This window comes from Salinicola salarius (assembly GCF_003206135.1).
Lineage (GTDB): Bacteria > Pseudomonadota > Gammaproteobacteria > Pseudomonadales > Halomonadaceae > Salinicola > Salinicola salarius.
This window is the reverse complement of record NZ_PZJT01000022.1, coordinates 29,289-75,037: the sequence shown is the minus strand read 5'-3', so window position 1 is coordinate 75,037 and position 45,749 is coordinate 29,289. Positions and strand designations below refer to the sequence as shown.

43 protein-coding genes and 1 pseudogene are annotated in these 45,749 nt (G+C 64.9%); 21 read left to right on the top strand and 23 right to left on the bottom strand.

The genetic code is table 11. The features are described 5' to 3' along the window. Window positions 1-12 precede the first annotated feature (12 nt). On the bottom strand, window positions 13-1,083 hold the full coding sequence (locus DOM32_RS16575; protein WP_071232739.1) for an NAD(P)-dependent alcohol dehydrogenase: 1,071 nt from the start codon (window positions 1,081-1,083) through the stop codon (window positions 13-15). Between the two features lie 196 nt (window positions 1,084-1,279). Between DOM32_RS16575 and DOM32_RS16570 the strand changes: the two genes are divergently transcribed. Then, window positions 1,280-2,215: an AraC family transcriptional regulator gene (locus DOM32_RS16570; RefSeq protein ID WP_110636596.1), complete on the top strand. Its 936-nt coding sequence runs from the start codon at window positions 1,280-1,282 to the stop codon at window positions 2,213-2,215. Window positions 2,216-2,243: 28 nt separating this feature from the next. Here the strand turns inward: DOM32_RS16570 and DOM32_RS16565 are convergent, their stop codons facing one another. Beyond that, on the bottom strand, window positions 2,244-2,984 hold the full coding sequence (locus tag DOM32_RS16565) for a TSUP family transporter (protein WP_071232738.1): 741 nt from the start codon (window positions 2,982-2,984) through the stop codon (window positions 2,244-2,246). 202 nt (window positions 2,985-3,186) lie between these two features. On the opposite strand from DOM32_RS16565, the gene DOM32_RS16560 reads away from it, so the two are divergent. Further along, a complete protein-coding gene (locus DOM32_RS16560) occupies window positions 3,187-3,618 on the top strand; it encodes a hypothetical protein (protein ID WP_208625400.1) in 432 nt (143 codons plus the stop codon). On the opposite strand, the gene DOM32_RS16555 is transcribed toward DOM32_RS16560, so the two are convergent. The 5 genes from DOM32_RS16555 to trmB all read right to left on the bottom strand — a co-directional run bounded on the left by DOM32_RS16555 (window position 3,619) and on the right by trmB (window position 7,506). Beyond that, on the bottom strand, window positions 3,619-4,143 hold the full coding sequence (locus DOM32_RS16555) for a GNAT family N-acetyltransferase (protein WP_110636593.1): 525 nt from the start codon (window positions 4,141-4,143) through the stop codon (window positions 3,619-3,621). A gap of 84 nt (window positions 4,144-4,227) precedes the next feature. Beyond that, complete coding sequence (locus DOM32_RS16550; RefSeq protein ID WP_157957107.1) at window positions 4,228-4,686, bottom strand: META domain-containing protein; 459 nt, start codon at window positions 4,684-4,686, stop codon at window positions 4,228-4,230. Window positions 4,687-4,778: 92 nt separating this feature from the next. Then, entirely contained in the window at window positions 4,779-6,188 is a 1,410-nt protein-coding gene (gene dacB / locus DOM32_RS16545; RefSeq protein WP_244179959.1) for a D-alanyl-D-alanine carboxypeptidase/D-alanyl-D-alanine endopeptidase, read from the bottom strand. A gap of 199 nt (window positions 6,189-6,387) precedes the next feature. After that, window positions 6,388-6,717 (bottom strand): DMT family transporter, encoded by a 330-nt coding sequence (locus DOM32_RS16540; protein ID WP_071232734.1) that lies wholly within the window; start codon window positions 6,715-6,717, stop codon window positions 6,388-6,390. A gap of 12 nt (window positions 6,718-6,729) precedes the next feature. Beyond that, window positions 6,730-7,506 carry a tRNA (guanine(46)-N(7))-methyltransferase TrmB gene (gene trmB, locus DOM32_RS16535; RefSeq protein WP_071232733.1) on the bottom strand — a complete coding sequence of 259 codons (777 nt, stop codon included), beginning with the start codon at window positions 7,504-7,506 and terminating at the stop codon, window positions 6,730-6,732. A 467-nt stretch (window positions 7,507-7,973) separates the two neighbouring features. Between trmB and DOM32_RS16530 the strand changes: the two genes are divergently transcribed. From DOM32_RS16530 to DOM32_RS16500, 7 genes are all read left to right on the top strand, one after another. Then, window positions 7,974-9,851, top strand: a complete 1,878-nt coding sequence (locus DOM32_RS16530) for a beta-ketoacyl synthase (RefSeq protein ID WP_110636584.1) — start codon at window positions 7,974-7,976, stop codon at window positions 9,849-9,851. 89 nt (window positions 9,852-9,940) lie between these two features. Continuing rightward, complete coding sequence (coaD, locus tag DOM32_RS16525) at window positions 9,941-10,450, top strand: pantetheine-phosphate adenylyltransferase (RefSeq protein WP_110636582.1); 510 nt, start codon at window positions 9,941-9,943, stop codon at window positions 10,448-10,450. A 1-nt stretch (window position 10,451) separates the two neighbouring features. Continuing rightward, a complete protein-coding gene (locus DOM32_RS16520) occupies window positions 10,452-10,700 on the top strand; it encodes a YfhL family 4Fe-4S dicluster ferredoxin (protein WP_071232730.1) in 249 nt (82 codons plus the stop codon). Window positions 10,701-10,711: 11 nt separating this feature from the next. Further along, window positions 10,712-12,214, top strand: coding sequence for an MATE family efflux transporter (locus DOM32_RS16515; RefSeq protein WP_110636579.1), 1,503 nt, complete (start codon window positions 10,712-10,714; stop codon window positions 12,212-12,214). 74 nt (window positions 12,215-12,288) lie between these two features. After that, on the top strand, window positions 12,289-13,602 hold the full coding sequence (locus DOM32_RS16510) for a short-chain fatty acid transporter (RefSeq protein ID WP_110636576.1): 1,314 nt from the start codon (window positions 12,289-12,291) through the stop codon (window positions 13,600-13,602). Between the two features lie 181 nt (window positions 13,603-13,783). Continuing rightward, window positions 13,784-14,272 (top strand): acyl-CoA thioesterase, encoded by a 489-nt coding sequence (locus tag DOM32_RS16505; protein WP_110636613.1) that lies wholly within the window; start codon window positions 13,784-13,786, stop codon window positions 14,270-14,272. Window positions 14,273-14,365: 93 nt separating this feature from the next. Beyond that, the gene (locus DOM32_RS16500) at window positions 14,366-15,433 is read left to right on the top strand and encodes an ion transporter (RefSeq protein ID WP_244179958.1); all 1,068 of its coding nucleotides are present in this window, start codon (window positions 14,366-14,368) and stop codon (window positions 15,431-15,433) included. A gap of 39 nt (window positions 15,434-15,472) precedes the next feature. On the opposite strand, the gene DOM32_RS16495 is transcribed toward DOM32_RS16500, so the two are convergent. Beyond that, on the bottom strand, window positions 15,473-16,528 hold the full coding sequence (locus DOM32_RS16495; protein ID WP_110636570.1) for a hypothetical protein: 1,056 nt from the start codon (window positions 16,526-16,528) through the stop codon (window positions 15,473-15,475). Window positions 16,529-16,663: 135 nt separating this feature from the next. Beyond that, window positions 16,664-16,981 (bottom strand): I78 family peptidase inhibitor, encoded by a 318-nt coding sequence (locus DOM32_RS16490; protein ID WP_071232726.1) that lies wholly within the window; start codon window positions 16,979-16,981, stop codon window positions 16,664-16,666. Between the two features lie 228 nt (window positions 16,982-17,209). Here DOM32_RS16490 and osmF point away from each other — a divergent pair, with 228 nt between their 5' ends. Genes osmF through DOM32_RS16470 form a run of 4 tightly spaced genes read left to right on the top strand, consistent with a single transcriptional unit; the run spans window position 17,210 to window position 21,210 of the window. Further along, window positions 17,210-18,151, top strand: coding sequence for a glycine betaine ABC transporter substrate-binding protein OsmF (gene osmF / locus DOM32_RS16485; protein WP_110636567.1), 942 nt, complete (start codon window positions 17,210-17,212; stop codon window positions 18,149-18,151). A gap of 8 nt (window positions 18,152-18,159) precedes the next feature. Next, window positions 18,160-19,347 (top strand): ABC transporter permease, encoded by a 1,188-nt coding sequence (locus DOM32_RS16480; protein WP_110636565.1) that lies wholly within the window; start codon window positions 18,160-18,162, stop codon window positions 19,345-19,347. Between the two features lie 31 nt (window positions 19,348-19,378). Beyond that, window positions 19,379-20,446, top strand: coding sequence for an ABC transporter ATP-binding protein (locus DOM32_RS16475; RefSeq protein WP_110636562.1), 1,068 nt, complete (start codon window positions 19,379-19,381; stop codon window positions 20,444-20,446). Then, complete coding sequence (locus tag DOM32_RS16470) at window positions 20,443-21,210, top strand: ABC transporter permease (protein WP_110636559.1); 768 nt, start codon at window positions 20,443-20,445, stop codon at window positions 21,208-21,210. Before DOM32_RS16475 ends, DOM32_RS16470 begins: the two co-directional genes overlap by 4 nt. Window positions 21,211-21,251: 41 nt before the next feature. On the opposite strand, the gene DOM32_RS16465 is transcribed toward DOM32_RS16470, so the two are convergent. From DOM32_RS16465 to DOM32_RS16440, 6 genes are all read right to left on the bottom strand, one after another. Beyond that, a complete protein-coding gene (locus DOM32_RS16465; RefSeq protein ID WP_110636556.1) occupies window positions 21,252-22,016 on the bottom strand; it encodes an SDR family NAD(P)-dependent oxidoreductase in 765 nt (254 codons plus the stop codon). Window positions 22,017-22,101: 85 nt separating this feature from the next. Continuing rightward, window positions 22,102-22,404, bottom strand: coding sequence for a MarR family transcriptional regulator (locus DOM32_RS16460; protein ID WP_110636553.1), 303 nt, complete (start codon window positions 22,402-22,404; stop codon window positions 22,102-22,104). Then, window positions 22,397-24,763 (bottom strand): FdhF/YdeP family oxidoreductase, encoded by a 2,367-nt coding sequence (locus DOM32_RS16455; protein WP_110636550.1) that lies wholly within the window; start codon window positions 24,761-24,763, stop codon window positions 22,397-22,399. The genes DOM32_RS16460 and DOM32_RS16455 overlap by 8 nt, the downstream gene beginning before the upstream one ends. 406 nt (window positions 24,764-25,169) lie before the next feature. Further along, window positions 25,170-25,955: a formate dehydrogenase accessory sulfurtransferase FdhD gene (locus DOM32_RS16450; RefSeq protein ID WP_110636547.1), complete on the bottom strand. Its 786-nt coding sequence runs from the start codon at window positions 25,953-25,955 to the stop codon at window positions 25,170-25,172. A 192-nt stretch (window positions 25,956-26,147) separates the two neighbouring features. Beyond that, window positions 26,148-26,279: an entericidin A/B family lipoprotein gene (locus tag DOM32_RS16445; protein WP_071232719.1), complete on the bottom strand. Its 132-nt coding sequence runs from the start codon at window positions 26,277-26,279 to the stop codon at window positions 26,148-26,150. Window positions 26,280-26,504: 225 nt separating this feature from the next. Then, window positions 26,505-26,633, bottom strand: coding sequence for an entericidin A/B family lipoprotein (locus DOM32_RS16440; RefSeq protein WP_083387449.1), 129 nt, complete (start codon window positions 26,631-26,633; stop codon window positions 26,505-26,507). 186 nt (window positions 26,634-26,819) lie between these two features. Here DOM32_RS16440 and DOM32_RS16435 point away from each other — a divergent pair, with 186 nt between their 5' ends. After that, complete coding sequence (locus DOM32_RS16435) at window positions 26,820-27,245, top strand: HIT domain-containing protein (RefSeq protein ID WP_110636544.1); 426 nt, start codon at window positions 26,820-26,822, stop codon at window positions 27,243-27,245. A 93-nt stretch (window positions 27,246-27,338) separates the two neighbouring features. Here the strand turns inward: DOM32_RS16435 and DOM32_RS16430 are convergent, their stop codons facing one another. Genes DOM32_RS16430 through DOM32_RS16415 form a run of 4 tightly spaced genes read right to left on the bottom strand, consistent with a single transcriptional unit; the run spans window position 27,339 to window position 30,053 of the window. Further along, window positions 27,339-28,352, bottom strand: a complete 1,014-nt coding sequence (locus tag DOM32_RS16430; protein ID WP_244179957.1) for a nickel/cobalt transporter — start codon at window positions 28,350-28,352, stop codon at window positions 27,339-27,341. Further along, window positions 28,340-29,026 carry a DUF1007 family protein gene (locus DOM32_RS16425; protein WP_110636541.1) on the bottom strand — a complete coding sequence of 229 codons (687 nt, stop codon included), beginning with the start codon at window positions 29,024-29,026 and terminating at the stop codon, window positions 28,340-28,342. The genes DOM32_RS16430 and DOM32_RS16425 overlap by 13 nt, the downstream gene beginning before the upstream one ends. Next, complete coding sequence (locus DOM32_RS16420; RefSeq protein ID WP_110636538.1) at window positions 29,023-29,469, bottom strand: hypothetical protein; 447 nt, start codon at window positions 29,467-29,469, stop codon at window positions 29,023-29,025. Before DOM32_RS16420 ends, DOM32_RS16425 begins: the two co-directional genes overlap by 4 nt. Then, complete coding sequence (locus DOM32_RS16415) at window positions 29,466-30,053, bottom strand: hypothetical protein (RefSeq protein WP_110636534.1); 588 nt, start codon at window positions 30,051-30,053, stop codon at window positions 29,466-29,468. Before DOM32_RS16415 ends, DOM32_RS16420 begins: the two co-directional genes overlap by 4 nt. Before the next feature lie 232 nt (window positions 30,054-30,285). Between DOM32_RS16415 and DOM32_RS16410 the strand changes: the two genes are divergently transcribed. The 4 genes and pseudogenes from DOM32_RS16410 (at window position 30,286) to DOM32_RS16395 (ending at window position 35,152) form a co-directional block, all read left to right on the top strand. After that, window positions 30,286-31,422 carry a glycerate kinase gene (locus tag DOM32_RS16410; protein ID WP_110636607.1) on the top strand — a complete coding sequence of 379 codons (1,137 nt, stop codon included), beginning with the start codon at window positions 30,286-30,288 and terminating at the stop codon, window positions 31,420-31,422. 193 nt (window positions 31,423-31,615) lie between these two features. After that, window positions 31,616-32,089, top strand: a complete 474-nt coding sequence (locus tag DOM32_RS16405; RefSeq protein WP_071232713.1) for a Dps family protein — start codon at window positions 31,616-31,618, stop codon at window positions 32,087-32,089. A gap of 286 nt (window positions 32,090-32,375) precedes the next feature. Beyond that, window positions 32,376-33,581 (top strand): annotated as a pseudogene (locus DOM32_RS16400) (methyl-accepting chemotaxis protein); the annotation flags it as partial. Between the two features lie 95 nt (window positions 33,582-33,676). After that, window positions 33,677-35,152, top strand: a complete 1,476-nt coding sequence (locus tag DOM32_RS16395) for a chemotaxis protein CheW (protein ID WP_110636528.1) — start codon at window positions 33,677-33,679, stop codon at window positions 35,150-35,152. A 61-nt stretch (window positions 35,153-35,213) separates the two neighbouring features. Here the strand turns inward: DOM32_RS16395 and DOM32_RS16390 are convergent, their stop codons facing one another. Further along, window positions 35,214-36,752 carry a DNA recombination protein RmuC gene (locus DOM32_RS16390; protein ID WP_110636525.1) on the bottom strand — a complete coding sequence of 513 codons (1,539 nt, stop codon included), beginning with the start codon at window positions 36,750-36,752 and terminating at the stop codon, window positions 35,214-35,216. A gap of 216 nt (window positions 36,753-36,968) precedes the next feature. Here DOM32_RS16390 and DOM32_RS16385 point away from each other — a divergent pair, with 216 nt between their 5' ends. The 3 genes from DOM32_RS16385 (at window position 36,969) to katE (ending at window position 41,359) form a co-directional block, all read left to right on the top strand. Then, complete coding sequence (locus DOM32_RS16385; protein WP_087719143.1) at window positions 36,969-37,532, top strand: type 1 glutamine amidotransferase domain-containing protein; 564 nt, start codon at window positions 36,969-36,971, stop codon at window positions 37,530-37,532. 159 nt (window positions 37,533-37,691) lie between these two features. Next, window positions 37,692-38,846 (top strand): App1 family protein, encoded by a 1,155-nt coding sequence (locus tag DOM32_RS16380; RefSeq protein WP_322528726.1) that lies wholly within the window; start codon window positions 37,692-37,694, stop codon window positions 38,844-38,846. Window positions 38,847-39,133: 287 nt separating this feature from the next. After that, window positions 39,134-41,359, top strand: coding sequence for a catalase HPII (katE, locus tag DOM32_RS16375; protein WP_276232894.1), 2,226 nt, complete (start codon window positions 39,134-39,136; stop codon window positions 41,357-41,359). Between the two features lie 97 nt (window positions 41,360-41,456). Here the strand turns inward: katE and DOM32_RS16370 are convergent, their stop codons facing one another. The 3 genes from DOM32_RS16370 to DOM32_RS16360 all read right to left on the bottom strand — a co-directional run. Then, window positions 41,457-42,935, bottom strand: coding sequence for an aminoacyl-histidine dipeptidase (locus DOM32_RS16370; RefSeq protein WP_110636517.1), 1,479 nt, complete (start codon window positions 42,933-42,935; stop codon window positions 41,457-41,459). 164 nt (window positions 42,936-43,099) lie between these two features. Beyond that, on the bottom strand, window positions 43,100-45,439 hold the full coding sequence (locus tag DOM32_RS16365) for a tRNA(Met) cytidine acetyltransferase TmcA (protein WP_110636514.1): 2,340 nt from the start codon (window positions 45,437-45,439) through the stop codon (window positions 43,100-43,102). 9 nt (window positions 45,440-45,448) lie between these two features. Continuing rightward, the coding region (locus DOM32_RS16360) for a hypothetical protein (RefSeq protein ID WP_420876628.1) at window positions 45,449-45,749 on the bottom strand (301 nt) is incomplete at its 5' end.

Here is a 45,749-nt window from a genome sequence, read left to right as displayed (position 1 = left end):
AGCTCTTAGCTCTTAACTCTCTTTGATCGACGCCATATCGATCACGAAACGGTATTTCACGTCGCCCTTCTGCATCCGCTCCCAGGCTTCGTTGATCTGATCGATGTTGATCATCTCGACGTCGCAGGTAATGCCATTCTCAGCGCAGAAATCCAGCACTTCCTGGGTTTCCGGCATGCCGCCGATCAGCGAGCCGGCTAGCACGCGGCGACGGAATATCAGATTGGCACCGGAAATTGCCGGATCGAGCGGTTCGAGCAGCCCGACCAGAATGTGCGTGCCGTCCGGCTTCAGCGCATTGAGATAGGGGTTGATGTCGTGCTGCACCGGCACCGTGTCGAGCATGAAGTCGAAGGTCTCGGTGACTGCCTGCATCTCGTCTTCACTGGTGGAGATCACGACATGGTCGGCGCCCTGCTTCTTCGCTTCGGCCTTCTTTGACTCGGAGCGCGTGAACAGCGTCACCTCGGCACCCAGCGCCTTGGCGAGCTTGACCCCCATGTGACCGAGGCCGCCCATGCCGATGACGCCTACCTTGTCGCCCGGCTTGACACCGTAATGCTTCAGCGGCGAATAGGTGGTAATGCCGGCGCACAGGATCGGCGCGGCGGATTTGAGATCAATGCCGTCGGGCATGCGCACCACGAAGCGCTCGCTGACCACGACCTTATCGGAATAGCCGCCCTGCGTCAGCGTGCCGTCGTGCTTGTCGGGGCTGCCGTAGGTCATCACGAAGCCTTCAGCGCAGTAGTTCTCGAGGCCAGCGTTGCACGCCTTGCACTCGCGGCACGAGTCGACCATGCAGCCGACGCCGACCAGATCGCCGACCTGGTACTGGCTGACTTCGTCACCCACGGCGGTAACGCGGCCCACGATCTCGTGGCCCGGCACGACCGGATAGGAGGACATGCCCCAATCGTCTTGGGCGAAGTGGAGATCGCTGTGGCAGACGCCGCAGTAGAGGATCTCGATCGAGACATCGTCCGGACGCGGCGCACGCCGCTCGAAGTTCCAGGGCGCCAACGGCGTGGTGGCGGAATGCGCGGCATAACCCTTGGCAGGTGTGGCAGTAGCTTGTGCCATGTTTCTGACTCCCCATAACGATGGGTGAATGGACGGGATCGTGGGCACAGTGTGGTCTACAACGTCCTCGGCAGCCATGCCGTTTCCTGCGCAACATCTGCTCGATCCTCCGGATCTCGCAAGGCCATTACCCCTATCGAGCCGTGCTCATGCACAATACGCTGACCTTGTTCATCTTCCTCAGCGCGAGGTCGCCATGCTCGATCGTCTCCCTGCCTCCTCTCTTCAGGATCGTGCGTCCCGGGATCCCGCTTTCGGCTCCTCGAACGCCCGCGACGCCTGGGCGTTCCAACTGGCCCGAACGCTGGCGCCGCTGGCCAGCACCGACGGCTTCTCCGACACGGCCATCGACGGCGTCAAACTGATTGCCTCGGAATGCAGTCACTCGCGCACGCCGCTGATCTACGAGCCGGGGCTGTTCATCATCGCGCAGGGAGACAAGGTCGGCTACCTAGGGGAACGGGTGATTCACTATGGCCCCGGCAACTATCTGGTACAGGCGATGCCGTTGCCGTTCGAATGCGAGACGATCGCCCGCTCAGACGCTCCGTTACTGGGCCTCTCCATCGGCGTGGATCCGCTGATGCTGAGCGAACTGGTGCATCATCTGCCCGCGTCGCCGCCTCTCGACCGCGGCTCTCCCGAGCCCATGGCGGCCGTGGCCCTCGATGCACCGATGGCGGAAGCGGTACAACGCCTGGCGTCGTGCCTGCAGGATGAACACGCCAGTCGCGCGCTGGGCGCAGGCCGAGTACGGGAAGTGCTGTTCGCCGCGCTCAACGGCCCGCAGGGCCAGTCGCTTCGTCAACTGGTGCAGCAGCAGGGGCACTACGCCCGCATTGCCGAATCGCTGAACTACCTCCACCGTCACTTCGCCCTGCCGTTGACGGTGGAAACGCTTGCCGAGCGCGCCAACATGAGCGCCTCGCACTTTCACCACCACTTCAAGCGCGTGACTCAGCTCTCGCCAGTGCAGTATCTCAAGCGCCTGCGACTGCTTCGGGCTCGAATGCTGCTCGGCCAGCAGCGCGTCAACGTCGCGCGCGCCGCCGCCGATGTCGGCTATCGCAGCACGTCGCAGTTCAGTCGCGAGTACAAGCGCTATTTCGGCGTCAGCCCATCCCAAGGCTGAATGGGTGGGAGCTCGGCCCGTGATATTGCTAGGCCAGAAGCCCCATCAAACCGCGAATCAGGTAATAAGCGCCCACCACCGTGACGATCCAGCGCGTCCAGTAGCGGAAGCCGGCATCCGTCAGCCGCGACAGGATCAGATTGCCAGTGCGCGTTCCCAGGAACGCGAAGGGAATCGCCAGTGCCACCCAGCCCCACTCGCCGCTGTCCATCGCCACCGCCGCCTGCCAGTAATAGAGAATCTTGAGGGTGTGGGCGATGACCTGAATGGTCGCCTTGGTCGCCACCACGGTGCGCCGGTCGAGCTGGGTGCGGATGAATCCGATGTCGATGGTCGGGCCGGAAACCCCGACGGCGATGGTCAGGCCGCCGGAAACGATGCCACACATGACCGCATGCCCGGGCCGCGAGACATCGAAGTGGAACCAGCGCTTGGGAATCCACACCATGACCGGCATCAGCCCCAGCACGATCAGTACCACCGTCTCGCTGGGCGAATAGCGCACCAGCATCAGCAAGGCCGCCGAGATCAGGACGCCACAGGCGATCATGCCGACGATGCGCCAGGCGATGAATCGGCGCGACAGCCAGGCTCGCGACGCGTTGGCGGTGAGCTGGATCACCCCGTGTACCGCGATCGCCGTTGCCGCCGGCAGCCAGGCAAGCAAGAAGCCCAGCAGGATCAATCCGCCAGCCATGCCGAACACGCCGGACAATACCGAGGTCGAGAACACTACGGCCAGAAAAAGCAATGCAACGGGTATCGCCATGCGGGGTCTACACTCCAATGACGGGCCACGACAGCCCATAAAAAATGCCACGAGATTCCGCGAGCGTGAGCCCGCCATCCTGAAAGCCATGATTGCCGCTCTATCAATCGGCAACCACTAACCAGCAACGACCAACCAGCAAACGACCAACCAGCAAACGACCAACCAGCAAACGACCAACCAGCAACAAGGAATGTTCCCAATGCGCCGTTCTAAATTGCACCCCATTCCTGTTTCTCTTGCCGCAGCCCTGCTCACGCTGGCCGGTTCCGCCCACGCCTCCAGCGATGCGGCATGGGCAGAGCACGACCGCGCCGTCGTCGAGCAGTGCCAGAACGCCAGTCAGTTCCCGGATGCCGCGCCGGCCGGCGACCCCGTACCGTTCGATGACGAAGCCGGCATGACGGCACTGCTGATCCAGGGGCACTATTCACAGGATCATATGAATGGAGAGGCCGGCCGCGAGCTCTGCCTGTTCCTGCGCAGCAGCCAGGAAGTCTACATGGCAGACGCCGACAAGCTCGCAATCGGCTCCGATGCCCTGCCCAGCACACCGACCGATGCGATCAACGAGGGCGCCGAGACCCAGGAGGCTGAGCATGCGCCATCGGCCCCGACCGGTGACGATCCCTGATCACCCCGAGACAGGATTCGCCGGCGTCGCCAACACCCGTTGATAGAACGCCAGGTCGAGCCAGCGATCGAACTTGTAGGCCGCCTGGCGCACGGTCCCCGCGTGGACGAAGCCCAGCTGTTCGTGCAGCGCGATACTCGGCGTGTTGGACGCGTCGATACCGCCGATCAGGGTGTGGTACTGCTGCGCCTCGGCGCGTTCGATCAGCGCTGTCATCAATTGCCGGGCCACGCCGCGTTGACGAAAGTGGCGATCCACGTAGACGGAATGCTCGACGCTGTAGCGGTAGGCGGCATGAGGGCGAAACGGGCCATAGCTGGCAAAGCCCATCAGCCGCCCACTCTCGTCGTCGAGCATGCCGATCACCGGAAAATTGCCATCGCGCTTGGCCTGGAACCAGTTCTCGACGAACGCCGCGGTGCGTGGCTGGTATTCGTAGAGTGCCGTGGTGTTGAGAATGGCATCGTTGAAAATCGCCAGCACGGCTTCACCGTGCGGGCCGAACTCGCAGTCGATCAGGGTCAAGGTTCGGTTCTCATGATCAGGTCAGGTATCGTCAGCTCGGAAGTCGTCAGGCCGAGAGCCTGGCGCATAGTCCAGGCGCGCAGTCTAATACAGCGCGTTGGCCTTGAGCTCGGCCAGCGCTCGATCGTCAGCGTCCTGCAGCACCAGTGACTGGCCCACGAGCGCATAGTGCGCCGTCTCGGAGAGCGCCGCCAGCCACGCCTGTTCGAGTGTCGCCATGTCACCCGGGCATGCCATCCGGGTCGAAGCGAGCCGGGAGAAAGTCAGCGTGTCCCCTTCAAGCCGATAGCTGCCCATCAGCCGGTTGCAGCCGGTCGAACCGGCAACGCGCCCGTCTTCACCGAGAACCAGGTGCGCTTCACGCTGGTTGTCCGCCACGGTCACCGGCTTGCCGTCGAGCAGCATCAACTTCCAGTAGGTGCCGACCAGGTCCTCGCTGGCGGTTTGCGTGGTGACGTCAGGATTCGTGGCACAGCCGGAAACGGCCATGACGGCAACGACAGCCACCGAGACGGCGATCAAGTGTTTAAGGCGTGATAGCACGATGAGGTCCTCTTCAAAAGAGCGCACGGAAAGCGCGTCTCGATCATGCCGGGGCGACCGGAAACAGGCCGGTCGCCGCGTCGGGTTGCAGGCTAGTGGCGTTCGATCATCGCGGTCAGGTCGTCAGAGACCATCGGCAGCGTCTCCCGCCAGGAAAGATAAGGCGTCGACCCGGTGCCGTTGACCAGCACCGCGAAGCTGCCCCAGCGTCCGCTCTCGGTACGAAAATAGCCGGCAATGGCACGTACCGTCACCGGCTCGTTGAGCGTGCCCGTCTTGATCATCACGTGATCCTGAAACGTCTGGCTGCCGCGACGGATGAAGTGCATCGGCCCGTTGGTGGGTACCTGCATGCCGGCCACAAAAGTGGGGAACAGCGACGCGCGTCCATACATCGCGCCGAGCAGCGCGTTGACGCTCTGCGCCGAAACGCGATTTTCCGGCGTCAGACCGCTGCCGCTACGCAGGGTCACCGCGCTGTGCCCCGGCAGGCCAGCGGCGAAACGTTCCAGCTCGCGGCCGGCATCCGACAGGTTCTGCTGCGTGCCGGAGGTCAGGTCCAGCGCCAGCGTGTCGGCCATGAAATTGTTCGAATAATTGAGCGTGCGCAGCAGCAGCTCCTGCAGCGGCTTGCCCTCGACGGCGGCCAGCGGCTGCGCGGTGGACGGCGGCGCCTGGCGACTGACGGCGTAGCCGCCGCTGACCGTAATGCCGGACTGGCGCAGCAGCGACAGCAGCGTCTGGCCGGTCTGGTCGGCAGGATCGGAGCTGGCCTTGTAGACCGGGCGCGGATAGCTGCCGGCCGGTATCTGCCCGCTGACCCGCAGCGTATCGCCCTGGCTGTCGGTGATCCGCCTGGCGTAGAGCTTGGCCGAGCCGCCAGCGGCAACGGTGGCGACGTCGTTCTCGATGCGAATGGTCGGCGCCACCGTATCGCAGCTGGTGACCCGCGCCGGCTGCCCGACGATCCCCGGCATCACCGTGGCGCACCAGCTGCCGTAGTTGATCGCGGCAGAAGAGAGCAGCGCCGCGTAGGCGTTGGTGCCTTCCGTCTGCGTCTCGCAGCGATCGGTGGTAATGCAGGTCACCGGGCCGAAGCGCCACTGGCTGACCACCAGTTGGCCATCGACGCTGGAGACACCGAGCTCCCGCAGTTTCTGAATCAAGCGCCAGAGTTCTTCGGAGGTCAGCGCCGGGTCTCCGCCGCCTTCCAGCACCAGATCGCCGCGCAGTACGCCGTTGCCATCGAGCGTGCCGGTGGAGACGAAACGCGTGGTAAAGCGATGCTGCGGCCCCCAGCGATCCAGCGAAGCGGCCGCGGTGTAGAGCTTGGTGACCGAAGCCGGTGACAATGACTGCGCCGGATTGATGGCGCCGAGAACCTCGCCGCTATCGAGCAGGCGCGCCTGGGCGCTGACCACGAAACCTTTATCCGCAAGCCGGGCGACATGCTCGAACCCGGCCGCCTGCGCGGCGATGGTGAAGACGGAAAGGGATAACACACCGAGAAACAGAGAACTTCGACCTAGCCATCGCCGCATAATGGGATGCTCGCTCCAAAGAAAAATGAGGGCCAATCTCATCCAGAGCGTACCAATTAACTCACTGAGAATGCGATGCCCCATGTCATGTTCCAGTGGCGAAAGACGCGATCGTGATGAAAGCGCCAGTGGCAGGAAAGACGCCAGAGTGACGAGAGCCTCAGTGCGACGATAGACGCGAGAACACCTGGATGATGGCGACGCCGGCAATGATCAGCCCCATGCCAAGATAAGCGGGCAGGTCCGGCTTTTCGCCGTAGAACACGATGCCGATCACCGTCACCAGCACGATGCCGAGCCCCGCCCAGATCGCGTAGGTAATACCGACCGGCAATGACTTGAGCACTAGCGACAGCGCATAGAACGAAAAGCCGTAGCCGACCACCACGATCACGCTCGGCAGCAGCCGTGAAAAGCCGGCGGAAGCTTTCAGCGAACTGGTCGCCACGACTTCGGCGACGATCGCCAGCGCTAGCAGCAGATAGCTCATCGGGCTTGATTCCTATTCGGTTGAGGGAGACTCGGTTGAGGGCGACTCGGTGAAAGTCGATTCGGTTGAGTCCGATTCAGCCGAGGCAGTTGCGTCGAACCCCGTCGTCGACAGATCGACTCGGTAGCGCCATAGCGTCTGGCCGCTCTCGACGTATTTTTGTTCGAACGGCGTCAGGAAAGTCTGTTCGAACGGCGTCATCAACGCTCCACCCGGTGCGTAGGAGTCGATCTCGCCTTCGAGACCACGGAGCGTCTTCACGCCCAGCGCGAACTCCTGAACGTAGATCGCCCAGTTGGAGCGCAACTCGAGCATACCCCCAAGGGCGAGTATCGCCGGAAAGACCGGATGCCCCTGCCAGCGCTTCTTGAGCTGCGTGCTCTTGGGGTAAGGATTGGGATAGAGCAGGAAGTGCCGCGCCGGCCGCCACTCGGCTGCCACCGCCAGGCGCCAGAAATCGACCAGATCGGCGCGCACCAGCAGCGCGTTGTCCGGCAGGGCGCCATGGTCGCGTGACAGCCGCTGCTCGCTGCGATCCACCCCCAGCACGGCGTGGTCGGGATAGCGCTCCGCCAGCCGGCGCGTGGAGAGGCCTACGCCGCAACCGGCATCGAGAATCAGCGGCCGATGTTGATCAGCCAGCCACTGTGCCGCCCCCTCGAAGGCGATCCGCGTGTGCTCGGCGGGCGGACGTTGCCAGGCGCTGTCCCGGGCACGCTGAACGCGGCGCACCAGATCCTGGTGCGGCCCCTGCTGACTGGAAGTGATGGCGCGCGAAGACGCTTGCATGGCAATTACCGTTGAAGGATGAGGCCCGTTAAAGGTTGTGTCCCGTTGAAAGGAGAGTACCGTTTACGACTGACGACAGAGCGCGCATTCTAGCAGCCACGACGTCGGCATTCCTGCCGCCGTGGCGCCGGCTCCCGCGACGCGTTCGTGGACGAGCCACCCACGCGGCATGACGGCGCGCGCGCGCAGGTGTATCATCCCAGCCCACATTCAGCCAATCCTGGCAATACGGCCTTCGATGGCATGCGCGATGACTGTCCCCCGCTCGTTCCGGGACCATTTTTCACCGACTCAGGGCTCTCCTCCACCGGCTCGGGGCTACCCTTCGCCGATTCGAGGTCGACAGCGCAAGCCTTTGCCGGGGATGCCCTTTCATCGCAGTTTCGTCATCTCCATGTCATCGTTCACCGATTGCCCCCAATGTTCACGAGGGACGTGGCTTGTCACATTTACCGGTAATCGTCGGTATGGGCGGCGTCAACGCCGCGGGTAGAACGTCCGGGCACCAGGCCTACCGCCGCACGATTCTCGACGTTCTGCCAACGGCCGAACAGACTCGTACGCTTGTCGCACTGGCAACCCTGATGCAACTGGTCACCTCCCGGGAGGACGGCCAGTGGCAAAGCGCCGACGGCGAGATTCTGAGCGAACAGGCGGTCGTCAGCCGCTATCGCGAGTACATTCTCAAGCATACGCTGATCCGTCGCATCGAGGATGACGCCTTCGGGGAGGCCGGCATTCCCGGCAACCGTGAAGTGCGGATGACGCTCGATAGCCCCTTGCGCTTCACCGCGTCGCGACGCCAGTTGCCGCAGCCGCTGCCCGCGGGCTGGCAAGTGCGCGAGCTCGACAAGCAGACGGTCGAGGTCAGCGTTCCCGCCGGGACGCTGGATGCGCTGCTGCCCGAACGGCGCCAGGCGCTGGTGCGCGCTGCCGGCCGCCTGCCGGAAGGCTTCGCGCCCGACAGCTTCTATCGCAGCGTGCATCATCCGCGCGGGCTGTCGATGGCGATCTTCGGTGTCAGCGACTGCCTCGGCCAGAGCGGGCTCGACTGGGAGTCGCTGCGCGACCGGGTGGACCCGGACGCCATCGCCGTCTATGCCGGCAACTCGATCGGCCAGCTGGACGACGCCGGCTGGGGCGGCATGCTCAAGAGCTTCGTCACCGGCAGCCGCACCACCTCCAAGCAGATGCCGCTGGGCTACGGCCAGATGCCGGCGGACTTCCTCAACGCCTACGTGCTGGGGAGCGTCGGGGGAACCGGCGCGGTTCAAGGCGCCTGCGCCACGTTCCTCTACAACCTGCGCCTGGGTATCGACGATATCCGTCACGGCCGCCGCCGCATCGTCATGGTCGGCACCAGCGATGCGCCGGTGACGCCGGAAATCATCGAAGGATTCCGCGCCATGAGCGCGCTGGCCGATGACCAGAGCCTGATGGCGCTCGACGCCCTCGAGCTGCTGACCGATGAGGACTACCAGCGCGCCTGCCGTCCGTTCGCCCGCAACTGCGGCTTCACCATCGCCGAAGCGTCGCAGTTCGTGCTGCTGATGGACGACTCGCTGGTACTCGAGACCGGCGCCCAGATCCTGGGTTCCGTGCCCGAGGTGAACGTCAACGCGGATGGCTGGAAGCGCTCGATCTCGGCGCCCGGCATCGGCAACTATCTCACCCTGGGCAAATCCGTCTCGCTGGCTACCTCGATCCTCGGCGAACGGAGCGTGCGCCAGCGCAGCTATCTGCATGCCCACGGCACCAGCACGCCGAAGAACCGCACCACCGAGTCGCATATCTTCGATCAGGTGGCGCGCGCCAACGGCATCGAGAACTGGCCGGTCGCCGCGATCAAGGCGTTCATCGGCCACTCCCAGGGCAGCGCCGCCGGGGACCAGATCGCCAGTGCCCTGGGCACCTTCGCCCACGGCTGGGTGCCGGGCATCCCGACGCTCGACGCGGTCGCCGACGATGTTCACGCCGAGCGGCTGCGCTTCTTCCAGGCGCCGATCGAGCTCGAGACCGACTGCAGCTTCATCAACGCCAAGGGCTTCGGCGGCAACAACGCCACCGGCCTTTTGCTGTCGCCGCAGGTCACCGAACGCCTGCTGGCCCAGCGCCACGGCCAGCGCGCGCTCGACGACTGGCGGCATCGTCGCGAGCAGACCCTCGTCGCCGCCGCGCAGCACGAAGCCACCGCCGATGCCGGGCGATTCGATGTCATCTATCGCTTCGGCGAGGGCGTGCTGGAAGGGCCGGAGCTGGAAGTCGGTCGCGACTCGATCCGCATCCCCGGCTATGCCAACCCGGTGTCACTGAAGGTCGACAATCCTTTCGGTACACTGGATTGAGTTTGAACGTCTCGGGTCCGGGTACGGCAGCGCGTGCGAACCTCGCACCGTCCGCCGGCCCCGTTCCCGGCCATCGCGGAGCCTTCTGAATGCAGAATACCGTCGTCTATCCCGGCACGTTCGATCCGATCACCAACGGTCATCGCGATCTGATCCATCGGGCTGCGCGGATCTTCGACAAGGTCGTGATCGCGGTCGCGGAGAGCCCGCGCAAGCAGCCGACGCTCTCGCTCGAGGAGCGCGAGGCGCTGGCGCGGGAAGTGGTCGCCGAATGGCCCAACGTCGAGGTGATCGGCTTCAACGGTCTGCTCACCGAACTGCTGGCACAGCAGCAGGCACGCATCATCCTGCGCGGGCTGCGGGCGGTATCGGATTTCGAATACGAAATGCAGCTGGCCAACATGAACCGCGCTCAGGCGCCGGACGTCGAGACACTGTTTCTGACGCCCGAGATCGAGAACTCCTATATCTCCTCGACCCTCGTGCGCGAGATCGCGCGCCTCGGCGGGGACGTTTCCCAACATGTATCGCCGTGCGTGGCAGAAGCCCTGCGGCGGCGATTCGCGGCAGACGGCGGTCACCCGTCGCGAGGACGTTGATATGGCCCTGATGATTACCGATGAATGCATCAACTGCGATGTCTGCGAGCCGGAATGCCCCAACGATGCGATCTCGCCCGGCGAGGAGATCTACGTCATCGATCCGAACCGCTGCACCGAGTGCGTCGGTCACTTCGACGAGCCCCAGTGCCAGCAGGTCTGTCCGGTGGACTGCATTCCGCTCGACCCCGAGCGTGAAGAGACCAAGGACGAACTGATGGAAAAATACCGGATCATCACCGCGGCCTGACAGCCGCGCGCATGCCACGACACCGAATCGCCGCCGCTTCCGGCGGCGCTTTCGTTTGTGTCACCCGGCTCGACGGCACCGTGCCGCTGAAGGCCAAGGCCCGAACACGACCAACGGAGACGAGACACCCAGTGGGCCGCACCGACACTTCCCCGAGCAAGCCGGATCACGACGCCAGACGTTATACCACCCGCCATATCTGGAAACTGGCGTGGCCGATCATCCTCTCCAACATCACCGTACCGCTGCTCGGCCTGGTGGATACGGCCGTGGTCGGCCATCTGCCGGATTCACGCTATCTCGCCGCGGTGACGCTGGGCGCGACGCTGTTCAGCTTTCTCTACTGGGGCTTTGGCTTTCTGCGCATGGGCACCACTGGCCTGACCTCCCAGGCCGTCGGGCGCGAGGACGACAGCGGCGTAAGGCTACTGCTGGCCCAGTCGCTGGTGATGGCGGTCGCGATCGGACTGGCCTTGATCGTGCTGTCGAAACCGCTGATCGATTTCGGCCTGTGGCTGCTCGACGGCAGCGAAGCGGCGATGGGGCTTGCCGCCGACTACGCCCATATCCGGATCTTTTCGGCACCGGCGGTGCTGGCCAACTACGCCATCCTTGGCTGGTTCATCGGCCAGCAGAAGACGCGTATCACCCTGGCGATCCTGCTGCTCACCAACGGCGTCAACATCGTGCTCGACCTGCTGTTCGTGGTCGGCTTCGGGCTGGCCAGCGACGGCGTGGCCTGGGCCTCGTTGATTGCCGACTACAGCGCGCTGGCCTTCGGCCTGTGGCGGGTCGCCGTCCATTGCCGCCAGTTGGGCGGATCGCTGTCGCGTCACGCGCTATGGGTGTGGCAGCACTACTCGGCGTTGATCCGCGTCAATCAGCATCTGTTCGTGCGCACGCTGGGACTGCTGTTCGCCCAGGCGTTCTTCACCGCTCAGGGTGCCAATTTCGGCGACACCGTGCTCGCCGCCAACGCGGTGCTGCTGCAGTTCATCATGCTCACCTCCTTCGCGCTGGACGGTTTCGCCAACGCGGCCGAAGCGTTGACCGGGCGTTCCGTGGGCCGGCGGGACTGGGACGACTTCGGCGACGCCGTGCGGGCCGCCGGCAAGCTGTCGCTGCTGGTGGCGGGGGCATCGATGCTGCTGTTCGCGATTGCCGGCGATGGCCTGATATCGCTGCTGACCGATCTGCCGGCAGTGCGCGCCACGGCCGCCGACTATCTGCCCTGGATGATCGCCATGCCGGCACTGGCGGTGTGGAGCTACCTGCTCGACGGCGTCTTCATCGGCGCCACCGAAAGCCGCGCCATGCGCGACACCATCTGGCTGGCGATCGCCTTCTACCTGCCGGTGTGGTGGCTGACACAAGACTACGGCAACCACGGCCTGTGGTTCTCGTTTCTGTTGTTCACCCTGGTACGCTCGGCCTCGCTGGGTGCCTGCTATCTCCGCTACCGCCGGACTCGCTGGTCCTACGGCGCCGAAATCGCCCCGGAATCAAGACGCTAGACCAAGGTTGACTGATGACGGATCGAAGGATGCGTTAGGCTCGCGCTACCTTTTCTCCAACGAGCGACCCCATCATGTTGCAGCGTCTCTCACGCCCGGCGGTCAAGCTGGTCGAGCGCTACCTGCCCGACCCCTACATCTTCGTGTTGCTGCTGACGATCGTCGCGGCGCTGGCGGCGATGCTGTTCGAGCAGCGCTCGCCGCTGGCGGTGATGCAGTACTGGGGCGACGGCTTCTGGGGGCTGCTGTCGTTCTCGATGCAGATGCTGCTGGTGCTGGTCACCGGCTTCATGCTCGCCAACTCACCGCCGATCAAGCGCCTGCTGGACAGGCTCGCCGCTACCGCCCGGACGCCTGCCAGCGCGATCATCCTGGTGACTCTGGTTTCTCTCGCCGCCAGCTGGATCAACTGGGGCTTCGGCCTGGTGATCGGCGCGCTGTTCGCCAAGGCGCTGGCGCGCCAGATCCGGGTCGACTACCGCCTGCTGATCGCCAGCGCCTACTCCGGCTTCGTCGTCTGGCATGGCGGCCTGGCCGGTTCGATCCCGCTCACCATCGCGACACCGGGCCATTTCAGCGAAGACCAGATCGGCATCATTCCCACCTCGCAGACCATCTTCGCCGGCTACAACCTGATCATCGTCGTCGCGCTGTTCGTGATCATGCCGCTGATCAATCGCTGGATGATGCCGTCGGAGGACGAGAGCGTCTTCGTCAGCCGCGAGCAGCTCGCAGAGCCGGAAAGCCCCGACCGCAACGCCATCGAGCGCCCGGCGGACCGGCTGGAAAACAGCACCCTGCTGTCGATGCTGGTCGGCGTTCCGGGCCTGCTCTATCTGGTTCACTACTTCTTCTTCGCTGGCGGCGGGCTCAACCTCAACAGCGTCAACTTCCTGTTCCTGTCGCTCGCCATCGTCCTTCATCGTACTCCGCGCAGCCTGCTATCGAGCCTCAACGAGGCGATCAAGGGCGGCGCCGGCATCGTGATCCAGTTCCCGTTCTATGCCGGCATCATGGGGATCATGATGCAGTCCGGCCTGGCACAGTCGCTCTCCGAGCTGTTCGTTGCCATCGCCAATGCCGATACGCTGCCGTTCTGGTCGTTCATCAGCGCCGGCATCGTCAACCTGTTCGTCCCTTCCGGCGGCGGCCAGTGGGCGGTGCAGGCGCCGGTCATGCTGCCTGCCGCCGAAGCGCTGGGCGCCGATGTCTCGCGCGTGGCGATGGGCGTCGCCTGGGGCGATGCGTGGACCAATCTGCTGCAGCCGTTCTGGGCGCTGCCGGTGCTGGCCATCGCCGGGCTCAATGCCAAGGACATCATGGGATTCTGTCTGATCCAGCTGGTGGTCACGGGGGTGGTGATCGGCCTTGGGCTGACCCTGCTCTAGGTTCCGCCGAAAGCGGTCTGCATGAACCCGGTCGGCGGTTCGACTATCGAGCCGATTGATGGGCAGTCGCGGTGAAACGTGTTACATCTGGCGCACAATCATTCCTGTACTGGATTTGTCTGCACTGGATTCCGAGGATACCGTGACGCCCGATGACCTGCCTCGTCAGCACGAGCTGTCGATGACCGTACTCATGACCCCCGACATGGCCAACTTCAGTGGCAAGGTGCATGGCGGGGCGATTCTCAAGAAACTCGATGAAGTCGCCTACGCCTGTGCCAGCCGCTATGCCGGCAGCTACGTGGTGACGCTTTCCGTCGACCAGGTGCTGTTCAAGCAGCCGATCCACGTCGGCGAGCTGGTCACCTTCCTCGCGATGATCAATCACGTCGGCCGCTCGTCGATGGAAGTCGGCATCAAGGTGCTGGCGGAATCGATCCAGGAGCGGGTGATCCGACACACCAACAGCTGCTACCTGACCATGGTCGCCGTCGACAGCAGCGGCAAACCGGTCCCCGTGCCGGCGCTGGAATTGAAGACACCGCTGCAGAAGCTACGCTTCGAGAAGGCCGCGTTACGCAAGAAACTGCGCAAGCAGGAAGCGGAAGAAGAACGTAACGCCATGGCCGAACACCTCAAGGCGTACCCGAGCGGCCAGCTCGACGGCTAGACCGGCGCCGTCCCTGCCTGACGACGCCTGAATGGCGCTTCAATCGCGCCATCAATGCACCTCGACCACAGCCCCTGCGAACAAGGACGTTCGATGCCTGAGACCCGCTCCCGCCAACCCCGCGCCACACGGCGGCTCAGCCTCCTCAGCGAGCGGATGCTGATGATCTGGGATTTCGCCGTCGTCATCCTGGTGGCGATCAACCTGGCGCTGCTGCTGTTCGACAGCCTGTTCCTGATTCCGCCGCTCAATGCCGCTTTCGCTGCCGTGGCGCCGGGTCTGCACGACGCCTACGCGTCGACCATCCGGGCCAATTTCTTCGAGATCGACCTCTGTTTCGTCGCCATCTTCATGCTCGACGTGCTGCTGGGCTGGGCGATCGCCATCGCCCAGCGGCGCTATGCCCGGTGGTTCTTCTATCCGTTCGTGCACTGGTATGACGTGCTCGGCTGCATTCCGCTGGCCGGCTTCCGGCTGCTGCGCGTGCTGCGCATCATCTCGCTGTTGATACGTCTGCAGCGCCTGGGCGTGATCGACATCACCCGCTGGCGCCTCTATCGCTTCTACCGTACCTACTACGGGGTGCTGATGGAGGAGATTTCCGATCGCGTCGCCATCAACCTGCTCGGTGACATACAGGACGAGATCCGCAACAGCGAGCACCTGACCCAGCGTATTTCGACCGAGGTGATCCAGCCGCGCAAGGCTGCGCTGGTCGACGAGATCGCCGCACGCCTGGAGCGAACGATCGACAAGGGCTATGCGGAGAATCATCGGCAGGTCCACCGCTACGTCGCCGCGCTGGTGAGCAGGACGATGGCGGAGAACGACGAGCTGCGTCGCCTGCGCAGCCTACCCATGGGCGACGCCGTCGCCGAGGGTATCGAGCGCAGCCTGAGCGACATCGCCAGCCGCGTGGTCCACGAGGCCATCGACGGCCTGCGTTCGCCCCACTTCCACTCGCTGATGACCGATCTGGTCGGCAGCGGCGTCGATGCCTGGCTCCAGGTCGACGACAGGACCGACAAGGTCACCCAGCAGGTACTGATCGACATGCTGGAACTGCTCAAGGAACAGGTCGCCGTGAAGCGCTGGAAAAGCGAGCTCAGCGAGCCTCGGACACGGCACGACGCTCGTCCGAGTCGCGAGCCCGGCGCCTGACCTGATCGGTCAGGCGTCAGACCGTCGGCGCCTTCGGCTTCACTCGATGATCCGCAGCACGGTATAGGGCGCCTCGCACGCTTCCCGTTCGTCACGCTCGTCGATCCGCCCCAGGGTCATGTCGCGGTCGTTGTCGTAAGCCACGAACAGCCGCTCGGTATCGAGCACCGCCAGCCCCTCCGCCTTGTGCTCGAACTCCAGCACCTCGCCATGGGCGTCCTCGACGATCGACGGGCTGACGCCGCGAGTCAGATCGGCCAGCGGCATCGACCACAGATAGCCACCGGTCTGCTCGCCCGCCTCGTCCTCGATCTCGAAACTCGCCATCAGGTAGAGGCGATCGTTGTGGGGGTCGTACTCGAGACTCGAAAGCCCGCAGACATGACGAACGCCAGCGTACTCCGAGGGCTCGAAGCGATAGCGCTCGCAAAGCTTGTCGACGAACTCGAGGTTGCCGTCGGTCGTCATGCGGTAGTGAACGCCCACCAAGCGTGCCACGTACTCGAAATCGTCGTAGGCCTGACCCTGTTCGCGCACGCCGAACAGCAGCAGACCATCGCACTTTTCGCCAAGGTCGGTCAGCGCCGGGACCGCCGCCAGCCCTTCGATCTTGTAATACGGCAGGCCGATCGCTTCATCGAGCTTGCGCCGCAACTCCAGCGAGCCCCCGACGCCGTCGCGCGGATCCGGGTCCACGACCTGGACGCGATCCGGCTCGCCCACCGGCCAGACCAGCAGATGGTTGTAGGCATTGAGCGCGTGACTCTCGTCGTCGATGCGGTCGAAGCCGGTCGTCGCCAGGATATAGCGACCATCGACGGTCAGGGCGAAATCCTCGTACTTGACCGCGTGCCGGATGGCATCCGCGGTCAGGTACTGGATACTGTCCGGATCCGGCAAGCCATCGATCAACTCGAAAGCGAACGCCGCGGAACGTTCGTCGCCGGGGATCGGCTTGTCGCTGGCCAGAATCAGACGCTCGCCGTCGAAGACCACGGCCGAGACTTCGACGTTGACCAGCGAGCCGTTTTCGTACTTCAGCCCGCGAGGAAAGCAGTGCAGCGTGCCTTCGTTGAGGATCTCGGTGCGTAACATGGGGTCTCCTTGCTGAATGCTGCGGCAACGTCTTTCGAGAGGCTGTCCGATCTGCCGGAGCGCCACTGGCTGGCAGATTCCTGAAACGTCGAGGGCCGGTCTTTGGCCGGCCCTCGAAATATTCCTTTCTAGCGCTTAACCACAGGTGATATCCGTGATCATGCGCTGGTCGTCGACCTTGATGTTGAGTCGTTCTGAACGATAATCCATCGTGTAAGCCTTGCCAGGTTCCATGACCCGGATCTCGGCGGCACGCGAGCGATCCGCAATATGCGCCTGCAGATCGTCCGTCAGGATCTGCCCTACCAGACTGCCGACGGTCTGGGCACCGCAGGCATCTTCGGGAACCGGCTTCACGTCCGGCGGCCGAGGCGCCTCGTCGGGCTTGGGCGCGGTGCTGCAACCCGCCAGTAGAAAACCGCTCACGATCAACGCCGCACCAGGAAACTTCATGTCCTACTCCTCATTGGATCCACTTCGGATGAATCCATCCTAGCAGCTAGCGCCAGGCTCGGCATCGGCTGGTCGGCCGGGCGCAGTATCGCTAGACTCAAACCTTGGCCTGACCAGGTTCATCATTTGGCCCTCGACAACAGCCGTCCCGGACGGACGCCCACAACAATCGAGTCTGCAAGCTCGACAACCGAGCCTTGGGCTCATCGATCGCAAAGGAACGCCGCCATGTCCCACTCGCTCCCCCGTCTACTCACTTCCGTTGCCGCCGTGGCGATGACCGTCAGCCTGGGCATGAGCCAGGCCATGGCGCAGGACGACCAGCAGCCGATTCGCGTCGCCTCCAAGATCGATACCGAAGGCTCGCTGCTCGGCAACATGATCGTCGACGTACTGGAAAACGCCGACCTGCCGGTGGAGAGCCGTCTGCAGCTCGGCCCGACCAACATCGTGCGCCAGGCGCTGGTGGCCGGCGATATCGATCTCTATCCCGAATACACCGGCAACGGCGCGTTCTTCACCGATACCACCGACGACCCGGCGTGGAAGGACGAGCAGGCAGGCTACGAGAAGATCAAGGCCGCCGACAGTGAAGCGCACCAGCTGGCGTGGCTGACTCCGGCACCCGCCAACAACACCTGGGCGATCGCCGTGCGCCAGGATCTGGCCGATGAAAACGATCTCTCCTCCATGGCTGACTTCGGCCAGTGGGTCAGCGACGGCGGCGAGATCAAGCTGGCCGCCTCGGCGGAATTCGTCGAAAGCGACGCGGCGCTGCCGAGCTTCCAGCGCGCCTATGACTTCACGCTCGGCGAAGACCAGCTACTGGTGCTCTCCGGCGGCAATACTGCCGCGACGATCCGCGCCGCGGCCGAAGGCACCAGCGGCACCAATGCGGCGATGGTCTACGGCACGGATGGCGCCATTGCCGCCGCCGGGCTCAAGGTGATGGACGATCCCCAGGGCGTGCAGATGGTCTACGAACCGGCTCCGGTGGTGCGCCAGTCGGTACTCGAGTCCTATCCGCAGATCGAGGAGCTGCTGAAACCGGTGTTCGAATCGCTCGACCGTGAAACGCTGCAGACGCTGAACGGCAAGATCCAGGTCGACGGCCTGCCGGCGGATCAGGTCGCCCACGACTATCTCACCGAACAAGGCCTGCTGGACTGAACTCGATCATGGCGTCGGTCGCAAGCCATCGATGGGTCGGCAATCGGGTGCTGATGACGCTGCTCGTCGCCGCCGTCGCCAGCGTCGGGCTGCTGCCCTTCGCCAGTCTCTCGCCCAACCGGCTGGCCTCGGGGCAGTCGGTGATGCTCTGGCAGGCGCTGGCAAGCTGGCAGCTCGCTGCCCTTGCTCTGATCGGGATGGCCCTGCTGATCGCGGCGCTGGCAAAGCCGATGGATCCACGCGCCTCGCAATGGCTCGCGCTGGCCGCCACGCTGCCGCTGCTGGCGCTCGATTTCTACGGCCTCGGGGATTACGCCCATCGCGCGCTGGTCGATGCCTCGCCAGCTGCGCGCGTTTCCCAGGGCGCGACCTTCTGGATCCTGCTTCTCGTCTCCGCCCTGATCGCCATCGACGCCCTGCAGCGACTGCGCCTCGGCCTGATCCAGCGTGCGCTGTACGGCGCGCTGGCCCTGGCCGTGATCGGCATCTGTTTCTCCGGCGAGCTGCTCGCGCCGCTGTCGATCATGCGCGAGTTCGCCAATCAGGAGGAAAACTTCGTCGACCAGCTCATTCGCCACCTGCTGCTGGTGGGCGGCGCCCTGCTGCCTGCCCTGCTGATCGGCCTGCCGCTGGGACTGCTGGCGAATCGTCGCGCCCGCCTGCGCAACGGCCTGTTCAGCGTGCTCAACGTCTTCCAGACACTACCCTCGATCGCCGTGTTCGGGCTGCTCATAGCGCCGCTCTCGGCGCTCGGCCGCGCCGCGCCGTGGTTGGGCGAGCTGGGTGTGAGCGGGATCGGCGTGGCGCCGGCGATCATCGCGCTGGTGCTCTATTCGCTGCTGCCGATCGTGCGCAACACCTACTCCGGCCTTGCCGGCGTCTCCAGCGGTGCACTGGAAGCGGCTCGCGGCATGGGCATGACGCCACGTCAGATACTGTGGCAGGTGGAGATTCCGCTGGCACTGCCGGTGATTCTCTCGGGACTTCGTATCGTCACCGTCCAGGCGATCGGCCTGGTGGTCGTCGCCGCGCTGATCGGCGCCGGCGGCTTCGGCGCCTTCATCTTCCAGGGGCTGGGCCAGTACGCCATCGATCTGGTGCTGCTGGGGGCCATCCCGACCATCGTGCTGGCGGTGATCGCCGACTTCGTGCTGCAGATTCTGGTCAGCCTGAGTCGCCCATCCGGCACTCGCTGACGCCGTTTCAGGCACCGATCAGGAAAGATCCATGATTGAATTGCAAGGATTGACCAAGACCTACGCCGGCACGAACGTCGTCGATGACGTCTCGCTGACGTTGGAGACTGGCGAGTTCGGCGTGCTGATCGGGCCATCAGGCTGTGGCAAGTCGACCACGCTGAAGATGATCAATCGCCTGGTCCCCCTGAGCGGCGGCCGCATCATTCTCAATGGCGACGACGTCACCGATCTGCCGGCCGAACAGCTCAGACGGCGGATCGGCTACGCGATTCAGTCGACCGGGCTCTTCCCGCACTGGAGCGTGGCCCAGAACATCGCCACCGTGCCGCAGCTGCTGAAGTGGCCGAAGTCGCGTATCGACGACCGGGTCGACGAGCTGATGGCGATGTTCCATCTCGATCCCGCCGAATTCCGCCACAAGTATCCGCATCAGCTCTCCGGCGGGCAGGCGCAGCGTGTCGGCGTAGCCCGGGCGCTGGCCGCCGATCCGGAAGTGCTGCTGATGGACGAACCCTTCGGCGCGGTCGACCCGCTCACCCGCGAGGTGCTCCAGGCGGAACTCAAGCGCGTCCACCAGCAGACCGGCAAGACCATCGTCTTCGTCACCCACGACATGGACGAGGCGCTGCAGCTCGCGACCCGCATCGCGCTGCTCAACGGCGGCCGGCTGGTACAGTACGACCGCCCGATCGAGATGATGGTGAAGCCTGCGGACGACTTCGTGCGCGAATTCATCGGCCAGGCGGATCTCGGCCTCAAGCTGCTCTCGAGGCGCTGGGTGCATCAATACCAACGGCCACCGAGTCTCGAACACCACGCCACCCTTCCCGGTCTCGATCACTGCTGGCAGCTCGACGACGCCGGCCGACCGGTTGCCCTCGAAGGCGCGCGGCTGGACGACGACCATGGCGTCACGCCGGTCAAGCCCGAGTGGACCGCCACGCCCGAGATGAGCCTGAAGGAGGCGCTCTCCCGCATGGTGTGGTATCGCGTGATGGTACTGCCGGTGATCGACGACGCGGGCAAGCTGATCGGCGAGATCGGCATGCAGGGCATCATGGGGATTCAGGCGGAAGCGGGGAGCGAGGTTTCATGAACGGCGCGATCCACGGGGCACGGCGGCTACGCGCTGCCTCCGCCGGGAACGGGGTGCTGGGCGTACTGATCGTGTTGCTGATCGGCCTGACGCTGGGCATGGGCCAGCTGGAGCCGCTGTTCCGGGCGCTGTTCCCGGACCTCGGCAACCCGCTCTACGCCCGGGACAGCTTCCTCAACCTGATGCTCGCGCACATCGGGCTGGTGCTGATGTCGTCGCTGATTTCGGTGACGATCGGCGTCGCCGCGGGCCTGTTCGTGACCCGCCCGGTCGGGCGCGAGTTCGAGCCGATGGTGTCGTCGCTGGCCGCGATCGGCCAGACCTTCCCGCCCGCCGCGGTACTCGCCATTGCCGTGCCGCTGGCCGGCTTCGGCTTCGCTCCGACCATCATCGCGCTCTCGCTCTACGGCCTGCTGCCGGTGATCCAGAACACCATCGCCGGTCTCGGCACGGTGCCCCGGACCACGCTCGAAGCCGCCCGCGGCAACGGCATGAACCGCTGGCAGATTCTGCGCCGCGTGGAGCTGCCCCTGGCGATGCCGGTGATCATTGCCGGCATTCGCATTTCGGTGATCGTCAACATCGGCACCGCCACCATCGGCTCCACCGTCGGCGCCAAGAGCCTCGGCACGCCGCTGATCGCCGGCCTGGTCGGCAACAACCTGGCCTACGTGATCCAGGGCGCGCTGCTGGTCGGCCTGCTGGCGATCGTCACCGACCTGCTGTTCGAGCGACTGGAGCGACGGTACTCGTTCGGGGGTTGAGCTCAGCCAAAGCTCTTAGCCAAAGCCCTTAGCCAAAGCCCTCAACCAAAGTACTGGGCTCCGTTGATGTCGACGATGGTGCCGGAGACGAAAGCGGCGCCGTCGCTCGCCAGCCAGACTGCCGCCGAGGCGACGTCTTCGGGCAGCCCGGCCCGCCCGGCGGGGATCGTCTCGATGGTGGCGCGCTTGGATTCGTCGGTGGTGAAGGTCGCATGGAACGGCGTCGCCTCGATGAAGCCCGGCGCCAGCGCATTGACCGTGATTCCCCGATTCGCCACTTCCTTGGCCAGCCCGCGGGTGAAGCCGAACAGCGCCGCCTTGGCGGTGGCGTAGGCCGTGGCGCCGGGATGACCGCCGTTGCGCCCGGCCAGCGAGGACACCGTGACGATGCGTCCGCCGCCATCGCGGAACAGCGGCAGCAGATGGTGGGTGACCAGGAAAACCGAATCCACGTTGAGCGCCTGCACCTGGCGCCACAGCGAGAACGGCATCTCCTCGATGGTCGAGCGCTGAATCAACCCGCCGGCGTTGTTGATCAGAATATCGATAACGCCGACTTCCTCTTTCAGCCAGCTCGCGAAGCGCTCGACGGCCGCTTCGTCGGTGACGTCCAGCGACCGGGCCAGCGCCGTTTCACCGCTGCTGGCGGTCAACGCTGCCAGCGCTTTTGAATCGGGCTCGTGGGAACGATAGGTAATCACCACCCTCGCCCCGGCGGCCGCCAGTGCCTTGGCGATGGCATGACCGATACCCACGCCGCCGCCGGTCACGACCGCGACCCGTCCCTGCAGATGATTGTCCGGCATGTAACGCTCCCTTTTCTCCGGTGATCGTGTTTTCCGTTGATCGTGTCCTACGATGATCGCGACAATCGGCGATACCGGCATTGAGTCAGCAAACGGGCGATAAGATCAACCGCATGGCGGGGCTGGCGCCGCCGGCCGGCCGGGTCAGGACCCAGCCGCCGCTTTCGAGCTCGGTCGCGGCGCGTCGGACCAGGGCGTGTTCGATGCCCAGGCGGCGCGACAGCACCGCCGTGGTCGTGCCCGTCTTCTCCTCTCCACCGCCGCCCTGTGCATCGAGCGCTCTCAAGGCTACCAGCACTAGTGCCGCCAGCGGATCGAGCTGGGGCTGCTCGACCTGCAGCGTCTGCCACTGGCGCTGCAGGTCGACCGGGTCAGGGAGCTCAGGCAAGCCGCGTGCTCGGCTCGAGCCTGACGGCGACCGACTTGGACGCCGGCGTGTGGCTGAAATCGCCCTTGTGGTCGAGCGGGATCAGCGGATTGGTCTCCGGATAGTAGGCAGCGGCGCAGCCCTGGGGCGTGTCGTAGGCGACGATCTTGAAGCCCTCGACGCGGCGGGTCACGCCATCGTCCGATTCACCGATCAGATCGACCCACTGCCCGGCCTCGAAGCCCAGACGCGCGATGTCGTCCCGGTTGAGGAAGAGCACCCGCCGGCCGCCCTCGATGCCGCGATAACGGTCGTCGTAGCCGTAGACGGTGGTGTTGTACTGATCGTGGGAGCGCATCGTCTGCAGCGTCAGCCAGCCCTCGCGCGAGGCGAGACGCTGATGCATGACCGCCGTCGGCAGCGCGTCATCGGAAAACTCGGCCTTGCCGGTCGCCGTGCCGAATTCGAGCCGGGCCACCGGGTTGGCGAGCCAGAACCCTCGCGGCGCGCGCACGCGGGAGTTGAAGTCCTCGAAGCCGGGGATGACCGCCGCGATATGCTCGCGGATGACGTCGTAATCCTCGCGCATCGCGGCCCAATCGATGACCTCGTCATCGATCGTTTCGTTGGCGAACAGCCGCTCGGCGATGCCGGTGAGGATGGCGATCTCGGAACGCAGCGCCTTGTCCGCCGGCTTGTTGATACCGGCGGAGCCGTGAACCATGCTCATCGAATCTTCCACCGTGATCAGTTGCGACTTGCCCGCGACTCCGTTGCGATCGATGCTGCGGTCGATCTCGCTGCGGCCGATGCAGGGCAGAATCAGCGCCTGCTCGCCGGTGACCAGGTGGCTGCGATTGAGTTTGGTGCTGATGAACGCGGTCAGCCGGCAGTTGGCCATCGCCTTCTCGGTGACGACGCTGTCGGAAATCGCGCGGGTGAAGTTGCCGGCCAGACCGATGAACACCTTGCCCGGCCGGTCGCGCATCGCCTCGACCGCCGCCACGGAATCGACCCCGTGCTCCCGCGGCATCGGCCGGCCGTACTTCGCCTCCAGCGCATCGAGCAGCGCCTTGGAGGGCTTCTCGAAAATGCCCATGGTGCGATCGCCCTGGACGTTGGAGTGGCCACGAACCGGCGAGGTACCGGCGCCCGGCTTGCCCAGGTTGCCGCGCAGCATCAGCAGATTGACGATCTCGCGTACCGTCGGCACGGAATGGACGTGCTGGGTGATGCCCATCGCCCAGCAGACGATGGTGGCGTTGGAGCGCGCGTAGAGTTCGGCGGCCTGCTCCATCTCCTCGCGGGTCAGGCCGGACTGGGCCTCCAGTGCGGTCCATTCGGTCGCTTCGACGCAAGCACGATAGGCCTCGAAATGAGCGGTATGGGCTGCTAGGAAGTCGTGATCGAGCACGTCCTCTCCGGCGGCATCGCGAGCGAACAGCGCCTTGGCCATGCCGCGCACCACGGCCATGTCGCCGCCCAGCTTGGGCCGGAAGTAGTGGCTGCTGATGCGATGGCTGCCGTTGTGCAGCATCTCGAACGGCTTCTGCGGATCGGCGAACTTCTCGAGCCCCCGCTCCTTCAAGGTGTTGAAGGTGACGATGGTCGCGCCCCGCTCCGCCGCCTCGCGCAGGACGCCGAGCATGCGCGGGTGGTTGGTGCCCGGGTTCTGGCCGAACACGAAGATCGCCTCGGCCTTTTCGAAGTCCTCGAGCCGCGCGCTGCCCTTGCCGGTGCCCAGCGCCGCATTGAGCGCCACGCCGCTGGCTTCGTGACACATGTTGGAGCAGTCCGGCAGGTTGTTGGTGCCGTAAAGGCGCGCCAGCAGCTGGAACACGTAGGCGGACTCGTTGCCCGCCTTGCCGGAGGTATAGAAGATGGCGTCGTCCGGCGTGGGCAGCGCCTTGAGCTCGGCGGCGATCATCTCGAGCGCGTCGTCCCAGGCGATCGGCTCGTAGTGGTCGGACTTGGCGTTGTAGCGCATCGGCTCCACCAGCCGCCCCTGGTCCTCGAGCCGGTAGTCGTCCCAGGTCTTCAGTTCGCTGACGCTGTGTCTGGCGAAGAACTCGCGAGTCACACGCTTGGCCGTCGCTTCCCAGGTCACCGCCTTGACGCCGTTTTCGCAGAATTCGAAAGAGGAGCCGTGCTCCGGATCGCCCCAGGCACACCCCGGACAGTCGAAGCCGTCCGGCTGGTTGAGCTTGAACAGCGAACGCGCATTGAGGGCCGGCGAACGGCTGTGCAACAGATGCTTGCCGACCGACTTCAGCGCGCCCCAGCCGCCCGCCGGGTTGTGATAGTCGAAGATCTTCGCATCCGGCGGGATGACATCGGCGCCGGACGCGTTCTGGCTGGATTCTTGGCGGGGCTGGGACATGTTTCTCCTCCCGGGAAACGATCGGACGACGATCACGAATGCTTGCAGGCTCGGGGCGTGAGCGCAATGACACTCGGTCGTCAATGGTAACAAGTTCGATCAGGAAAACGTCAGGAGCAGGCGTGTTCGGGGTTGGCCGAGCGCGTCTTCGGCTGGCGGCAATGCTTGCTGATCTCGTCTCGAACGATGCTGGCTTTCAACGCTGACCGGATCGACGCTGCCGGCCGACAGGCGATAGGGCGACCTCCAGCGGAGCGCTGACGACATTCGTGCCTCGGAAGCTGTCGAATGCCGAGAAGACGATGAGGGCAACGTCGTATCAGGGGGCCACAGCATAGCATGCAGCAAAATCGTTCGCATGCTCATCGATGTTCATCGACCCTCATCGGTTCCGCCGAACCGTGGCTCAGCCATCGCCGCGACTCAACAGTTCGAGCCGTTTGCCACGATGGCAGTTGATCAGCGTCAGGTTGCAGCTGCGCGCGACTTCGACCGCGAGACGGGAGGGATAGGAGAGCGTCGCCAAGGCAGGGATCTTCGCCCTGACGCTTTTCTGAACCAGCTCCAGGCTACAGCGGCTGGAGGTCATCACCAGCGCCGGCAGGATGCCGGTGATCAGGCTGGCGCCGATCACCTTGTCCAGGGCGTTGTGCCGCCCGATATCGCGGCCGACCGTAGCGACCGTGCCCGCCTGGGAAAGCCCCAGGGCCAGGTGCATGCCGGGGGCGGATTCGGTGCGCAGAGATTCAAGGCCCGACGCGAGGGTATCGACTTCCGGCAGCGCCGCGTCGGGCAGACGGGTCAGGCCAAACAGCAACTGCGACTCCTCCTGCACGCCGCAGGCGCCGCAGCCGCTGGTCGACAGCGTTGCCCGCGCCTGGCTGCCGGCGCGTCTGGCGATCCGGTCGGCAACCCGCAGACGAACCCGGAAACCGTGGCGGCTGGTCTCGATCTCGATGGCACCGACATCGGCATAGCGATCGATCACGCCCTCGCTGAACGCGAACCCGACCGCCAGCGCTTCGAGCTGGTCCGGCGTCGCCAGCACAGTGGCGTAGGCGGTGTCGTTGAACACGATGGAGACGGGAGACTCCTGCGGCCCGGGAAGCGTATCGAGGGAGCAGGCACTGGCGTCATCGAAGATCGCCACGGGATCGTTATCAGACAGAGATGACTGGGAAGACGATGTCATGCATGACTCCGTTCCATCGACGCGTCAGGGAGGAAGCACGGCTTTACTTTATCACGAGATCATGGGGTCACGGGTGCGTTGCGAGAGGCAGGGATGACTTGGACGAGGTCAGGCAAGATATTCATCAGACAAGATATTCCGGCAAGGCGGAATGGCAAAACGCCCGATCCTCGGGACCGGGCGTTTGTGAACTCAGCTGGCAGCGTCCTGTACGGCTTCGCCACCGGCTTCGACGTCCTTGCCAGCGCCATCGACGGTGTTGCATCCCGCCAGGATACCGGCGCTGAACAGTGCGAACAGAGAGAAAGCAATCAGGCGTTTCATGGTGTCGTCCTCCTTAACGTTTTAGACGGATGAATTCTTGGCTCATCCGGGCCGTTTTGTTATCGGCCTGTCATCAAGGTAGCAGAAAGTCATGGAAAACGCGTAATACGACTTGTCTAACTGTCGGATTTCGCTTCCAAACTGCCGGCCTATCACCGTTTCATGCACGGCAACGTGGGTCGCGCCGAGACGGCAACGGGCCTAGGGTCTGTTGANNAACAGACCCTAGCGGGAAGCGTTCTGGATCTTCTCGCCGCCGCGCTCGATATCCTGGCCCAGTCCATGCATCGTGTTGCAGGCACTCAGTGTCAATAACAGGCAGCCAATGGCCAGCCATCCCCATCCAGCTTTCATCGTCCAATCCTCGTTACAGGGCCGCCTTTCGATAGCGCTTACCGCTATCACGGCGGCAACGCCGAAATCTTACCACCGTTCCCGCGGTCGCCGCGCGACTCGACGCCCTCATGGCAGCGACGTAAAGTGGCGCCTCGAACCCTCTCTTTCGACCTTGTTCTTCGCCGCCTTCCAACCGGAGCCGCCATGTCCCTCTTCACGCTCGACGCACGCCTGCAGCAGGATAGCGTCCACGTCATCGATCTGCGGTTGTGCCAGGTCCGTTTGAGCCGGGATGCGCGCTACCCCTGGGTCATTCTGGTCCCGCAGCGCGACGATGTCGTCGAGATCTACGATCTGTCCCCCGACGATCAGGCGCGTCTGTGGCAGGAAGCCACTCGACTGGGCCAGGCGATGATGCGCCACTACGGCGGCGACAAGCTGAACGTCGCCACGCTGGGCAATCTGGTGCCGCAGCTCCATCTGCACGTGATCGTACGCTTTCAGGGCGATGCCGCCTGGCCGGGCCCGGTCTGGGGGCAGGGAGTGGCCGAGGCCTACGCCGACGACGCGCTCGAAGGGCGCCGCGACGAGATCGTTCGACTGGCAGGTGAAGCCGGTCTCTTGAGTTGACGACCTGGCGACCTGGCGACCTGGCAAGCTGACGACTTGGCGAGCTGACGAACTGACCGCGAGCTTGGCGCGTCGGCTCGAGACGATCCAGAATCAGCCGCGCCTCGACCCGAATGGCCCCGGGGCAGGTTCGGATTGCGCCGTGGGTGCGCCCAGCATGGGCGGCGCGGCGGCCGGGCCTCGCTGCCACTGCGCCAGCGTCAGCGATAGCCCCAGCACGAGTATCAGCGCTCCGCCCGCCAGGCCGATCCAGGCCTGCCACTGACCGCCGCCAGCCGCCGGCTCGAGATGACGTGTGACCCAATCCCGCGCCACGACGCTGAGCAGCGCCAGCACCGAGACGGTCAGCGCCGTTCCCGCCGACATCGCCAACACCGCCACCACGCCCTTGCCGAACTGGTCCAGCAACGCGGCCGCGCCCAGCAGCAGGACGGCGCCGCTACAGGGCCGAATGCCGATCGAGAGCACCGTCAGCAGAGCCACGCGCCAGTCGCTCGCCTTGCGCGGGTCGACATGATGCTCGTGCCCGCAGCCGCAGTGCGCCCCGTGCGTATGGCGCTGCTCATGAATGCCCTCCTGCGCGTGCGAACTGGCGTGGCGCGAACGCCATAGGCGACGCAGCGAACGCACGCAGAGCCACAACCCCAGCAGCGAGACGACGGCGAAGCTGACGAGCTCGGCCTGCTCGATGCTGCCCATCGCCTGTCGGGTCAGCCAGCCCAGACCGAAGACCAGCACGCCGATGATGGCGATCGCCATGACGCCCTGCAGCAAGGCCGCCAGCGCGGAAAGCCCCAGCGCGCGACGCCAGGCGCCGCCCTGCGAGGCCAGGTAAGTGCTCAGCACCACCTTGCCATGACCCGGCCCCGCCGCATGGAAGACGCCGTAGCCGAAACTCACGCCGAGCAACAAGCCCCAGGTCGCCGCGCTCGGCGTACGCTTGAGGGCGGTGACCGCCTCGACCAGGGCGTGGTAGAACTCGCCCTGCCAGTACACGATGCGTACCGCGGCCTGCTGCCACCAGCCCAGCGAATACCCCGCCACGCCGATGGCGACCAGCATTGCCAACGGAATCATCACTTTCAGCAACGCATTCAACCGGGGCACGTGATCTCTCCGGTCTCGGCAAAGAAGCGGCCGAGATTCGGCTCGCCGGTCTCGCTCTTGTCCAGCATCGCCGCTTCCATCACCTTCTGCGGGTCCGGCGTTGCCTTGACGACGACCGTGGCACACCCCTCGGGGGCGTTTGCCAGCGTCAGGGCGCCAGGCAGCGGCCGGGAGCCATCCTCGTTGGCCTCGTGGACCATCTCGATGTAGTAGGTCGGATCGAAGATCCGATAGCGCAAGGTACGACCGGCCAGCGGTTGCGGCGTCGCCAGCGGCAGCACGAAATCGTAGATCAACCGCTCGTCGCGATAGTCGGTATTGGTGTCGCTGACATCTCCCTGGGCCAAGGGGTCGTCGTCGAGAGTGATAGTGGTGAGGTTGTGCTGGGTGGCGAGGTTGTCGCGGATCTCGACGCCCAGCGCATCGAGACGCTCGGCCATGCTGGTGGCGTCGTCGGCGGTCGCCATCTCCTCCATCACCACCTGGCTGTAGAACGGGTCCATGCGCCAGCGCTGACGCAGCGCGGTCAGGTTTCCTTCGTCATCGAAGATCCCTTCGACGCTCATGTCGACCCAGCCGTGCGGGTGAGCCAACGCCGCCGAAGGCCCTCCCAGACACAGGGCGATCCCCAGGCCCAGCCAACCATAGCGGCAGCGAGACGACGCTTTCTTCAAGGCAACAATCCCAACCGATTCTGAACGTCGATGAACAGCGGATCGAGCTCCAGCGCATCCAATGGCTGGCCGCCGCGTCGGCCACTCAGGGTGAGGAAGGTATCGCCGTTCTGGATGACCAGCCCCGGAGGACGCTCGCCCCCACTGGTGACCTGGGCGTGGACCTCGTACCCGGAGCGAGACGCCAGCACGGCATCGATCTGGCCCAGGTCGCCATCGGCGTGACGGATCACGAACCCGCGCTCGGCCAGCATCGCGAGCGTTGCCTTGAGGGTGGATTCCGCCGTCGCCTCGACGGCGATACTCCGCGGCTGCGGTTGGGGCGCGACGGCACAGCCGGTCAGCGAAAGCATCCCGATCAGCAGCCCCAGCCCGGCGACTCGCCAGGGGCGGGAACGGGATACCGTACGCCGCCGAAGCGCGGGCATCTTGCGTTGATTCATGGCGTTGCCTCCCCAGCGGTCCTGTTCAGGCGGGTGTCGATGTCCTGTCGCAACTGCTGACAGAACGACGGCTGGTTGTAGCTGCGTGCGTCGATCAGATAGCCGTTGTAATCGACCACGACCGAATCACGGTCGACCAGGGTCGTCTGCTCCGGCGTCACCACCGAGACGCGCTCGATCTGGACCGGGTCGGTGTTGTAGCCACCGCCGAAGTTCTGGAACACGCCCAGCGAATAGCCGTTCCGCCCACCCAGGCCGAAGCCGCCCCAGAAGCCGGTGCGCCCTAGCGGGCTTTCCACCGCGCCGAGGCCCGGTTGCAATGTCTTGCGCTCGGCGCTGACCAGGCCCAGCGTGGCATCGGTATCGAGAATGGCGTAGCCCTGGCTCTCGAGCGCCTCGCGCGTGGCCCGTAGCCGCTCCAGCGGATCGGCACTGCCGGCCGGCCAGCGGCAGGCGGCCGGTAGCGCATTGCCGCCGGCCGCCGAGGTGGGCGCCGGTGCCGACAGTGCCTGGCAACCGCTCAACAATCCGAGCCCGATGAAGAGAACCATCCAGCGCCCAATCCGACATCGTCGATCGTTCATGACAGCCTCCTTGCGGGGGATTGCGAACAGCGTTCAGCATGCCAGTTTCCCCCCTGCCAATCCACGCCCATCGTGACGACTTCCGACGTGAGCGGGCGGCAACGTCGCACGAGCGCGCGAGTGGCGATCAGCAGGTCACGATAGCCCGTCGCCGTCGGCGTGGAACGACGCTATGCTGACCGCTGCCACGACGAGCCCGTTTCACTTTCGTCTACTCTCGACAGAGGATGCCATGAATATCGTCATTGCCCCTGACAGCTTCAAGGATGCGCTCTCCGCCCGCGACGCCGCCGCCGCCATTGCCGCCGGCCTGAAGCGGGAGCTGCCCGATGCCATCTTGCATGAATGCCCGATGGGCGATGGCGGCGAAGGCACGCTGGATGCGCTGCTGGCGGCCACCGGTGCCGAGCGGCGAACGGCGAACGTGCAGGACGCGCTGGGGCGCGAGGCCACGGCGGCCTGGGGCTGGCACCAGGCCACCCTCACCGCGTTCGTCGAACTGGCCGAAGCCAGCGGCCTGCAGCAGCTCGAACGAGAGGAGCGCACCGCGCTTCACAGCACCACCTTCGGCGTCGGCCAACTGATCGAGGCGGCGCTGGATGCGGGGGCTCGTTCGCTGGTACTGACGCTGGGCGGCAGTGCCACCAACGATGCTGGCGCGGGCATGCTGGTGGCCCTCGGCGCCCGCCTGCTCGACAGCGAAGGGCGGCCCCTTCCGCCGGGTGGCGCCGCGCTGGCCGATCTGGCGACGCTCGATCTCGACGGGCTCGACCCTCGCCTGGCCTCGCTGGAGGTGCGGACCGCCGTCGACGTCGACAACCCCCTGCTCGGCCCGCGGGGTGCCAGTGCCATCTTCGGCCCGCAGAAAGGCGCCACCAGCGCCGACGTCGAACGGCTCGACCGTGCGCTCTCCCACTTCGCCGATCATGCGGCGGAAGCCTTGGGGGAGGATTTCCGCGAACTGCCGGGTGCCGGTGCCGCCGGCGGCATGGGCTTCGCCGCGCGCGCCTTCCTCGGCGCCACGCTGCGCCCCGGCATCGAGCTGGTCATGGAGCAGGTGAAATTCGACGCGCTGCTCGCCAATGCCGACTGGGTGATCACTGGCGAAGGCCAGCTGGACGGCCAGAGCCTGTCAGGCAAGACGCCGATCGGCATCGCTCGCCGTGCCGAACGCTTCGGCGTTCCTACGGTCGCGCTGGTCGGGCGCCTGGGGGACCAGTGGCAGGCCGCCTTCGATCACGGCATCACGGCGGCGTTTGCTCTGGCGGACGGCCCGCTCACACTGGACGAGGCGCTGTCACGCTGCGGCGAACTGCTGAGCGACCGCGCGCGCACACTGGCCCGACTCTGGCAGGTCGCCCCTCGCTAGAGGTGCGACATTTCGCTCGCCTCTGGCCCTTGCTTTCCCCTCGTGCTGCCCTGATATCTTCAAGAGAGCGCGGCACGTCGCGACATGATCGCGACATGATAGAACGTCACTATTCATCCCATACAGATGCTTGGATGGGCCTCGATGTGACGCCCGGTTAGACTGACTTTCAGCACCTTCAAGGAGAGATCTCATGTCCGATACCAATGCCATTGGCCTGCACGCTTCCAGCGCGTCCCAGCTTGCGGAAAAGCTCAACGCCCTGCTGGCCAACTACCAGGTGTTCTACATGAACGCCCGCGGTTATCACTGGAACATCAAGGGCGAGCATTTCTTCGAGCTTCACGCCAAATTCGAAGAGATCTACACCGACCTGCTGACCAAGGTCGACGAAGTGGCCGAGCGCATTCTCACACTGGGTTATCAGCCGCTGCACGCCTACAGCGACTACGCCAAGATTTCCCAGATCCAGGAAGACAAGCAGGTCTCCGACGGCAAGCAGTGCGTTCAGGGCCTGGTGAAAGGCTTTCAGGTTCTGATCGAGCTCCAGCGCGAACTGCTCTCCCAGGCCAGCGATGCCGACGATGAAGGCACCGCCTCTATGGCCAGCGATTACATTCGCGAGCAGGAAAAGACCGTGTGGATGCTCAACGCCTATCTGGGCTGAGTATTCGCCGTAACCTGTTGGAAAAAAGTGAAGCCTGCCGATAGAAAAGCCACCCTCGGGTGGCTTTCCTGTCTCTTCCCCCTGAAGTCTCTCGACATTTAAGTAAACTTTAGTACACCATTGTAACGCGACATTAACCCACCAGCGCATGGGCCTTTATTGTCTGCCCGCAGGCTCGCGCGTGATCTTGCACGTCTTGGAGTCATCCAGCATGTCGGTCGATTTTGATTATCCCCCCGTCACCCACGACACTCAGAGCCAACAACTGGATGCGCTGTGGAAAGCCATTGACCGTTCCCAGGCCATCATCGAGTTCGATCTGCAGGGAAAGGTCGTCAGCGCCAACGCCAACTTCCTCGATCTGATGGGTTATACGCTCGACCAGATCATCGGTCAGCACCACCGCCTCTTCTGCGACCCCGCCGAGATATCCACGCCGGAGTACCGCACGTTCTGGCAGCAGCTCGCCCAGGGTGAGCTGATGGCAGGCGAATACCGCCGCCTGACCCAGAGTGGCAAGGAGGTCTGGCTCCAGGCCACCTACAATCCGGTTAACGATGCGGACGGCAAGCCGTACCGGGTCATCAAGATGGCGACGGACATCTCCGCGGAAAAGCATCTGGCGGCCGAGTACGAAGGCAAGGTCAACGCCATGGATCGCGCCCTGGCGGTGATCGAGTTCGATCTCAAGGGCAATATCCTGTCCGCCAATCGCAACTTTCTCGACACCATGGGCTACCAGGCCGACGACATCATCGGCCATCATCACCGCATGTTCTGCGAACCGGATTACGTCACCAGCCGGGAGTACCGCGACTTCTGGCAGTCCCTGGGGCGCGGCGAGTTCTTCAGCGGGCGGTTCATGCGGTTCGGCAACCATGGCCGCCGCGTCTGGATCCAGGCGACCTACAATCCGATCTTCAATGCCGATGGCGCCCCCTACAAGGTGGTCAAGTTCGCCACCGACATTACCGATCAGGTCGAACTGGAAGAGCATATCCAGACATTGACCGAGGCGATGAGCGTTTCGCTGCAACAGCTCAACGCTTCGATTGCCTCGATCGCCGAGAACACGCAGCTGACGCGGGAACTGGCGCGCGCTACGCAGCAGGAAGCCGAACACGGCACCCGCTCGCTGGACGACTCCCGTACCGCGATGACCGCCATCCAGAAATCCTCGGAAGACATCAACGACATCGTCCAGGTCATCGGCGAAATCGCCTCGCAGACCAACCTGCTGGCCTTCAACGCAGCGATCGAAGCGGTTCGTGCCGGCGAACACGGCCTCGGGTTCTCCGTGGTGGCCGACGAAGTGCGCAAGCTGGCCGAGAAATCCGCCGATGCCACCCGCCAGATCAACCGCCTGCTGGGGGAATCTCTCAAGCGTATCGAGAGTGGCAATACCGTCTCCCAGCGCGCCGCCGACTCCTTCGGACGCATCGTCGACGGCGTCGGGCAGACCACCGCCTCGGTCGAGAAGATCGCCAGCTCGGCAGGCGAACAGCTGGAAACCGCCAAGCATGTCGACGAACTGATCCGCGACCTGGCCCAAGCCACCCAGCGCGGGGCGGGTAACGACAAGACATCATGACCCAACGCGTACTGGGAATACTGCGCCTCAACGACAGTGACATCGCGCTGGATGCCGCGCACCTGATCGAGGTGGTACGTCTCGAGACGCCTCTTTCTCCCCGCCCGCTGGCGCCACGCTGGTCGCTGGGTACGTTGCTGTGGCGGGGCTCGCCGGTGCCGGCGATCGACCTGGGCAGGCTGCTCGAACTGGACCCGAGCACGGGCCCGCGGGAAGCCGGCGAGCTCATGGCGATCATCGAATATCGCGGCGGCCGCTTCGGGATGCGGATTTCGCACATCAGGGACCTGGTGAGCGTCGATCCCGAGCAGCTCCATACGCTAAAGAACGCGGCGGGCGATGCCGACGCCCTGACGCCACAGTTGCTCGAGCATCCCGACTTCGACAGCGCCATCTACGTGCTCGACCTCGAAGCGCTGTTCGCCCTCGAGGGCATGGTCTCGGTACACGTCGAAGCCGGCCGGCAGAGGCCGAATGCCGCCACCGTGAAGGAGAACACCCACAGCGACCGGCGCTGGCTCGTCGTCGATTGTGACGACACACGACTGGCGCTGGATGTGGGCTCGGTACGGGAAGTCGCCACCTGCGGCCCCATCGACTCCCCCGTGATCGACCTGCCGGCCTATCTCGGCAATGTCGCCCTGCGTGGCGCCACCCTGCCGCTGTTCGATCCCCGGGCGCTGATCGGCCAGCCGGCCCGCCAGACACCGCCATCTCATCTCGCCGTTCTCGATAGCGATCACGGTCGTGTCGCCCTCGCCGTCGATCGCGTCGCAACGCTGACGGGCAGCGACCAGCCGGCGCCTCTACCGGTCTCCCCGAGTGCGGGCTACGCCTCCGCCGTCAGCGCACTGGTGCCCGCCGCGGACGAGGGCAAGGACGCCCTGGCGATCGATCACCACGAGCTGTTCGGCAACCTCAACGTCAACGCGCTGGCGCGTCTCCATACCCGGCTCGATACGGAGGCCAGGCAAGCGCGGGAACAGCGCGACTGGCAGCGATTCGCCTTCGTCCATTTCCGCTGCAGCGGCGATTACGTCACGACGCTCGACCAGCTCGAAGCCGTCGACTCGGCACCGACGGACTATCAGAAGAGTTCGCATCCGGCCGGCCCTTTTCTCGGCGCCTGGCGTCGACAGGATCGCAGCGTCTCGCTGGTAGATCTGCGCGCGCTGCTGGGAATCGACTCCTCCCACCCCGCGAATCACGTCCTGGTCGTCGAGACGGGTGACGGTCTCGTCGGGTTCCTCGTCGACTACCTCCGCAGAATCGAGTACGTCGAAGCGCCCAGGGAGAGCTTTACCATTCGCTGGCGCGGCGATGCCGTCGACGGCGCGTCGCCCGAGCCCTCCCCCGTCAAGGCGGCCAAACGGCTGATCTCGGTCGGCGAAGGCGACAAGCGTCAGGTGATGGCGCTTTTGTGTCTGCAGACTCTGGCCAAGCGGCTCAGCGAGGCTGGCTCGACCGCCTGAGGCGAATGCTGAGACGAACGGAACGCCGCGGATGCGTTGCCGAATCCCATCGACATCCCGGTCAGCCTCTGGTGTCGTCCGATTCGCGGAAGTCGGGGGGATCGTCGCCATCGGGCTCAGCGCGCCGATCCTCATCGCTGACCTTGGACGTTCCGATGCTGCCGGGCGACCCGACGGCCCTGGATTCGGCAGGCTCGTCCTCCTCGGCATCGCGGGTCAGGTGCGAAGGCAGGTCGCGTTTCATGCGCACGCCCAGCCGGTTGAGCGCCAGCGCCTGGCCGACCAGGCTCCCCTGCCCGGTCGAAAGCCGACCCATCGCCTGATCGTAACTGCCCTGGGCCCGCCCCAGATGCCGACCCACGTCCTCCAGACTCGAGACGAAACCCTGGAACTTGTCGAGCAGCTTGCCGGCGCGCTCGGCGATGTGCCTGGCGTTCTCGTTCTGCCGCTCCAGATTCCACAGGCTCGATACCGTGCGCAGGCTGGCCAGCAGCGTGGTCGGCGTGACCACTACGATGTCGCTTGAAAAGGCGTCCTGGAACAGTGTCTCGTCATGCTGAAAGGCGACGGCGAAGGCCGGCTCCACCGGCATGAACAGGAACACGAAATCCGGCGAACGCAGTCCGGGAAGCCGGGGATAGTCGCGCCCGGACAGCGCATCGATATGGCTTCTCACCGCCTGCACATGAGCGCGCAGGGCCTGGGCGCGCTCGGCATCGTCCTCGGCGTTGACGTAGCGCACGTAGGCGTTGAGCGAGACCTTGGCGTCGACGATCAGGTGCTTGTCGTCCGGCAGGTAGATGACCGCATCCGGGCGCTGGCGCCCCTGATCGCCATCGAGGGAAACTTCACGGCGGTATTCGATATCCCGCCGCAGGCCGGAGCGCTCCAGCACCGACTCGAGCATCATCTCGCCCCAGTTGCCCTGCATCTTCTTGTCGCCCTTGAGCGCTCGGGTGAGATTGGCGGCCTCTTCGGTGATCTGGCGGTTGAGCGTGGCCAGCTGGTCGATCTGCACCTTGAGCGTGGTCCGCTCGCGCACTTCCTGGCCATGGATCTCCTCGAGACGCTGGCGGAAGCCGCTGACCTGCTCGCGAAACGGCTTCAGCAACGCTTCGAGACTGTCCCGGCTCTGGGCGCTATAGGCGCGCTGGCGCTCGTCGAAAATGCGCCCGGCGAGCGATTCGAACTCGTGCCCGAGGCGGGTCTTTGCCTGCTCCAGCAACTGGAGCTGTTCCGCATGCTGGTTCTGCTGCTGCTCGTGCCGGGTTTCCAGTCGCCCATACTGCTCTCGCAGCGTCGCCAGACGTTCGTTGAGCGCCTCGAGCTGATGTTCGCGAGCGGCCAACTGCTGCTGCAGCTGGGCCTGGCGCTCGCGCAGATCGTCCTGCTGCCCATCGCTCTGGGCCAGCTCCTGCTCCAGCCGCAGGCACTGGGTCTCGCTGGCCTGCAAGCGGGATCGAAGCATGTCCCGCTCGCGCGCGTAGCGCCGCCGCTGCCACACCAGGCCGACGCCGAGTCCTAACGTCACGAACAACGCCACGAACCCGAGCAGCAAGACAAGCCCACCGCCCGACAGCCACTCACCCGCTACACTCATCGCTCTGCCTTCCTCTGACCTCGGCGCCATCGCGGCGCCACCATCCGTGAGTCCTTGCCTCAGCGCAAGCGATGATATCGAAAGCGCCCGGTTTTCCTTGAACTCTGCCCAGACTATCCCAAACTTCTTGAGTCAGCCGAGACATGGACCGGGATGGCCCATGGGCTTGTCATCTATCGAAACATCAAGCCGATTTATCAAGACCAGGAGGTCACGATGGCTCAGCAACTCAATGGTAAACGTGTCGCAATCCTCGCCGCCGACGGGTTCGAGGAAGCTGAACTCTCTTCTCCGCGCGCCGCACTGCAAGGTCAGGGCGTCGAGACACATGTCATCACCCCGGACGGCAAGGGCATTCGCGCCTGGGCCGAAACGGACTGGGGCGAAACCTACGAAGCGGACAAGAGCCTGGCGGACGCCAACCCCGCCGACTACCATGCGCTGGTTCTGCCAGGCGGCGTGTTCAACCCGGATGAACTGCGCACGAACGAAAAAGCGCTTGGCTTCGTCAGGAGCTTCTTCGAAGCCGGCAAGCCGGTCGCCGCGATCTGTCACGCGCCGTGGATTCTGATCAACGCAGGTGTCGTCGACGGCCGCAAACTGACATCCGTGCCGTCCATTGCGCAGGATCTCAAGAATGCCGGCGCCAACTGGGTCGACGAATCGGTTGTGGTCGACAGCGGCTTCGTCACCAGCCGCACGCCGAAGGATCTCGATGATTTCAACGGCAAGCTGATCGAAGAGCTGGCCGAAGGGCGTCACAGCGAGCAGCATGCCTGATCGCCTTTCGCGACGCCAAACGAGCGCCCGCCGATCGGTGGGCGCTTTTTTTATGTTATGCCGGCTGTCGTCAGACCGGCCGAAGCCCGACCAGACTTTGCAGGATAGCGCGCGAGTTCCCATACTCACCGTTAATCAAACCTAGGATCCTCCGTCATCGTGCCTCAATTTCGCGATACTTCCGCCGACACTGCCACCTCGGGCTCGCTGCCTCGGCTCTTCGTGACGAAACTGGTTCACTTCGCCAAGAAACTGGTTCGCCTCTTCATCCGGCCGATGCGCGGCGACAAGGGCCGAGGCGGGGTCGTCGTGCATCCGTATCGCGGTTACGGTTCTCACTCGGAAGCCTTCATCATGGGCCGCGTCTTTCGCCAACCCGGACGGCTAAGGAACTGGGAAAAAGGCGGCATCGCCCGCGATCTGGTGGATGTCGCGCGTCGCCTGGTGAGGCACGGCGTCCGCGACGCCCGCGTCGACATTCGGATTGGCGCGACCCAGGCCTCCGTCACCACCGACCGCGACGGCTACTTCCACGCCCATATCGACATTACCCACACGCTTCCTGCCGAGGCGATCTGGCACTCGGTCAAGCTGCAGGTGCTCTCCGAGGACGACGCCATCAGCACCGAGACCGAAATCTACATTCCGCCGGCGAGCACCGACCTGATCGTGATCAGCGATATCGACGACACGGTGATGTATACCGGCGTCGCCAACAAGCTGAAGATGCTGTATCGCCTGTTCATGGAGAAAGCGGATCGACGCACGGCCTTTCCCGGTGTCGCTGCGCTGTATCGGGCGCTCTACGGTGGCGCCGAGGGCAATCGCCACCGCCCCATGCTCTATGTGTCACGCGGTCCGTGGAGCATCTACGAAGTTCTCGAGATGTTCTTCAACATGAACCGCATTCCGGTAGGGCCGATCCTGTTCCTGCGCGAATGGGGCATGACGTTGAAGCGCCCCTGGCCGCGCAAGGCCGAGGACCACAAGTCCGACGTGATCCGCAACATGCTGTCGCTCTACGACACGTTGCCGTTCATTCTCATCGGCGACAGCGGCCAGCGGGACCCGGAGGTCTACACCGAGATCGTCAAGGAACACCCGGAACGCGTGCGCGCCATCTATATTCGCAAGGTGGACAACGACCCCGAGCGGGACGCGGCCATCGAAGCGCTGGCCAACGAGGTCCGCCATGCAGGCTGCGAGCTGATTCTCGCCCATGACAGCGTGAGCATGGCGGAGCATGCGCTCTCGAAGGGGTACATCTCGGAGGAAGGCTGCGAGGCGGTACGCAAGGATACGCACCAGTATTAGTCTCAGTCGGCGGCGTCTGCCGCCCGCCTTCCCTTGCCAGCCCGGGTTCAACCGCTCTTTTCAGCCGCCTCTGCCTTGCCACCGCGCCTTCTCTTCCACCACGCCTTTTCCCGTCACCCTTTGCCAGCGTATTTGCCATCGGTTATCGCCGGGCGAAGGCATCGAATTCCCGGAGCCGGATTCGTGGCAGCGATTGATGCAGGTTAACGGCAGCCGAATCCCCCCTTTGCCATCGTCGGTGGAGACTTCTAGTTGTAAGAGGAGTTTCACACGCACACCAACGGCAGGTGCTCCGGTTGGCTGTCGATCATGGATGTCGACATCCCGGAGTATCTGCCGTCGATTCAAATCAGGAGATACGGATGTCCAACAATCCTCACACGTCCTCCAACCGTGGCGGCCCCAACGATACGGACGTCAAGACCACCGAGCAGAGCAAGTCGGAGAATCTGGAAAAGTACCGTAGCGATGCCGAGGGGCATGACCTGCGCACCAATCACGGCACCCGGATCGCCGACAATCACAACTCGCTGAAGGCGGGCGAGCGTGGCCCGACCCTGATGGAAGATTTCGTCTTCCGCGAGAAGCTCAACCATTTCGACAACGAGCGCATTCCCGAGCGTATCGTCCACGCCCGCGGCGCGGCAGCGCACGGCTATTTCCAGCCTTACGCGGAAGCCGCCCGGTACTCCAAGGCCGGACTGTTTCAGGATCCCGACAAGAAAACGCCGGTATTCGTGCGCTTTTCCACCGTCCAGGGGGCCCGCGGCTCCAACGATACCGTTCGTGACGTGCGCGGCTTCGCCACCAAGTTCTACACCGACGAGGGCAACTGGGACCTGGTCGGCAATGACATGCCGGTCTTCTTCATCCAGGACGCGATCAAGTTCCCCGACTTCGTGCACGCGGTGAAGCCCGAGCCGCACAACGAGATCCCCCAGGGGCAGTCGGCCCACGATACCTTCTGGGATTTCGTCTCGCTGATGCCGGAAAGCGCACATATGGTGCTGTGGACCATGTCCGACCGCGCCTTCCCGCGCCATTACCGCAACATGGAAGGCTTCGGCGTGCACACCTTCCGGCTGGTCGACAAGCAGGGCAAGGCGCGCTTCGTCAAGTTCCACTGGAAGCCGCTGGCAGGGACCTGTTCGCTGATCTGGGACGAAGCGCAGAAGCTGTGGGGCCGGGATCCGGACTTCAATCGTCGCAACATGTGGGACGATATCGAGAACGGCGACTTTCTGGAATTCGAGTTCGGGATTCAGGTCGTGGAGGAAGAGGACGAGCACAACTTCGACTTCGATATTCTCGACCCGACCAAGCTCATCCCCGAGGAGCAGGTGCCGGTCACCCCTATCGGCAAGATGGTGCTCAACCGCAATCCGGACAACTATTTCGCCGAGACCGAACAGGTGGCATTCAATCCGGCCCATATCGTGCCGGGGATCGACTTCACCAACGACCCGCTGCTGCAGGGCCGGCTGTTCTCCTATCTCGATACGCAGATGCTGCGCCTGGGCGGGCCCAACTTCCACGAGATTCCGATCAACCAGCCGGTATGCCCGTTCCACAATAACCAGCGCGACTCCATGCACCGCCAGACGATCAACAAGGGCCAGGCCTCCTACGAGCCCAATTCGATCGACGGCGGCTGGCCCAAAGAGACGCCACCCGCGGCGGAAAACGGCGGGTTCGAGACGGTCAACGAGCGAATCGACGCCAACAAGATTCGCGCGCGTAGCGCATCGTTCGGCGATCACTACTCCCAGGCGACGCTGTTCTGGAATAGCCAGACCGACGTCGAGAAGGAACACATCATCGCCGCCTACACCTTCGAGCTCTCCAAGGTGCAGCGGCCGTGGATTCGCGAGCGGGTGATCAAGGAGATTCTGCCCAACATCGATCTGGAACTGGCACGCCGGGTCGGCGAGAACCATGGCATCGAGGCACCTTCCAGCAAGCCGGCGCCGGCCGATGAACTGGGCCGGAGTGCGCAGCAGGAATCCCCGGCGCTGAGCCTGATGACGCGTCTGCCGGGCAATATCAAATATCGCAAGGTAGCGATCCTGGTCGCCGACGGTGTCGACAGCGATCAGGTGGAGACGATCAAGAGCAAGCTCGAGGCCGAAGGCGCCGAAGGCATGGTGATCGCCCCCAGCATGGCGCCGGTGAAGGCCGCGAACGGCCAGACGGTCACACCCGATGCCATGCTCAACGGCCAGCCCTCGGTGACCCTGGATTCGGTCATCGTCGCCGGCGGGGCGGAAAGCGTCCGGACGCTGTCGCAATCCGGACTGGGACGCTACTACGTCCAGGAAGCCTACAAGCACCTCAAGGCGATCTCCGCCATCGCGGAAGGCAAGGAGCTTTTGGCCGCGGCCAACGTGCCCACCCAGGAAGACGGCATCTTCCTCGGCGCCAGCGTGGACGACGTGTTCATCCCCTTCACTCAGGCCATGGGGCAGCACCGCGTCTGGTCGCGCGATGCCAGGGCCAACGACATGCCGGCTTAGTGGTCTTTATGGCCCAGTACGTCCCCAATACGTCATGACCCAGTACGTCATGACCCAGTACATCATGATCTAGTACGTCTTGTCCGGCAGGGTCGTCTCAGGCGGCCTTGCCGGAAGCGATGTCGGCTACCAGCGCCTTGAGTACACGCCAGAACTCCTCGACGGACGCCAGTTCGGTGCGCTCGGTGGGCGAATGCGCCCCGCGAATCACCGGTCCGAAGGAGATCATCTCCAGTTGCGGATACTTGCCGCCAATGATGCCGCACTCCAGCCCGGCGTGGATCACCTTGACCGCCGGGTCTTCGCCCAGTGCTTCCTGGTGCAGGCGACGGAAGCGGGTCAGCAGCGTGCTGTCCGCGCTCGGCGTCCAGCCCGGATAGGCGTTCTCGACCCGCGTCTGGGCGCCGATCAGCCCGAACAGTGCCGTAAACCGATCGGCCAGATTGCGCGTCGCGCTATCCCGCAGCGAGCGTACCAGCGCACACAGATGGAACCGCCCTTTCTCCAGCGACACCACACCAAGATTGTTGGAAGTCTCGACGACGCCCGGCACTTCGACGCTCATGCGTTCGACGCCATAGGGCGCGGCATGTAGCGCGGAAACCAGCAGTTGGGTCGCGGTATCGGTGAGCGCTTCCACCTCGTCGTCGCAGGAGACCGCCGCCGGCGACAGGGAGAGCGTCACGTTGTCGTCGACGCCCGCCAGCTCCTCGCGGTAGAGCGCCTGCAAGTTGGTGAGCGCTTCCTCCACCGCCGGCAGGTGATGCTCATCGACCACGATAGTGGCAAAGGCTTCGCGTGGCAGGGCGTTACGCAACGTGCCACCGTGATAGTCCACCAGGCGAATCTCGAACTCGCCCAGCCCGCGCAGCGCGCGCACCAGCAGCTGGTTGGCGTTGCCGAGCTCCTTGTGGATATCGGCCCCGGAGTGCCCACCGACCAGGCCGGTGAGAGAGACCCGACGCATCACCTCCCCTTCGTCGCAGCCGCGCATCGGCAGATCGGCATCGACGACTACGTCGGCGCCGCCGGCACAGCCGATGTAGACCTCGCCACGATCCTCGGAGTCGAGATTGAGCAGATAGCGGCCTTCCAGCCAGTTCTCGTCCAGCGACAGCGCGCCCTGCAGCGAGGTCTCCTCCTCCAGGGTGAACAGCGCCTCGAGCGGGCCGTGATCGATATCGTCCGCTTCGAGAATCGCCAGCGCCGCCGCGACGCCGAGACCGTTGTCGGCGCCGAGCGTGGTGCCACGGGCGTGCAGCCAGCCGTTCTCGACGTAGGTATCGAGCGGGTCGTTGAGGAAATCGTGAGGATGGTCGCTGTTGGCCTGCGTGACCATGTCGAGATGACCCTGCAGGATCACGCCGGGCACCGCCTCGCAGCCCGGGCTCGCTGCCTTGCGGATGCGCAGGTTGCCGTAGCTGTCGCGATCATGGGCCAGCCCCTTGTCGTCGGCCCAGCGCTCGAGAATGTCGACCAGCTTCGCTTCGTGGCCAGAGGGGCGCGGCGTATTGCAGAGCGTCCGGAAATGGCGCCACACGGGCTCGGGAGAGAGTTGCAGCAGATGATCGTTCATGGTCGATTCCAGCCTCGTCGTGCGGCGAGCAGGCCACCGCAACGGGTGTCGAAAGAGTGATGAATGAAATCCGAGCCGGCGGCGGACCGCGGCTCGTTTCAAGGTGCCAACACCTTACTCGCCTGACTGCAGCTTGACCATATCCGGTGAAAGCTGCCGAGACATCAACAATCACCCCGCCAGGCCAGCAATACCGCCGCCAGCCGACGTGCCGCCACCAGCCGTTCGCGCCGACCCTGCGACGAGAGCGCTTCATCCCGATACTGGAACAGCGCCGCCACCGCAGCGGCCACTCGGGGCGAGGCCGCGAGCTCGGGGTCATCCGGGCCGTCATCCGTCGCGGCAGCACTATCGGCCGTCAGCATGTCCGGCAGGCTCGCCAGCGGTCGTTGCCGCCACCACGCCAGCCAGGCCGGACGCAGCCACGGGCGGATCAACGCCAGCTCGCCGCCACCCGCAGCGAACCAGCCAAGCCGTTCGGCCAGATCGGCAGGCACGACCGGCGCCGCCCCCTCGTGCAGCCAGGCCGCCACGACGAGCGGTTCGATATCCCGCAGTTCGCTTGCCAGCAGATCCGGCAGGCAGCGGGCAAAGTCATCGTTCATGCGAGCCAGAGACGAACTGGCGCCCTCCGTCAATCCGCGCCCCATCATCTGCGCCGGCTCGCCGCTGGAAGCCTCCCGCGTGAGTCCCACGCGCAGCGAGACGAAGCCCTGCCGACGCCAGAAACGGATCAACGCCGGCTCCGCACCGAAGCTCACGCCCAGGCGATCCAGGCCATACGCTCGGGCCGTCGCCGCGACCTGCTCGACCAGGGCCGCGCCGACGCCTCGGCGCCGGGTCGCCGGGTGTACGGCAATCCGCATGATGCGCCACCAGCGGGCGAGCGCGGCTTCCTCGTAGCCGCCATGGGTCGCCAGCGACTGCGCCAGCAGATGCCCCCGCGGGCGTCGTTGCCCCCGGTAGATGTCGCTGGCCAGGGTCGCGTCGAAGCCACCCTCCTGCTGGACCACGCAGATGCCCACCGCATGTTGCTTCCCCGCGTCACCGTCGACGAACGCGGCCAGCAGATGAACGTCGGGGCCATCCAGCAACTGGCGCAGATCGCTGGGCGAGGTGCGGTAGTGCGCCTGTACCAGTAACCCGAAAAGGGGGCCGAGCCGGGTGTCGTCCCGGGCGAGCGACGCCCGGTCCAGCCAGGCGTAGGTGACCGACGCCTCCGGTAGCGCGCTGGCGACGGCCTCGGCTTCGGCCACCTCGGCATCCAGACACAGCAGTTCCCGCGTCAGTGTCTCCAGCGGATCGCCGGCACCCCAGCGGATCGGCGTCTGCAGCGTGAGCCGTTTCCACTCCGGCGTCAGCCGATCCAGCGCATCGCGCAGGCGCACCTCGAACCCGCGCCCGGTGCCTTCATAGCCATGCACGGTAGTAGCGAAGGCGATGCGCGGAAAGTGCTGCAGCCAGCCCGTCAGCCGAGCCGCGGGAATCGATGCCGCCTCGTCGACGAACAGCGTCGGCGGGGAGCGCGTGTCGATATCGGCCGAGGCCAGTTCGGGAATCACCTGTTCCGGCGCCAGCCACTCGACGCGGCAGGCATGGCCGTTCAGCTCGACCTCGAAGCGACCGGCCTCGCGCCGGCCCTCGGGCAGTAGCCGTTCGAGACGTTCGAACACCGCCTCGACCGCGACGAGACTCGACGCCGTGATCCAGAGCCGCCGTTCGCCCTGCCTCAGCCGCCGCGCCGCGGCGATGCCCAGCGCCGCGCTCTTGCCGCGACCGCGATCGGCGACCAGCACCACCGGGCGCCGACGCCGCATTCGCGTCAACCGCGATACCGCGGCGGCCTGGTCGGTGGTCAGGCAGTCGCCATCCGCTGTGAACGCCTCGGGCTCGGAATCGTCGGCGAGCGATACGGGCGAGTCGATGGCGATCGATGATGGCGCGATGGGTAGCGAATCGCCCGCCGGCCATGTGGCCACGTCGAAACGACGCTGCAGTATCCCGGCGAGCCGCTGCAGATAACGCGCCGACAAGGTTTCCGCCTCGTGGGGCCAGTGCGCGAGACGCCGATAGTCCGCATCCGGGCGCCAATCCGTCCAGGCCGGCAGTTGCCAATGCGCCGGCGTCAACAGTACCAGCCAGCCCCCGGCCTGGACGGTGCCGCTGATGGCGCCGAAGGCGTCGGGATCGAACCCGGCTTGCGGAGACACCGCATCGAACACCACCAGATCGTGCTCGCTGCCCAGCCGGCTGCGCGCGCGGGACGCACTCAGCCGCACCGAGGCCTGCGGCCCTGTCGAAACACCGGACGGACTCGAGGAGTCGGGGCCGATCCACAGCGGCGAGCGCCAGCGTCCCGCCGCCATCAGAGAGAGCGCCTTGCGGCGCGCACGCGAAGCGTCGTCGGCGATCCACAGCACGCCGCGCCAACGCCGCCGCTGGAGGCCATCGTCTTGATCGGCCAACCAGGCGGTGAGCGCAGAGTCCGCCTTCGGCGCGGACATTGGCGAGGCCTAGCCGAAGGCACCGCCGAGATCGGGTTTCATCGTCGGGCAGTAGCGCGCGACGACCACGGCCAGCAGGATGCCGCCCAGCGTCAACGCCACCGGCAACCAGCTGAACACGACGCCGGAAGAGACGTAGAGATAGAGGAAGAACACCGCCATCACGCCGCCGCCCATCAGACGACCGGCCTTGATGCCGGCCAGATAGACACTCAGCAGCACACCAGCGAAAGGGATCAGCACACTGAACAGGTTGATCACGAACTCGCGGCCACTGGCCGCCACCCCGGGCAGGATCAGCCGCGCCACC

Bases quoted from the DNA above. Each gene is read 5' to 3' on its own strand.
- DOM32_RS16515 (WP_110636579.1), top strand. From the start codon at position 10,712: ATGCCACGACACCGAATCGCCGCCGCTTCCGGCGGCGCTTTCGTTTGT.
- DOM32_RS16445 (WP_071232719.1), bottom strand. From the start codon at position 26,279: ATGAAACGCCTGATTGCTTTCTCTCTGTTCGCACTGTTCAGCGCCGGT.
- DOM32_RS16440 (WP_083387449.1), bottom strand. From the start codon at position 26,633: ATGAAAGCTGGATGGGGATGGCTGGCCATTGGCTGCCTGTTATTGACA.
- DOM32_RS16365 (WP_110636514.1), bottom strand. From the start codon at position 45,439: ATGTCCGCGCCGAAGGCGGACTCTGCGCTCACCGCCTGGTTGGCCGAT.
- DOM32_RS16570 (WP_110636596.1), top strand. From the start codon at position 1,280: ATGCTCGATCGTCTCCCTGCCTCCTCTCTTCAGGATCGTGCGTCCCGG.
- DOM32_RS16575 (WP_071232739.1), bottom strand. From the start codon at position 1,083: ATGGCACAAGCTACTGCCACACCTGCCAAGGGTTATGCCGCGCATTCC.
- DOM32_RS16395 (WP_110636528.1), top strand. From the start codon at position 33,677: ATGACCCAACGCGTACTGGGAATACTGCGCCTCAACGACAGTGACATC.
- DOM32_RS16530 (WP_110636584.1), top strand. From the start codon at position 7,974: ATGGGCGGCGTCAACGCCGCGGGTAGAACGTCCGGGCACCAGGCCTAC.
- coaD (WP_110636582.1), top strand. From the start codon at position 9,941: ATGCAGAATACCGTCGTCTATCCCGGCACGTTCGATCCGATCACCAAC.
- DOM32_RS16540 (WP_071232734.1), bottom strand. From the start codon at position 6,717: ATGAGCTATCTGCTGCTAGCGCTGGCGATCGTCGCCGAAGTCGTGGCG.
- DOM32_RS16415 (WP_110636534.1), bottom strand. From the start codon at position 30,053: ATGAACGATCGACGATGTCGGATTGGGCGCTGGATGGTTCTCTTCATC.
- DOM32_RS16410 (WP_110636607.1), top strand. From the start codon at position 30,286: ATGAATATCGTCATTGCCCCTGACAGCTTCAAGGATGCGCTCTCCGCC.
- DOM32_RS16465 (WP_110636556.1), bottom strand. From the start codon at position 22,016: ATGCCGGACAATCATCTGCAGGGACGGGTCGCGGTCGTGACCGGCGGC.
- DOM32_RS16565 (WP_071232738.1), bottom strand. From the start codon at position 2,984: ATGGCGATACCCGTTGCATTGCTTTTTCTGGCCGTAGTGTTCTCGACC.
- DOM32_RS16370 (WP_110636517.1), bottom strand. From the start codon at position 42,935: ATGAACGATCATCTGCTGCAACTCTCTCCCGAGCCCGTGTGGCGCCAT.
- trmB (WP_071232733.1), bottom strand. From the start codon at position 7,506: ATGCAAGCGTCTTCGCGCGCCATCACTTCCAGTCAGCAGGGGCCGCAC.
- DOM32_RS16470 (WP_110636559.1), top strand. From the start codon at position 20,443: ATGAACGGCGCGATCCACGGGGCACGGCGGCTACGCGCTGCCTCCGCC.
- DOM32_RS16435 (WP_110636544.1), top strand. From the start codon at position 26,820: ATGTCCCTCTTCACGCTCGACGCACGCCTGCAGCAGGATAGCGTCCAC.
- DOM32_RS16490 (WP_071232726.1), bottom strand. From the start codon at position 16,981: ATGAAGTTTCCTGGTGCGGCGTTGATCGTGAGCGGTTTTCTACTGGCG.
- DOM32_RS16390 (WP_110636525.1), bottom strand. From the start codon at position 36,752: ATGAGTGTAGCGGGTGAGTGGCTGTCGGGCGGTGGGCTTGTCTTGCTG.
- DOM32_RS16480 (WP_110636565.1), top strand. From the start codon at position 18,160: ATGGCGTCGGTCGCAAGCCATCGATGGGTCGGCAATCGGGTGCTGATG.
- DOM32_RS16505 (WP_110636613.1), top strand. From the start codon at position 13,784: ATGACCGTACTCATGACCCCCGACATGGCCAACTTCAGTGGCAAGGTG.
- DOM32_RS16385 (WP_087719143.1), top strand. From the start codon at position 36,969: ATGGCTCAGCAACTCAATGGTAAACGTGTCGCAATCCTCGCCGCCGAC.
- DOM32_RS16520 (WP_071232730.1), top strand. From the start codon at position 10,452: ATGGCCCTGATGATTACCGATGAATGCATCAACTGCGATGTCTGCGAG.
- DOM32_RS16560 (WP_208625400.1), top strand. From the start codon at position 3,187: ATGCGCCGTTCTAAATTGCACCCCATTCCTGTTTCTCTTGCCGCAGCC.
- DOM32_RS16475 (WP_110636562.1), top strand. From the start codon at position 19,379: ATGATTGAATTGCAAGGATTGACCAAGACCTACGCCGGCACGAACGTC.
- DOM32_RS16420 (WP_110636538.1), bottom strand. From the start codon at position 29,469: ATGAATCAACGCAAGATGCCCGCGCTTCGGCGGCGTACGGTATCCCGT.
- DOM32_RS16455 (WP_110636550.1), bottom strand. From the start codon at position 24,763: ATGTCCCAGCCCCGCCAAGAATCCAGCCAGAACGCGTCCGGCGCCGAT.
- DOM32_RS16500 (WP_244179958.1), top strand. From the start codon at position 14,366: ATGCCTGAGACCCGCTCCCGCCAACCCCGCGCCACACGGCGGCTCAGC.
- osmF (WP_110636567.1), top strand. From the start codon at position 17,210: ATGTCCCACTCGCTCCCCCGTCTACTCACTTCCGTTGCCGCCGTGGCG.
- DOM32_RS16495 (WP_110636570.1), bottom strand. From the start codon at position 16,528: ATGTTACGCACCGAGATCCTCAACGAAGGCACGCTGCACTGCTTTCCT.
- DOM32_RS16405 (WP_071232713.1), top strand. From the start codon at position 31,616: ATGTCCGATACCAATGCCATTGGCCTGCACGCTTCCAGCGCGTCCCAG.
- DOM32_RS16450 (WP_110636547.1), bottom strand. From the start codon at position 25,955: ATGACATCGTCTTCCCAGTCATCTCTGTCTGATAACGATCCCGTGGCG.
- DOM32_RS16510 (WP_110636576.1), top strand. From the start codon at position 12,289: ATGTTGCAGCGTCTCTCACGCCCGGCGGTCAAGCTGGTCGAGCGCTAC.